Origin of the sequence: Leifsonella bigeumensis (assembly GCF_039537265.1) — a bacterium.
Taxonomy (GTDB): Bacteria; Actinomycetota; Actinomycetes; order Actinomycetales; family Microbacteriaceae; genus Terrimesophilobacter; species Terrimesophilobacter bigeumensis.
Window position 1 is genome coordinate 1 of sequence record NZ_BAABAE010000002.1, and the last position, 57,240, is coordinate 57,240.

Below are 57,240 nucleotides of genomic sequence, written 5' to 3' on the forward strand. Positions count from 1 at the left end.
GACAGACACCATCTCGGCATCGGAGGCAAGACCCCCATCGACCGAATCAACAACGGTCGAGGTCAGTACATCTAGTCCGGCCGGCGACCCTGCCGGTCGACTAGCTCAGCCATCGATCACGATGCTCTTCGATGAAGGCGTCATCGCGTAGCTCCGGATAGGCCGCCCAGATCCGATCGATCTCCTCCAGCTGACCAGGTGAGAGGCGCTCGTGCGCGTCGAGGAACCAGAGCCCTTCGAGCAGTCCCTGGCGACGCAGGACCTCATGGATGCCGGCGATGCAGCCGACGAACCGATTCGCCGCGTCGAAGATCACTCCGTTGGCATCGGTCAGGGCGGGGTTGAGATCGATGAGAGCATCGAGAGCGTCCCGGTCCCCGGACTTCGCTCGACCGACCAGGCGGAGGGTCTCGACCGCCCCCGGTACCCAGACCGCCCATTGCCCGAGAAGCCCGCCCACGACGTCGAGACGGAGGGGGGTGCCGTCCTGGCTTTGGGTGGGGTACGAGGTCAGGAGGTCCATGACGATGTGGTCGTCGTTCCCGGTGTAGAGCGCGAGACTCGATGAGCGACCCGACCGCCCGACACCGTGGATGACGTCGAGCGTCGCGTAGCGATCGAAGGGGGCGATCTTGATCCCGACCACGTTCGGTGTCTCAGCGAGCGCTTGCCAGAACGAGCGCGAAAGGTACCGGCCTCCCACGGCTCTCTGCAGATAGAAGCCGATGACGGGCAGGACTTCACCGACCGCGCGCGCACGGTCGATGAGATCGCGCTCCTCGAGGTCGTTGGTGCCGTAGGGTGCCAGCAGAACGAGATCGTAGCCCAGCGATCTCGCGATCTCCGCCTCGGCGACGGCCTGCTGCGTCGGCCCCGTCACTCCGGCGACGAGGAGTGGCCGCCGATCGGGATACTCGCCCGCCGTCGCGGCTGCGAGCGAGAGCACGGGTTCGAAGAGCTCATGATGCTCGTCGTGAATGGAGAATTGCGTCGTGTGCACGGCCACGGCCAAGCCGAGTGAGCCGGCCTCGATGTAGTAACGACTGAGCGCTCGCTGACGGCGTTCGTCGAGTTTGCGGTCCTCGGTGAGAGCCAGCGGATGGGCGGGAATCACTCCTCCGCGCACGAAGCGGTCGAGCGGCGTCCCCTCCGTCACCGCGACTGCGGTCGATGTCTTCTCGGCGATCGACATCTCAGAACCTTCCATCTCTTTGCTGGAACTTCGTCGGCTTGTCGAGGAGAGGTCCGCCGTCGCCGACCCAGGTCGCGGTGAGCTCGATGAGCTCCTCGATGGTCAGTTCGGGGATCCCGAACAGCTCGTGGCACTTGGCTGCGTTGGAGAGGAGCGCCGTCGAGGCCTCGGTGCCGGTGAACTGAACTGTTCTACCGAGTCGCGCGGCCAGCCGCTCGGCGACGTCACGAATGGAAATCGTCTCCGGACCGGCCAGGTTCAGCACGAAAGGGGGAACGGCGGCGTGCGCGAGAGAGCGCAGGATCACTTCGTTGGCATAGCCCTGCCAGACGACGTTGGCGAATCCGGTGGTCACGTCGATGGGATTCCCCGCGAGGATGTCCCGCGCGAGATCGACGAGAACCCCGTAGCGCATCTCGACCGCATAGTTGAGGCGGATGATCGAGGTCGGCGTTCCGGATGCCGTGGCGAAGTGCGTGAGAACCCGCTCTCGGCCGAGGCAGGACATCGCATACTCGCCGACCGGACCGAGCTCGTCCTCCTCGGTCGCTCCTCCTCCGTCCACGGGTACGAGCGGATACACGTTGCCGGTCGAGAGCGCGGCGATGCGCGATCCGGCGTAACGCTCGGCGATGCGACCGGGCAGGTAGGCGTTGGTCGCCCATGTCCTCGCCTCCTGGCCGTAGCTTCCGAACTTGGCGCCCACCAGATACACGACGTTGGCAGCGTCGGGCAGGGAGCTCAGGGAGAGCTCGTCCGAGACATCTCCGACGACCACGCGCGCACCTGTCGTCTCCATGGCGCGACGCGCATCCGGTTCGGCAAAGCGCGAGACCGCGATGACTTCGGCACCGGTACCCGCCTCATCGATGGCGCGTACGGCGAGACGAACCAGGCTCGGGCCGAGCTTTCCGCCAGCACCGAGAACGATGATGTCGCCGGACAGCCCGCGTAGATCTGTGACGAGCTGGGGCCTCGGGCGGGAGAGTCGATCCTCGAGTTCGTCCACTGTGCGCACTCGTACTCCTTTTAATGGTTGCAACCTCTGATAGCTCGAACCTGCACCTTTACGGTCTAGGCCTTAATTGGAATCCTAGCGGCTGATCTCGCCCATCGCCAGTCATGTTCCGGCTCGCCGCCGATGCCCGCCTCGATCGGTGAGACGCGCCGCCGCTGACATCGTAAACGGGCTGCCTTCAAGGGCGTGGTCGTCGGTCACGTCGATGAGCATGTCTGGGGCTTCCGCCGCACCGATGGTCACGACGTCTCGGATGATCCTGATCGTGAGAGGATCCTCCGCGCGGTGACGGCGTCCTCTGCGAACGAGGACAGATCGGCAACGGGGACGCCCGTCGTGGTGACCGAGTGGAGGCGCCGCCAAGCGGAACGGTGAGCGGATTCGAATGGGGTCGGATGAACGGCCTGTTCCTCGGTGTTCGCTGAGACGGCGAGTGCCGACGTTGCGGTGGACGGCGCGGGAACGCTCAGCTCAGCCAGTTCGTCCCGACCGACGACACGCAATCGTGCCGACGGAGGGTATGCGTTCGTCCTGATGGCCGAGACGGCGATGTCGGTTGCCGATTCGAGGTGTCCGAAGGCGCGGTAACCGTGCTCGTCCGACTCCCAGAAGTCGACCCGGCGGACGGCGCCCACGGTTGCCCGAATAAGCACCAGCTGCGCGAGTATCGCCGTCTCGTCGGTCATTTCGGCGTCGAGCGTCACCGTCGACTCGACCAGCGCTCCGGTGTTCGCAATCCGCCGCAGTTGCTCCGACACAGCCGCTACCGCCGGATTATGCACCCACGAGGTGTCGAGGACAACCGGCACGGAGGCGGCGTTGGCTTCCGTCCTCAGTTCGCGAACCTCCTCGATGCACGGGTTCACGACCATCACGCCGCGAGCCCCCGATCGGATGCCCGAGAGTGCGCGGTGAGACCAGCCGGCATCACCGAGGACCGCGATGATATCCGCATGGTCATCGGTGAGCCGTAGCGACTCCGGCAGCGTGGCGAGCGTCTCGGGGATTCGACCCGGGGATATCGACCCCGGCTCCGCGCGCACTGTCAGCGCGCTCATCCGAGCGCCCCGGCGGACTGCCGAACGCACGTCGCCGCCTGATTCGCGATCGACAGGGCGAACTCCAGGTCGTCGACGAGGGAATCGATCGGTTGACGGGGTGAGGAACCGCGCACCACCTCGGCGAGGTGCCGCCACTCTCCCTCGTAACCATTGTGGGAGAACGGCCCGAGCACGACGGTCCGCTGGGAGGACCTCAGTTCGACCCGCGCCGAGCCGGCGTGGACGTAGGACGGTGTGAATTCGATGTGCAGGGCTTGATCGTCCGCGATCGCCTCGAGCACCCACGACGGCTGCCAATTCGCTGACATCATCGCATGGAGTTCGATGGTCCTTCCGGATGCGTCCATGACAACCTGATAGCCGGATGGGGCAACCGACTTCGCGAAGTGGACGTCGACATCGCGGTGGGTCGGGAGGAACCGCCGCACGAGGGGCAGGTCGTGGATGGCGAGTCCCATGATTCCGTCGGCGATTCGATCCGCGTCGTTTCCGGGGCCGGGGCGGTTAAGCGCCGGTCGGCCGACGACTTCGGTCGAAACATCTTCGAACGTCGAATTGGGCGGCAGAAGAATGGAGGAACGGACTGTGTGCACGCGTGCAGGGAAGTCTGCCCATGAGTCTTGAATCGCCAGCCAGGCCGGGTCGAAGGTGTGCATCGCCCCGACGATGATGGGGGTGCCCATCTCGGCGGCGATGTTGGCGATCTGTTGCGCCTCCTCTGCGCTCGTGGCGAATGGTTTCTCGCAGAGGACCGCGCGTTTCCCCGCCTGACACGCCGCGATGACCTGCTCGGCGTGAAACTGTTGAGGGCTGCAGACGGCGACGACGTCGACGGCGGGGTCGAGCAGGAGATCGTGGGCAGTTGTCGACCACGATGCTCCCGCTCGTCCCGCCACCGACTTCGCCACGCCGGGATCGGTGTCCATGATGTGTCGGACCCGGAAGGTATCCCCGAGCCGGCTGAGTGTCGGCAGGTGAATCGCCTGTGTCACTGGGCCTGCACCGATGATTCCCACGCCGATCGGCTCGGCCTCCGTTGACTCATCCATGTTCACTCGGTCCCGTCGACTGCGCGATGCTCACTGTCCAGCGGCGACTCAACGCGAGCCCTCCGCGTCCGGTCAGAACCATAGCGGGGGCAGCGCCTCCGGCTCGCCTCGGTTCCCTTCCATGTTGATGACGTACTTGACGGTCTCCGTGGTGGATGCCGTGAAGTCGAGCGCCTCAGTCGGGGTGAACACGGCGGATAGCGAGTGCCTGCCCATCATCAGCGCGTCGGTGGTCAGGACGAAGGTTCCATCCGAGACCGTGCCATGGCCGAGCGATGTCGTACCGTCGAAGATCTCGAACGACCCGACGGCCGTGGCCGGCGTCACGGTCGCCGTGATGGTGACGTCCGTGCCGAAGCGCGCCGCCCCCGAGGGGGACAGCTCGATGGCGGAGGACGTGGGGACCACTGCCTTCGTCACGGTGAACTCGAGCGTGTTGGTCCGGACCGTCGTACCGCCGAGGCTGACGTCGGCATATACCTGCGCAGTCCCTCTCGCGAGGGCATGCACCACACCGCCATCGTCGACGGTGAGCACCGCCGGGTCGCTGCTCGTGTACGAGAACGTGGCCCCCGCCATGATGGCGGGCAGGCCGTTCGCCAGCACCCCGGAGCTCGTGATCGATGCCGTGTCGCCGGCCTCGACCGACGTGTCGCTCATCGAGATGGTTGCCTCGGTGATCGGCACGGGAAGCTTCATCAGATGCGATCCGCTGCCGTAGTAGATGCTTCCGTCCTTACCGAGCGCCATGGGGTGGGTCGTCGTGTCGGCGAGCTTGCGGTGGGCCAGGGTGTCCGGGTCGACCACGGTGATGTATCGCGCAATGCTGGTGTACAGCATCCCGTCTGCGCCCCAGATGAGGTAGAACTCCCGCCACTGGTTGCCTCGCGCCGAACCGTAGTACATCAGTTGGCTCTTCACGATCTCGTGAGTGTCGGCATCCATCGCGTAGATTGCGAAGCCGGTACCGCCTTCGGCCAGCTGCCCGTAGGCCGCCCCCCACAGCAGCCCATCGGGGCCGAAGGAGAGGCCACCGAGCAGTTCCGGAGACGACATCCCCGGAATGGCAGGGATGAACTCGTCGGTCTTGGTGCCACTGGCCACGTCCCACTCGAACAGATGGGCCGTCGTCGTCGAGTCGTCGACGCCCAGACCACCGGTGATCGAGGTTCCGCCGAAGAGGGTGCCGTTCTTGTAGGCCAGCGAAACGACGCTCTGGTTCTGCACGACGTTTCGAGTCGACGTCCAGGTTTTCGCCACGTCGTCATAGATAGTCAGACTTCCGCCCTCATAGGAGTAGGCAGGCACGGTTCCGATGAACAGCTTGTTGTCGCCGGAGGCGAAGGCGAAAGGCCTGTCTTGCAGAGAGGGGACCGTATACACCAACCCGGGGTTACCCGTCGGCGTCTCGCTGTAGTTATACGGCTCCGTCGCGTCATAACGGTAGATCCGGGCTTCGGGATAAGTTCCGAAATACGTCTTGCCGTTGAGGAATCCGGTATTTTCAACCTGGCCGGGCGAGGTCGGCGAGGAGACCCGGGTCTCGTAGCTCTGGGTTTCCTCATCGAAGACGCTCATGCCGTCGATGTAACCGCCCAGATACAGCTTGCCGTCGGGGCCTTCGGCGATGCTGTTGAGCGTGACGCCCGACCGGGCCAAGGCCACAGAGTGGTCATCCGCCGTTCCAGTTTGCGGGTCATAGCTCAGGTACTTGCCGTTCTCGAAGAGCATTCCCAGTACCTGGTGCCCGTCCACGTCCACCCAGTTCATAGCCTTGGCCGAGATCGCCGGGAGCTTGACCTCCGGGGTCACCGCCTGCAGGGAATTGCTGTCGACGTTGTACGTCCACAGGGTGCTCGTGTTCTTGTTGCGGAAGTAGAGAATGTTCGAATTCTGCGGTGACGGCGGTGAGATGATGCCGTCGAAGGTGTTGGTGTCGGTGAACCGTGTATGCAGCTTCACCGCGAAGGTCGCCTCGTCCATGACGATGAGCCCCGTCCCGTCTCGCACATAGAGCAGGTCGTCGTAGACCCAGATGTTGTGGATGAAGCCTGCTTCGCCGGTGACGGGAAGTGGCACCTCGATCTTGTCGCCGGTCTCCCGGTCGATGCGGACCAGATGCTTGAAGGCGCCGATTCCCGCATAGAGGTACTGGTCAGTGACCGCAACGCCGTGGACGTAGTTTTCGCCGGCGAAGATCGAGCCGAGGTTGCAGAACTGACCAACGGCGGTGCCGAGTTCGCAGGGTTGACCGGCAACGGTGTTGTAGCTGAACATCTTGCCATCATCGGAGAACGAGGAGGTGCCCCCGTAGATCAGCCCGTTCGAGCTGGCGTCCAGGTCCCAGACGAAGTGATCGGCCGGGTTGTTCCCTACCATGGTCAACTTCTTCTGGCTGGGGTCGTATTGCCAGAGATTGCCGCTATTCGTGCTGGAGAAATAGGCATTTCCGTCCGAGCTGACCGTGACTGCCCAGGTCTCGGTGATTCCCGGGACCTTCTCCTGGAAGTTGATCGCACCGGTCGCTGCATCCAGTGCATAAAACGTTCCGGGGGACCCATTTGTCGCGAAGTACACCTCACCGTTGCCGATCGCCCCGCCGAGGGTCTTCGTCGAGAGCGCCGCCTCTCCCAGGTCCACCGGTGCTCCGAAGTTATACGGCAGTTCGAGAAGACCGGCATCCACGAGGGAGATGTCGTCCACATAGGCCGAGCCGATGTTCACGGTCGATGAGTAGAGCAGGATCCGAACATAACTGGCGGTGGCGGGTGCCGTGCCCTCCACTTTCATGTTCACCCATTCGTCTGCCGGCCCGCTCACGGTCTGAGCAGCCTGGCCGACCTCAACGTTGGCCGCGTTGTAGAACTTCTGGTAAACGGCGAGGCTTCCGTTGTGAGCCGGGGTTCCGGTGCTTGCCAGATACACGCTGGCACCGGCCAGGTAGCTGCGATTCGGCTCGACGAGCACGGCGCCGCTGAGCAGGCCGACGACGAGGTTCGGGTCGTTGTCGGTGATCAGCACGCTGTTTGTTCCGGTGTGCTGCTGGTCCTTGCTCACCGTCACCGAGGTGGTCGCAGGAAGCGACTCCGACGGGTACCTCCTCCAGGAGAGGATCGTGGATGTGCCGTTGGTCTGCTCGAAGCTGGTGTTGCCGGGAAGCAGGTTGACGTCGGTGACCTGAGTGAAGCGGACGTCGTCGACGTAGGCGGTCATCGTCGTGACCGAGTTGGCATAGATGAAGATCGTCGCCTGGGTCGCTCCCTCGGGTGCGACGCCCGAAGCCCGGATGTCCAGCCACCTGTTCAGCGGGGAAGAGGTCACGGAGTAGGTCGCCTGCTTATTGAGCGGGGCGCCGTTGGCGCCGTACCAGCGAATCCAGAGGGCCGGGGTTCCCGTGACGGCTTCCAGGTTCAGTCGCACTCCCGCTTCGTAGGTCTGCCCCGCGGTCACCGGCAGCAGGGCGCTTTCGGCGCCGAGGTTTCCCGTCGCCACGATCTTCAGGCTGTTATCGCCCGCGAAGACGGTCGTCCCGGAGAGTGAGAGTCCGGTCTGCACCCCGCTGGACCAGTACCTCCATCCGGGGATCTTCCCCCCGACCAGTGCTTCCTCGAACCCGGGATTCTGGACCGATGGTGCTGAGACCGTGGCCTCGGAGACCGCCATGGGCGTCAGGCTCGAGGCGGCTGTGCCTGCCATTGCGGGGGCGGCCTGCATGATGGTCACGCCGAGGAGGAGGGCCATCGTGGCCGCCGCCCCTCTGCTGAATGTGTTCCGTCGGCCAGCTGATGGTGCCATGATCGGGATCCTTTCGTGCTTCTCACGAGGTTGCTGAACTCACCGCTGGCCGTCCGAATGCTTCAGTGCAACGAATTTCGGCCTAGACCGTAGTATTCCGGTTAGAGTACGATCAGCAAGCGGATGCTGTCAATAGCACGGTCCCCTTGACGGCCGAACGAACCCGGGGAACGCCTCGGAAATCGCCTGCGGAAGCCGGTGGCACACCAGCCGCCGACCGATATCGGTCGTGTGCATCAACTGAAAGGATTGGGGATTAGCCGTGAGATTTTCCAGCCGTCGCATTCTGGTGACGGGAGCCGGGTCGGGCATCGGCAAGGAACTGGCGAGCATGTTCCTGGCCGAAGGCGGACGTGTCGTCGCCGTCGACCTCGATACGGGGGGAATCCCGTCAGGGGCTGTCGCGGTGAAGGCCGACATCAGCAACGAGAACGATGTTCGCGCGGTGTTCGCCGTCGCGGAGGAGGAACTCGGCGGCATCGACATCCTGTGCAACAACGCCGGCATCGGCTCGACGACGAGTGTTCTCGACTCCTCCGTCGAGGAGTGGGATCGGGTGTTCGCCGTCAATGTGCGCGGCACCTTCCTCTGCACGAAGTATGCGCTCCCGGGAATGCTCGAACGCAGGTCTGGCGTGATCGTCAACACCGCATCCGTCGCCGGAATGATCGGGCTGCCCGACCGGGCCGCCTACTGCGCGAGCAAGGCCGCCGTCATCGCCCTCACCAAACAGGTCGCCGTACAGTGGGCGGGAGCCGGCATCCGTTGCAATTGCGTGTGCCCGGGCACCGTCGACTCGCCCTGGGTGGGTCGCCTGCTCGATGGTGCAGACGACCCCGCCGCCATGCGGTCGCAACTGGTGGCCCGCCAGCCCATGGGACGTCTCGCCGAGCCCTGGGAAGTGGCCAAAGCGGCGCTCTACCTGGCCAGCGACGATGCCGCCTTCATGACCGGCGCCGAACTCGTCATCGACGGCGGCATCCTCGCCGGCTGACCACCGCCCACCCACGACCGGAGACAAGATTGAGAATCGGATTCATCGACGACAGGCCGCAGCTCGTGCGGAACGGACTCGCGATCGACATCGCGGAGGCGTCTGGCGGCAGGTTCACTGACGCGGATGAACTCTACGAGAACTGGGACGCGTTCACCGAGTGGGCCGGACGTTCCGTCGATGTCCCTGGCCGCGCATTCTCGATAGCCGAGCTTCAGGCTCCATCGCCGCGTCCGCGGCAGGTGTTCGGGATCGGGTTGAACTACCAGGCGCACCAGATCGAGTCAGGGCTCCCCCGCCCGGACGTGCCGCTCGTGTTCACGAAGTTCCCCAGTTCGCTCACCGGCCCGCGCGGCGAGCTCGCGCTGCCGACGGACCAGGTCGACTGGGAGGTCGAACTCGCCGTCGTCATCGGCCGCCGCGCCCATCGGGTTGCGCGCGATGATGCCTGGAGCCATGTCGCCGGGATCACGGCGGCTCAGGATGTCTCGGCGCGCGACGTGCAGATGCGCCCGGCAGGCACCCCGCAGTTCAGCCTGGGCAAGTCGTTCCCCGGTTTCACCCCGATGGGGCCACTGCTGATCACACCGGACGAGCTGTCCGACCCGGACGACATCAGCGTCTCGTGTTCCGTGAACGGGGTCGAGAGGCAGTCGAGCAGCACCGCCGATCTCATCTTCGACGTGCCGGAGCTCATCGTCTACCTCTCCGGAGTGCTCCCCCTGCTCCCGGGGGACGTCATCCTGACCGGAACGCCGTCTGGGGTGGGGATGGGGCAACGCCCACCCGCATTCCTGAAGCCGGGAGACACGGTCGTCACCCGAGTCGCCGATCTGACCATGGAGCATCGCTGTGTCGCGTCCGTCGCGTGAGATCGTGCTCGACCCTGACAACGTGCTGGGTTACCTGCGCGAACGCGGAGTTCTTCGTGCCGACGAACCCGCTCGAGCGGAGCGAATGTCCGGGGGGGTCTCGAACGAGGTCCTCACGGTCAGCGGCGAGAGTGTCGATGTCGTCGTGAAGCAGGCGCTGGAGCGCCTTCGGGTGCAGGAGGAGTGGCTCGCCGACCCGTCGCGGATTCTCGCGGAGGCGGATGCCCTGGTCCTGGTGGGCGAACTCACCCCGGATGATATTCCCCCCGTCATCGACGTCGATCGGGAGAATCTGATCCTGACGATTGCCCGTGCCCCTCGGGACTGGAAGAACTGGAAGACGGAGCTTCTCGCGGGGAGGGCCAGTGAGGCCGTCGCCGTCCGCCTGGGTGAGGCGCTGGCCCGCTGGCACTCCGCGACCGCGGGACGACCGGAATTGTCGAGTCGATTCGACCAGGATCATTTCCGCGAGCTGCGAATCTCTCCGTATTACCTCTGGAGCGCTGGTTGCAACCCTGAGGTGAGCGCCGCGATCGGCGAGCTCGCCGATTCGCTGCTCGCTCCGGGGCGCTGCCTCGTCCACGGAGACTTTTCGCCGAAGAACGTGCTGACCGACGGGGATGCCGCCTGGGTGCTGGATTGGGAGGTCGCGCACTACGGGCATCCGGTCTTCGATGTGGCATTCCTCAGTTCGCATCTCCTGCTCAAGTCGATCCATCGCCCGGAGCGCGCGACGGCATACCATCGGTGCGCCGAGGCCTTCCTCGGCAGCTACCGGCACGCACTCTCGCCGACGCTGCATCTCGACGACAGGGAGCTCGCGCTGCATACGGCGTGTCTCCTGCTCGCCAGGGTCGACGGCAAATCGCCGGTGGAATACCTCGGGCCCGAAGGGCAGGATCGTGTCCGTTCACTCGCGATCGACACCTTGACTCGTTCGGATTCCGCCATCGAGACCTTGTGGGAGAACAGTGCGCAACAGTACGGCTATTGACCGGATCATCGCCTGGGAGGCACTGGACTCGCGGGGTACTCCCACCGTTGCCTGCGAGGTGGTGCTCGCCGATGGCCACCGTGGCCAGGCGGTGGTGCCTTCCGGAGCATCCACCGGGGCGCACGAGGCGGTCGAGTTGCGCGACGGTGGCCGACGGTACGGCGGGCGGGGTGTTCGCAACGCCGTGAACAACGTCGTGACCGTCCTGGCCGAGGCGGTCCAGGGGACCGATGCGGCCGATCAGGCGGAGGTCGACCGACTCCTGCGGGAAACGGACGGGAGTGCCGACCTGGCTCGCGTCGGGGCGAATGCCGTGCTCTCGGTCTCGATCGCCGCAGCCATCGCTTCGGCGCAGGCACAGGGCCTCCCGCTCTACCGCGCGGTCGCCGGTGCCGGTGCCGGCGAGGATGTCCTCCTGCCCATGCCCATGATCAACGTCATCTCAGGCGGTGCCCACGCCGGGCGGGCGATCGATATCCAGGATGTCCTCGTCGTCCCGATCGGGGCGACCTCCTTCGCCGAGGCGCTGGAGCTCTGTTGGCGGGTGCGGGCCGGGACCGCCGAGGTCGCCGGTGAACGTGGGCTCATGTCGGCCCTGGTCGCCGACGAAGGAGGTCTCGGCCCCGCCCTCACCAGTAATCGGGCTGCACTCTCCCTGCTCGTCGACGGGATGCTGCGAGCGGGAGTCGAGCCGGGCGTCGACGCATCCATCGCCATCGATGTCGCCGCCAGCCAGTTCTTCGATGGGGTCCACTACCACCTGGCAGCAGATGAGAGGACGCTCACCGCCGATGAGCTCGTGGACGAACTCGCGGGGTGGTCCCGGGACTTCCCCATCGTGTCGCTCGAAGACGTGCTGAGCGAAGACGATTGGTCGGGCTGGGCGCGGGCGACCGGGGTCCTCGGCCATGTGCAGCTGCTCGGTGACGATCTGTTCACGACCAATCCCGCTCGGTTGCAGCGGGGCGTCGATTCCGGAACCGCGAACGCCGTGCTGGTGAAGCCCAACCAGATCGGCACGCTCACCGAGGCTCGTGAGGTGGTACGGATCGCCGCAGCGGCGCGATACGCGACCGTGCTCTCCGCCCGGTCGGGGGAGACGGAGGACAGCTGGCTGGCCGACCTGGCCGTGGGCTGGCGCACCGGCCAGATCAAGGTGGGCTCGACGATGCGTTCCGAGCGCACGGCAAAATGGAATCGGCTCCTCCGCATCGAACAGGAGCTGGGCGGGCGTGCCCGGTTTGCGACCGGGGAGTTCGGCTGAGCGATGGACGTCTCGAAGAGGACTGGTGCCACTATGGCGAAACGGGATTGGCTCGTCGAGCAGGCGGAGTATCTGCTTTCCGGGGTCGACAAGGGCCTGCCGGCGCGAGCAGCCGGGTTGACGGTGCGCGAATTCCTGGCATCCGGCCCCCGGCTTGCGGAGTTCTGGACACCGGTCATCGCGCTCGAGGACAGCGCTGTGAGACATAACATCTCCGTCATGGCCGACTGGTGCAGCGCGAAGGGGTTCTCGCTGGCGCCCCATGGCAAGACGACGATGGCTCCCGCCCTCTGGCAGAGGCAACTGGATGCCGGCGCCTGGGGCATCACCCTGGCCACCGTCGGTCAGATCCGGACCGCACGCGACTTCGGGTTCGAGTCGTTGCTGCTCGCGAATTCGGCGACCGACCCTCGTGGCCTGCGTTATCTTGCCGAGCAACTCCACGACCCGGGGTTTCGATTCAGCTGCTGGGCGGACTCGATCGCGACCATCGAAGCGATGGAGCAGGCACTGGCGGGCGCGACGTTGGCACGACCGATCGACATCTGCGTGGAGCTCGGTGCGCCCGGGGGGCGATCCGGTGCTCGCAGTATCGGGGAGGCCCGAGCCGTCGCCGAAAGACTTCACGGGTCGTCGGTGCTCAGGCTCGCCGGCGTCTCCGGGTACGAGGGGGCACTGGCCCACGACCGTTCGGAGGCGTCGCTGCGCGCGGTCCGCGACTACCTCTCCTCGATGCTCGAACTCCACGTGTCTCTGCAGGACCTCTATGACGACGGAGAGGTGATACTGACCGCAGGGGGCAGCGCGTTCTTCGACCTCGTCGCCGAGGTGTTCGACCCGGTTCGGCAGGCAGTGCCCCGCACCAGATATGTGCTTCGTGCCGGTGCCTATGTGACTCACGATGACGGCTTCTATCGCGGGATCTCACCACTCGACAGGTCACGGGATGCCGCCCTGGCCGCGGAGAACAGCCTTCGCCCGGCGATGCGCGCATACTCGCGGATCGTCTCTCATCCGGAACCCTCCCTGGCCCTTCTCGACGCAGGCAAGCGCGACCTGCCCTACGACGAAGGCCTGCCGGAGCCGCTCTCGATCGCGAGGGATCTCGGAGCAGAGCCCACCCCGCTGAACGGCTCGTCGATCAGCGCGATGAACGACCAGCACGGCTTCCTGCGGACGCCCGGGGGCGTACCACTGGACCCAGGATCGGTCGTGACACTCGGGATATCGCACCCGTGCACGACGTTCGACAAATGGCGTCTCATCCCGATGATCGCGAGCGATGCCGACGACCTGGTGGTCGATCTCGTCCGGACCTACTTCTAGACCGATGGAACCACGTCAGGTACTGAGGAACGCGACGATCGTCGATGGGGGCGGTCGTGCTCCCTTCCGTGCGGATCTCTCCATCGTCGGAGGACGGATCGACGTCGTGGGCGCCGTCCAGCCGGAGTCCGGGGACGTCGAAGTCGAGTGCACCGGCCGCTTCATCCTGCCGGGCTTCATCGACACGCACTCGCATGCGGATGGGCAGTTGTTCCGCAGCGATGTCCAGCTGGCCCTGTTGCGGCAAGGCGTGACCACGGTCATCGGCGGACAGGACGGAGTCTCCTACGCCCCGGGCGACGGACGGTTCGCTTCCGAGTATTTCGCCGCGATCAACGGAGCGCACCCGAGCTATCGGGGGTCGTCCGTCGCCGAGCTGCTGGCCACTTACGACGACAGAACGGCGCTCAACTTCGCCTACCTCGTACCGGCCGGAACCGTGCGTCACGAGGTGATGGGACGCAGCCCCGCTCCAGCCGACCTCGAGCAGCTGGGCCGGATGACACGCCTCGTCGAGGAGGGCATCCGCGACGGAGCGATCGGGCTCTCGACCGGGCTCGACTATGTGCCGGGGATCTACGCAGACAGCGACGAACTGGCCGCGCTGTGTCGTCCCGTCGCGCGAGCCGGCGCGATCTACGTGAGTCATATGCGCGGGGGGTACGAGACCAATTCGGCAGCAGGACTCGAGGAGGTCGTCGAGATCTGCCTGGCCTCGGGGGTGCGCGCTCACGTCTCCCACTTCCACGCGCCGGCCGACATTCTCGTGGCACTGATGTCCTCACTCGCCGGGCGGGGCATGGAGATCACCTTCGACGCGTATCCGTATACGCGAGGCTGCACCCTGCTCGGAATGCCGCTGCTGCCTCCGGAACTCGCGATAAGGCCCGTCGAGGAGATCGTTGCCGAGTTGGCCCGGCCCGAGGTGCGAGACCGGCTGCGGAGGGACTGGTTCCCGCGGGTCGCGAGGCAGCCCAGCCTCGGTCCGGATTGGCCGGCGATGATCACCCTGGGGCACATCGCGGCGGCGGCGGAGTACGACTGGGCACACGGCCTGACCCTCGCCGAGGCGAGCGAACGGGTGGGACAGGATCCGGTGACGTTCTCACTGGACCTTCTCGTCGCCTCGCGCCTGGAGGTGAACGCCGTCATGGCCGTTCGGCATCCGCGCCCGGTCGAGGAGCTCGGCCGAATCCTGTCGCATCCACGCCATGTCGGTGGCTCGGACGGGATCTTCGTCGGTGCCCACCCGCATCCGCGCGGCTATGGAACGTTCGCACGCTTCCTGCGCCGGTACACCCGCGAAGAAGGGTTCTACGACTGGCCGACCGCTGCAGTCCATCTTGCCGCGGGGCCTGCGGAGCTTTTCGGATTCGCGGATCGTGGGCGGCTCGTCCCGGGAGCGGTGGCCGACATCGTCGTTCTGGATCCGGACCGTGTCGCGGACCATGCGACCTACGATGAGCCCCGCGCCCTGGCGACGGGGATCGATGACGTCTTCGTCCGCGGGGTAAGAGTACTCGACGGGGGGGCACTGACCGGCGCACATCCCGGCCGGGGGCTCCGACGGAGAGAAAGAGCACCACATCAGCGAAATGCTCACGAGTAAAGGATGGAACACATGACCAAGACCGCGATCACGACACCGAACGCACCCGTGCCCGCCGGACCATACAGTCAAGGAGTCGTTGCCAACGGCTTCCTGTTCACCGCCGGCTTCGGTCCGGTCGATCCTGCCACCGGCAAGATCCCGGCGACGGTCGGAGAGCAGACGCGGCAGGTGCTGCGCAACATCGCCGCAGTCCTCGCCGAGCATGGCGCGACTCTCGATGACGCCGTCAAGGTGACGGCTCACCTGCAGAATCTCAAACAGGACTTCGCCGAGTACAACGATGCCTACCTGGAGTTCTTCACGGCGCCGTTCCCGGTCCGTACGACAGTCGGTTCGGACCTGTTCGACATCCTCGTCGAGATCGATGTGGTCGTCGCTCTGTCGGAGTAGCTCTTGACAGTATCCGTTTTCTGCCCCTAACCTACGGGAAGCACTACGGTCTGGACCGTAATTCGAGCCTCGCGTGGGACTCGATGACGGAACGAGCGGCGGCACTGTGGCCGTCGCTCGAGAGACGAGGGGGCCTCGATTGTGACAACGACAAGAAACCGGCACCGAGGATTCGGCATCGGGGCGGTGGTGACGGCCGCTGTCCTTCTCGGCCTGGGCCTCGTGCCGCCGGCGCCGACAGCACCGGCGACGGCGGACTCCGTCAACCTTTTGAGCAACCCCGGGTTCGAGGAGTCTGCCACGGCCATCTCGCACTGGACGAGATTTCCTTCGGATCCATTGCCGCCGGATTCGAACACATCCGTCTCGGTGAGCACCGCGCACGTGCACAGCGCCCAGAACAGCGTGTTTATCGTCGACGGTAACGGTAGCGCCGCCGTCGGCCTGTTCAGCGACTTCGTGAACGTGACCGCAGATGTGAACTACACCGTCGGCGCCAGCATCAGGGTGGTCACCGGAAGCACCATTGTCTATCTGAAGTTCTATAGCTCGTTGGGCGTGGAGCTCGGCCAGGTCGCCAAGACGGTGACCGGGCCGGCCAATCTGTGGACGCAGGTCCGGCTGGACGGAACGCCGCCGTCGAATGCGACCAAGGCACGTGTCCTGCTCTATTCGTCATCGGCGAATCTGGGCACCGCGTATGCGGACGATGTCACGCTGACCGCGCACCCCAATCAGCTCAAGGAGAAAAACCCCGGCTTCGAGATGCTGAACTCGGACGGGGTCATCCTGAACTGGCTGAAGTACCCGACGGCCACGACGGTCGGCATCACCTCGACCACGGCGCAGCACCACACCGGCAGCAAGAGTGTGAAGTTCACCGACAGCGACGACAGCGCTCAAGTCGGCCTGTACACCGCGGCGTTGATGCTCCCCGCGAATTCCGTGGGGACGAGTTACAGCGCCAGTGCCTATGTGATGAGAGGCACGGACAAGCCTGTTCTCGCTCTGAAGTTCTACAACAGTGGCGATGCCCAGGTCGGCAACTCGATGCAAGCCGCGGTAGGCGATCCCGGCCAATGGGAGCAGCTCAGGGTGGAGAGCGTGGTTCCGGCGACCGCGACCTACGCACGTGTCCTGATCACGTCCGGTACGGACTCGACCGGCGGTACGGAATCGTATATCGATGACGTCACCTTTGCCGACGCGGACCCCGTCGTCTCGGCCTACGGCGGAGGGGTCGATCTCGGGGAGGCGGTGAAGATCAGAAAGACCCTCGGCGGGGCGTTCGGCAACGGACAGGTGTACTTCGCCCTCGACGGAGCGATCGGAGAGTTCTATGCGCTCGACGCGGCGACCGGGGCGGTCGACTTCCAGCAGGCGGTCCCGGGGCTCACCGAGACGCACGCGGTCACGGTGGGGTCGGACGGGAACGCCTACTTCGGCAACACGTCGTCGGGCAGCCTCTGGAAATACGATCCGGCCGCCAAGAAGGTGACGGCCTTGGGCGAAGTGACCTCCGATGACTTCATCTGGGACCTCGACGCAAGCTCGGACGGAATGCTCTACGGGGGCACCTCCTCGACCGAGAATGGCAAGCTCTTCAGCTACAACACCGCTGGCGGCGCCGTCGCCGACTTCGGTACGGTCTTCGCCGGCGAGCACTACGTTCGTGGCGTGGGCGTCGACGATGACTACGTCTATGCGGGGACCGGGGGGAACCGGCACCTGATCCGCTATCTTCGGAGCGATCCGACACAATATACCGAGATCCCGCTTCCCGGGGATGGTACCGGACACTTCATCCACAACATTTGGTCGTACGACAACATGTTGTACGTCCGGGATGCGACGAAGCTCATCGTCCTGGACGCGACGACATTCCAGGTGAAGCTGGAGACGCAGGTCACCAGTCCGGACTCCTTCGACGGCATGATCTCGCCTCCCTCGCCGGCCAATGCGAACCTGCTCTATTTCCGGAATCCGAGCAGCAATAGCCTGTGGACCTACAACGTCAGCGGTCACTCGATCCAGGAGGTCTTGCCGAAGGTGACCCTGACCTCGAGCACGACTGTTGCCATGGGCTGGGTGACGGCGGGCGGGCACCAGGTGCTGGGGATTCTCTCCGAGGACGCCAGCTACAGGACCTATGATCCTCAGTCCGGGCAACTGACCCCGCCGCTCACCGTTCCCGCCCTGGACACGGTGGCGGTGAATCTGAACAGCATGGCCGCTTCCCCCGGCTGCGACACCACCGCATCCCAGCCGACGTGCGAACTCTACCTGGGCGGCTACATCAGCGGCATGAGCATCTTCGACGAAGGGGCCGGGCAGTATGCGGTGCAGGAGGGCTCTCCGGGTCAGATCGTGCAGACAGGCTTCCTGAAGGACAGGGCATACATCGGGACCTACCCCGACGCCAGGATCTATAGTTACGATCCGAGCCAGGGCTATTCCATCACCAACCCCTCGCTCTCCCTCACGAGCCCCCCGGGAAACGAGGACAGGCCCATCGCCTTCGCCACCGGTACCGACAAGATCTTCGTCGGATCGGTGCCGGACTACAACACGGTGGGTGGGAGCCTTCTGACCTATACGGAAGGGTCCGGATGGGCGGCGGAGCCCGATTTCGTGCCGGATCAGACCATCGTCTCCCTGGCCAACCGGGGCGACACGCTCTTCGGTGGGACATCGATCTACGGTGGTCTGGGCAAAGACCCCACGACCACCACCGCCCAGCTGTTCGAGTTGAACACGGCGACCGGCAACAGGGTCGTCCCCGATTGGGTCCCCGAGATCCCCGGCATGGCGACCCCGGAACTGCTCGGCGGTCTCTCCTTCGGCCCCGACGGACGGCTTTGGGGCGCAGCATATGGCCAGTTGACGGAGGGTGGAACCGGTTTCGCGATCTATGCCATGAACCCCGACACCACGGCGAAGGAGATCGTCAAGAGCACGCTGATCTACTACGGCTCGGCACGAGGCAATACGTGGCGCGAGTTCTACCTCGACTGGGGGCCCGACGGGATGCTCTACACCAACATCGCACGCTACGTCACCGTGATCGATCCTGCCACCCTGGGGTATCGCAAGCTCTCGACCGGGACCACCCACGTACTGGCGCTCGGGAAGACCGGAACCATCTACTACGGAACCACCGGGACCTACGGAGCCCACCTCTTCAAGTTCCCCCGCCTGGGTGACTAGGGTCCCCGGCGAGGTCGTCAGAGAGGATACCGCAAGCTCGTCGACGGCACCGCACAAATCCCTGTCATGGCCTTGGGCGATGACGGGAGCATCTACTACGGCAGCGGATCGCATCTGATCAACCTCCCCCGTGTCGGTAGCTAGGGTCTTCCGGGATGTCAGGCTAACGACGGGTGGCAGGCGCTATCGACACCATGGTTCGTGATCTCCATGTCGTAGTGTCGTGATCCATGAGCAGTATTGCCCCTCTGCGCCACCGCATCGTCGCACCCCGCAGCCTCCCGGTCCCGTCATCGATCGACGACCTCACCTGGCGACCGGCGACCGCGAGCGACGTTGACATCATCCTCGATTGCGCTCGAGCCATCGACGCCGTCGATCATCCGCACTTCGTGACGACGCGGGAGGAGATCGAGGAGGACCTCGGCCACTCCTACGTGTCCCTGGAGCGCGACTCGCTTCTTGCGGTGCACGGCGACGGTCAGGTTGTCGCCTACGGGATGGTCGTGCTCGGCCCCGGTCAGGAGACGCTGGTCCGCTCGATCTTCTTGGGCGGCGTCCGGCCCTCGGAGCGAGACAAGGGCATCGGACGGCAGCTTCTGGCCTGGCAGGAGGCCCGCGCGCTGCAGCAGTTCGCCGAATCGGACAAGGCGTTGCCGGGGTGGATGATCGTGTGGACCGACGAAAGGGCGACCGCCACCGTGCGTCTCGCCGAGCGCTCGGGATTCCAGATCGCTCGCTACTTCCTCGAACTGCGCCGGGACCTTTCCGAGCCGATCTCTCCGCGGCCGCTCGAGGGGTATCGGATCGTGCCGTTCGACGCGGCGAGATCCGAGGCAGCTCGGCTGGCGCGCAATGACGCATTCCGGGACCATTGGGGCAGCCAGCCGACGACGGAGGAGAACTGGAACGAGATGGTGGGTCGTTCGGTGTTCCGTTCCGACCTCTCTTTCCTCGCGATCGCCCCCGATGGCGACGTCGCCGGGTTCGTGCTCAGCGAGGTCAACGAGGAGGACTTCGTACCGCAGGGTTTCAGTTCCGCCTATATCGATCTCGTGGGAGTGCGACGCGCCCACCGCCGAGGGGGGATTGCACCGGCCCTGCTCACCCGCACGCTCGAAGCGATCGCCGCCGCCGATCTTGAGAAGGCCGTGCTCGATGTCGATGCCGAGAATCCGACCGGTGCGCTCGACCTCTACACCGGGGTGGGTTTCGTCGAGGCGAACCGCAGTCTCCAGCTCAACAAGGTGTTCTAGCCCGGTCGTCAGAGCGGATGCGGCGCGAGCCCGTACTCGTTGGCCGAGAGCACGGGAGGCAGCTCGGCAAGCCGCTGCAGCGCATCGCGCACGGTTCCCGCGTAGATCTTGCCTCCGGCGTCCCCCGGGTGGATGCGGTCCCGCGCGAGGAGCCTCAGGTTGCCGGCGATCGCATCCCGCCAGTTCGCGAGCTCGACGTTGCGGTATTGCTGGGCGAAGACGGCGAGCGTCGCGTTGACGCCCGGGGTCCAGCCGCGCGGCGCCTGCACGCTCACCAGGATGAGCTGGTGCCGCGGACCGATGATGTCGCGAACCTGTTCGAGCGCCGCGGCGTCGATCGGGCCGTTGGTGCCGAGCCCGAGGAGGAGTGTCGGCCGAAGGGCTCCGCTGTCCTTGAGCGCCTGCACGATGTGGGGCGCCGCCGAGAGTTGGCGCGAGACGGTGGCGTCGATCGCGATACCGGGGAAGGCGAGCTGGAGCTGGGGTGCCGAGGCGAGCATGACGGAGTCGCCGATGGCATAGATCTGGTCGCCGCCAGGCAAATCGGTCGGCGCCGGTGCGCTCGGCGCGTTGCCGCTGGTCGTCGTCGGTGCCGGTGGCGGCGCGATCGCGGCGGCGCCGGCCTCGATGATCGCCTGGGCATCCGTCTCCCCGGGGTCGGAGACGATCGCCGACACGGATGCCGTGCCCGCGACGGCGACGAGGCACACCGCGACGAGACCGGCCGCCAGCCGCGGGAACGACTCCCACCATCCGCCGAACCAGGACCGGAATGTCGCCCGGAATCCGCTCCTCCTGATCGGCTGCTCCACGAACCGGTAGGAGAGCGCAGCGGCGACGACAGTGATGGCGAAGGCGATGCCGCCGATCGCCCAGGCGCCGGGGTCCCAGACGCCGGTGCCTTCCGGGGCGAGGTTCGGCAGTGACGCCGCGACGATCACGAAGACCGGCCAGTGCCAGAGGTAGAGGCCGTACGAGCGCTCGCCGATCCAGCGCAGCGGCTGCGCATCGAGACCACGGCCGAGGAGTGAACCAGGCAAGACGGCCCCTGCGATCGCGATGGCGGTGAGCAGGGAGACGAGGGCCAGACCGCCGCGGTAGGCGAAAGGCTCGTCGGCGGGCATGATCACGGTCAGCACGAGCAGTGCGCCGATCGCGGCGAGGCCGACGGCCGGGATCGCGGCGCGGAGCCATCGCGACCAGCCCAGTGGTGTGGACAATGGCCCCGTCGACCATCGTTGGCTCGCGAGAGCGAGCACTGCACCGATCGCGAGGCCGAAACTGTGGGTGTCCGTCCCGTAGTAGACGCGCGTCGCATCGCCGCCCGGCAGATGAAGGAGTGCCATGGCGACCGCGGAGCCGATCGCGACCACAGCCACGATCCCGACCCGGATGCTGCGCTTCGGCACGAAGAGGAGGGCCAGGAGCGCGAGCGGCCAGATCAGATAGAACTGCTCCTCGACCGCGAGAGACCAGAGGTTGCGGAACAGTTCGGGGTTGGACTCGGTGAAGTAGCTGTGCTCGCCGGCGATCGACAGCCAGTTGCTGCTGAAGGTCGCAGCGCCGAGCACCTGGCGGCCGAGGCCGACGAGTACGTTGCCGCCGACGAGGAGCGCGGCCGAGCAGCAGGCGAGCAGCAGAATCCCGAGCGCGGGCAGGAGCCGCCGTGCCCTGCGCCGCCAGAAATCGAAGAGGCGGATCCGTCCGGTCTTCTCGCGTTCGCGCAGCAGGAGCGCCGTGATGAGGAAGCCGCTGATGACGAAGAACAGGTCGACCCCGAGGTAGCCGCCCGCCAGGGCGCCCGGCGTGAGGTGGAAGGCGACGACCGTGAGCACCGCGATCGCGCGCAGGCCGTCGAGGCCGGCGAACCTGGCGGGCCCAGCGAGCCCGGAAGACCCAGGGCGTGCGGAAGACTCAGGGCGCGCGGCCGACGCGCTCTTCCCGCTCGTCGACTTCCTGGGTTGCGAGGCCTTGGGCGGGTTGGGCGGGGGCAACCTCTTCGGCGGGGTCGGGGGCGTTGACTTCCTGGACATCCCGACAAGCGTCCCCCCAACCGATCGCTCCGGTCAACTCGCCGCCCCCATCTCTCGGAACCCTTGCGGAATAGACTCGGCCTGTGGCAGCGCCAGAAGACGAAAGGGTGGACGAGGTGGTGGACGGCACTGCGTCGATCGTGCCGGAGGCCACGCGCATCCGGCTCGACATCGCCTACGACGGCACCGATTTCCGCGGCTGGACACGGCAGCCGGGCCTGCGCACGGTGCAGGGCGAGCTCGAGACCGCGCTCGCGACCGTGTTCTCGAGGGACGGTGCGGCACCGGCCCTCACCGTCGCCGGTCGAACGGATGCCGGTGTGCACGCCCTCGGACAGGTGGCCCACCTCGACCTCACACCCGCCCAGTTCTCCGGCTTCTCCCGTGCCCGCAACGGCGGGTCCGTCGCGAGGCTCGCGCACAGACTCAACGGCATCGCCGGCCTCGACACGGATGTCGTGGTGACGTCATCCAGCCTCGCCCCAACCGGATTCGACGCTCGGTTCTCCGCAGTGTGGCGCCGGTACGAGTACCGGGTGGCGGATGCGCGCGCCCCGCGAAACCCGCTCGTCCGGCGCGGCACCCTGTGGTACCCCCGCGCGCTCGACGCGTCGCTCATGGAAGACGCCGCGGCCTCTCTGCTCGGGCTCCACGACTGGACCTCGTTCTGCAAGGCGAGGGACGGCTCGACGAGCATCCGCACGCTCCAGGAGTTCGGCTGGTCCCGGCAGGACGACGGCATCCTCGTCGCGCGCGTCAGGGCGGATGCCTTCTGCCACAGCATGGTGCGCGCCCTCGTCGGCGCGACGATCGCCGTCGGGGAGGGGAGGCTCACCCTGGAGCGGCTCGTCGGCATCCGGGACGCGCTGGAGCGCACGAGCGAGTTCAAGGTCGTGCCCTCGAAGGGGTTGACCCTTCTCGAGGTCGGGTATCCGGACGATGGGGAGCTCGCGGCGCGGGCCGAGCAGACCCGCGCGAGGCGGGGGCCCCTTGAGGCGGCGGACCGACCGCGACCCTTCGAGCGTGCACATCCAAACCAACAAAACTACGATGAGTAATAAACTGGGGCCTCCACGTTCAACTGTCGGATAGGCCAACCCTCCACGGCTGGCAACCCACGTTTACTTGAACCGAGGCCCCAGCCTCAAGAGCTGCTACTCATATCGTCTAGCGCTGAACAGTCGACGCACGACCTGTCCGCTGTGCAAGGCATCGAGGCTCTCGTTGAGGTCATCGAGGGGGCGGGTGTCGGTGTGCAGCAGCTCGATGGGCAGGCGGCCTGCACGCCAGTCCTCCAGGAATCGGGGAATATCCCGAGCCGGCACGGCATCGCCCATGTAGGAGCCCAGTAGGCGTTTGCCTTCCCCCGCGAACTGCAGCGCCCGCACGGTAAGGGTCTGCTCCGGATGCGGAAGCCCCACTGTGACGACGGCACCACCACGGTCGATCACGGCCAGTGCCGCCTCGATCACCCGCGCCGAGCCCACAGCCTCCACGGCGATATCCACACCGGTGAGTTTGAGTTCGCGCAGCAGCGCGTCAAGGCCATCGGGCGCGATGACGTGGGTTGCGCCCGCTTTCAGAGCCAACTCGCGCTTGGCCTCTATCGGGTCGATCGCGAAAATCGGTCCGGCTCCCACCAGGGCGGCGCCCATCACCGCTGCCAGGCCGACGGCACCCAGCCCGAACACCGCGACGGATTGTCCTGCCGTCACCTGGGCGGTGTTGGTGATGGCACCGACCCCGGTCAACACAGCGCAGCCGAACATCGCGGCGACCTCATCCGGGATGTCCGAGGAAATTGGCACGACTGACTCACGTGCAACCACGGCACGGTCCGCGAACGCGGACACGCCGAGGTGGTGGTTGATCCGCTCGCCATCAGAGCCGCGCAGCAGTGCCTCACCGTGCAGCAAGTCTCCAGTGCCATTCGCGGCCGCAGCCTGCGGGCAGAGTGCCGGCCGGCCGGAGAGGCAGGTGGCACAGCGGCCGCAGCTGGGCACATACACGAGCACCACGTGGTCGCCGATCACCAGGTCGTCCACGCCGTCGCCCACCTCGGTCACCCAGCCGACCGCCTCGTGGCCCAGGGCCATCGGCAGCGGTCGGATGCGCGATCCGTTGACTACCGAGAGATCTGAGTGACACAGGCTCGAGTAGGCGATGCGCACGGCGATCTCACCCCGGCGCGGCATGACATCCGCCACCTCTTCGAGCTGCAGCGGGCGGCTCTCGGCATACGGCTGCGGCAGGTTCGCTTCACGGAGTACGGAGATTTTCATGGCTGTCCTCGGTTCGAATCGATGATGATCAGGCCAACGGGCCGCCGGCGACGTAGAGCACCTGGCCGGAGACGAAGCCGGCGGCATCCGAGCAGAAGAATGCGGCAGTCTCCGCGACGTCCTGCGGTTGGCCTACGCGCCGCACCGGAATCTGCTCGGCACTCTGCGAGATGAACTGCTCGAAGGAGATGCCGAGGCGCTCAGCAGTTGCCGCCGTCATGTCGGTCTGGATGAAGCCGGGGGCGATCGCATTGGCGGTGATCCCGAATCGGCCCAGTTCGAGGGCGAGGGTCTTGGTGAAGCCCTGGATGCCGGCCTTCGCGGCAGAATAGTTGGCCTGACCCCGGTTGCCCAGCGCAGAACTGCTGGAGAGGTTCACGATGCGTCCCCACCCGGCCGCGACCATGTGCGACTGAATGGCGCGACTCATGAGGAAGGCTCCCTTGAGGTGCACGTTCATCACCACATCCCAGTCGTCGTCGCTCATCTTGAAGAGCGAGTTATCCCGGATCACCCCGGCATTGTTGACCAGGATGGTGGGCGCCCCGAGGGTCGCCGCGACGTCGTCGACCAGTTCGGCGACTCCTGCCGAATCCGTGACGTCCAATGTGAAGGCGCGGGCTTCACCGCCCGCGGAGACGAGCAGTTCGCTGGTCGTTGCCGCTCCGGCGCCATCCCGGTCGACGACGGCGATGGCAACCCCGTCGTCGCTGAGCCGGCGGGCGATGGCGGCGCCAATGCCCCTGGCGGCGCCGGTCACAATTGCTACGCGTTTGTGAGTGTTCATATTGCTCTCCTTGCTTGGTGGGTGTGCGACCGGATCAGGCGGTCAGGTAGCGCACGAGGAAGCGTGCGGCCATGCACGGCCGGTCATCACCCTCGACGGTCAGGGTGATGTCGAAGGCGGCCTGCACTCCTCCGGCGACCTCCGCAACGCTGTCAAGGTGGACGGTGCCGGCTGCCGGAGCTCCGACCGGGAGGGCACGCGGAAAGCGCACCCGATCGAGCCCGTAGTTGATGGCTTGCGCATATCCGGTGATCTCGACTGACTCGTCCAGAATGCGAGTGCACATGGCCAGGGCGAAGAATCCATGGACGATGGTGGCGCCGAACGGCCCGGACGCTGAACGCTCCGGATCCACATGGATCCACTGCTGGTCATGCACCAACCGCGCGAACTGGTCGACCTCATCCTGGTCGATGCGGAATACCTCGGTGGGGCCCCACTCCGTTCCGAGGTGGTCGGCCAACTCGTTCACGCTGACTTGTGGAATGGTCACTGGTCTTCCTCCTCCTGTCGGTTACGCAGCAGCACCGCCATGCCCTGCCCGCCGGCGACGCACATCGAGACGATCCCGTAGCGGTCGCCGCCCTGGCTCATCGTGTTGAGCAGGCTGGTGACCATGCGGGCGCCGGTCATGCCGAACGGGTGGCCCATCGCGAGCGAGCCGCCTCGGGAGTTCACCCGATCCGGGTCGACACCGAGCTCGCGGATGCAGGCGATCACCTGGGCGGCGAACGCCTCATTGATGTCGATGCGGTCGATGTCGTCGAGGCTCAGCCCGGCGCGCCCCACGACGCTGCGGATCGCGTCCACCGGGCCCATTCCCATGATTTCGGCGCTGAGGGCACTCACCCCAGTCGCCACGACTTCCGCCAGCGGCTGGAGTCCGAGGCTGCGGGCGCGTTCCTCTGACATCACCACCAGCGCGGCAGCGCCATCATTGAGCGGGCAGGCGTTGCCCGCCGTCACCGTGCCGGCAGGGCGGAACACCGGGTCGAGCGCGGCGAGGCCTTCGAGGGTCGTTGTAGGCCGCGGTGAGTCGTCGGCACTGACGAGGGTGCCGTCCGCGAGGCGCACCGGCGTGATCTCGTGGGCGAAGAAACCGGACTCGACGCCTTCCCGCACGAGGGTTTGCGAACGCAGGGCGTAGGCATCCTGGGCGGCGCGATCGATCCCGTACACCTGGGCGACATTCTCGGCCGTCTGTCCCATCGGGATGTAGATGTCGGGAACGTGCCCGCTGTCGCGCGGGTCATCCCAGTCCGGCGCATCAGCACCCGAGCGCTCGACCGTGCGCGCCTGGGCATCCGCGAATAGCGGGTTGCGGGAGTCGGGCATGTCGTCGGGGCTCCCCTGGCGCAGAAACGACAGGGACTCGACGCCGCCGACGAGGAAGACCTCGCCCTCGCCTGACTGGATGGCGTGGTGCGCCATCCGCAGGGCCTGGACGCTCGACGCGCAGTACCGCGTCACGGTGGTGCCCGGCATGTCGTCATGGCCGAGCATGACCGCGGCCACCCTGGCGATGTTGTAGCCCTGGCTTCCGCCAGGCAGCCCGCAGCCGACGATCAGGTCCTCCACCTCGGCCGGGTCCAGCGCCGGAACATCGTCGAGGGCGGCCTGCAACATCTGCACGAGCAGGTCATCGGGTCGCACCTCGCGCAGCGAGCCCTTGTAGGCGCGCCCGATCGGGGATCGGCGAGCGGCGACGATGACGGTAGCGGATGGTGTGCTCATACTGTCTCCTCGGTGGCCCGGGCAGCAACGGTGCTGCGTGAAATAACCATCTCATGCACCTCGTCCGGGCCGTCAAGCAGGCGGGCGCCGCGGGCGAAGCGTGCCATCGCCTCCAGCGGGAAGTCGGCGGAGATGCCGGCGGCACCGTGCACCTGGATGGCGTCGTCGATGGTCTGGCCGAGCACGTTCGCGACGTACACCTTGCACATGGCAATCTCGACGCGAGCGGCCCGCGTGCCCTTCTCGTCGATCAGCCGGGCGGTATCGGTGACCAGGAGGCGGGACAGGTGGATGCCGGTGGCGGCACGGGCGATGTAGTGCTGCACGGTGGCCTTGTCGGCCAGAAGCCCGCCGTGTGCCCGGCGGGTCGCAGCGCGCCGGCTCATCAGCGTGAGCGCCTCCTCGGCGAGGGAGATCCAGCGCATGCAATGCTGCAGGCGCGCCGCCGCGAGCCGGAGCTGCGCCAGTCGGAAGCCGTCACCGGCCTGACCCAGCAGTGCCTCGCCGGGCAGGCGAACGTCGGTGAAGTCGAGCTCACTGTGCAGGTCGACCACCTGATCGCTCCCGTCCGGGTTGCCGATATGCGGGAGGTCCCGCACGACGGTGAACCCCGGCGTGTCCCGCGGCACCAGGAATAGCGACGCCTGCGGCCGTCCCCGTTCATCGGCGCCGGTGACGAACAGGGCCACCACCATGTCCGCACGCGAACCGTTGGTGATCCAGATCTTGCGGCCATTGAGCACCCACTCGCCATCGACGAACTCTGCACGGGAGCCCAGCAGTGAGGGATCCGAGCCCGCATCCGGTTCCGTCATCGCGAACGCTGTGGTGATCTCCCCCTCGATCAGCGGCCGCAACCACCGCTCGCGCTGCGCCTCGGTGACGCATTCGGCCATCATCTGGGCGTTCACGCTGTCTGGCGGCCAGCAACCGAAGGCGAGCGGCGCGAGCGGGCTGGTTCCGAGCACTTCAAAGATTCTGGCAATCTCAGCCCAGCTGAAGCCAGCACCACCATCCTCGACTCTCAGGTGCGGGGCCCACAGGCCGCGCGCGCGAACTTCTGCTCCGAGGTCGTTGACCAACGTGGAGCGCAGTTCTGGGGTGAACGGCAGCGACTCCAGCGGCCGCACACGATCTCTCACGAAGTCTGCCGCCCAGATCAACTCGGCGTCACTGAGTGCTGCGGTCATGACTCTCCTTCGGTTGAGGGGACGGCGTCCGGTCGACGACGAGCAGCGAGTCGACGAGCACCAGGTCGCTGCCCTCCACCACCAGAACCGGATTGAGGTCTGCGTCCGTGACACGGCCCGGAAGCTCGACGAGAGAACCGAGTGCCGTGGCGAGGTCGCCGAACGTTTCTTGCTGGATGTCGACCCCGGCGATCCGCTGGGCGTGCCGGTGAAGGCGGGACACTCGCGCCGCGGTCAGCGGCAAGGGAATCGCATAGCGGTGCAGTTCCGACCGCTCGACATCGGCGCCGCCCGGGCCGGCGACCACGAAGTCGCCATAGTCTTCATCGCGGAGAAGCCCGAGGCTGAAGTCGCCGATCGCGGTGCGCTGGCGTTGCACCAGGATGCGGGCCTCGTCCCTGGGGATGCCAAGTTCGTCGATCCGGCGCACCAGGTCGGCAATCCCCGCCCGGAGTTCGTCACCTGAGCTGACCCCCAGGCGGATGAGCCCCAGCCTAGCTCGGTGGGGTGCCTGCGGGGAGTCTCCCTTGATGACCACCGGGTAGGCGGGCGCCGTGAAGTGCCCGGCCATCGCATCCTCGATCGACAGATCGACCGTTTCCGCGTAAGGAGCCGCGAGACTCTCCAAAATGGGCCTCGCCACGCTCTCGGTCATAACGCTCTGTGTGCTCGCGTCCCACAGGCGCAATGTCTCAGCGGTGATCGCAGATGTGGTCTCCTGAGCCTCCGGTGCGGTCTCCGGAGTGCAGTCGGCTGAGGCGAGAGCCTCCAGACCCTGCCGGAGAGCACCGATCGACGGCAGCACCACGCCTTCCAATCCGCTCTGCTCGAGGTCGCCTTCCCTGGCGCCGGCCCACACGAGCCAGGCGGGCACGGCGAGGGTGCGAAGGCGCTCGCCCAGGGTGCGGTACTCGTCCAGGTTGAGTTGACCGTTGGTGAGGAACAGCACGACGGCGTCCACCTCGCCGCTGCGTGCGATCGTCCCGGTGAGGGTGCCGATCTCCGACAGGTGGCGCAGGAACATCCCGCCGAGATCGACCGGATTCTGGGCGGATGTGACGAAATCGAAGTCGGTGGAGATGGCCTTCACCATACTCTCGGACAATTCGGGGACGGTGATGCCGGCATCCGAGAGCCGGTCGGCGATGATCGCTCCTGCGCCACCCGACATACTTAGCACAGCAACCCGCTCGGGCCGGTGCGAATAGGCCGTGCCTCGCGCGCGCATGGCGAGCGCTGCCGCGAACTGTCCCTCGTCGCCGGTCACGACGATTCCGGCGTCGTCGCACAGGGCGCCCAGAAGGAGACGATCCCCGACCACGGCCGCCGTATGCGACTGCGCTGCCCGCTTTCCCGCGCTTGATGTCCCGGAGGTCAGAAGCGTCACGGTGGCGCCGCGCTCCCTGGCGACGATCCCTAGGCGATGCAGTTCGCGCGGCTCGGTGATGCTCTCCAGGTACAGCCCGAGGGAGGTGATCTCGGGCTCGTCGAGGTGGGCCGCCGCCAACTGCACCGCGCTGATCACCGCTTCGTTTCCGACGCTGGTGTAATAGCGAGGCACGATGCCGTGTCGCTTGAGCTCCTCAGACAGCACGAACCCGACGGCGCCGGACTGGGAGACGACCGCCGTCGGCGAGTTGGACGCCCAGTTGCGGTGCGCGAAGGGCGACGCGGTCGCGACCATCCGCCCGGGCCCGCTCACCATGCCAATCGAGTTCGGACCGATGAGTGGCATGGCGCCCGCAGCCTCGATGAGTTGTCGCTGCAGTTCTGCGCCCTCTGCACCACCCTCGGCGAAGCCCGCAGAGAACACCACGCAACCCGCCACGCCCGCCTGTGCCGCCTCCGCGATCACCTCCGGCACCGCTGCCGCGGGAAGTGCGACAACCAACAGATCGACTGCCTCCCCATCCAGGCCCTGGATGACGGCCATGCCCTCCGGAGTGCTTCTCGGCCGCAGGGCGAGCACGTCCCCGGCGAACTGCCCCGAGCGCAATGCATGGACCAGCAGGTTCGACCAGGCCTCTGGTCGGGGGGAATACCCCGCCACAGCGATGCGCTGAGGCTGGAGCATCCGACGGATGCGAGCCGAATCGAGTCCTAGCTGTGGCATGACCTGTTCTCTCCCTGTGTACCTCATGCGACGCTGACTCCTTCCACGGCCGCCGAACTCGCTCGGTCCGGCACCAACTCCCATGCGTCTGACCGGATGGTGTACCGGCCACCACGGCCGGTGAGCCTCGCCCCGTGCTGCAGCACCAACCGGCTGCGGTCATCGTGCGCCAACAGCGGAATCACCGATCTGGCTGCCAGCCAGTCGATCGCCGACGCCCACTGCGTGTGGTCGGCCAGAAGCCCGGAGGGGTGCGCAATGTCGCCCACGCTCAGGCCCAGGATGTTCTCGTACCGGTGGGCGAGATCTCCCACGCAGGCCACGACACCGTTCTCGGTGTCGACGAGTACGACCTGACTGCCCGGTGTGTGCCCTCCGACCCGAACGCAGCGGAGGCCCTCGGCGACGTCGAGATCCCCATCGATCGACCGGATCCTGGCGTCCGGTCGGAACAGGCCACCCTCCCGGTCGAAGAAGCGGGACTGAGCGCCGTTTTCGTCGACCCCGAACTCGAGATCGGCGAGTTGCACGATGATCTCGGCGCCAGGCAACTCCTCCGCGCCGTAGGAGTGGTCCCAGTGAGCGTGGGTGACGATCACGGTGTCGACCTGGGCAGGATCACAGCCGGCAGCACGCAGGCCTCCTCCCACGCCACGCCACTCGCCGTCGACGACGACGGCGCGGTCACGGCTCCGTGCGACGTCCGGTGAGCTGGGCCCGAGGTCGACGAGGCAGCGACGGTCGGTCTGCGGGTCGTGCAGGAGGTAGCCGAGCGAGACCAACGAGAATGCGGATGCGTCGGGCGGCTTCCACCCGAGCACGGCGCCCGGGATGGGACTCAGCAGCCCGTACCGGATGGGCGTCACTGCCCAGACCATGATCCCTCCCGACTATCGCTGAGAGACCAGCGACGGATTGGTCACCCGGCGACCGCTGGGGTAGTTGCGCAGCCGAGGAACGAAATCTTCGATACTCCGGCTCATCTCCTGGCCCTTGGTGACGACCCGGCGCCTGCGCTTCGCGCCCCGCCGCGCCTCCGCGTTCAGTTCTCGCGTGTACCGAAGAGGCTCGATCTCCAGCGCGTACCGAGGACCGCCCGGGTAGTGATTCTCGTAGTAGGCGTCGGTCGCAGCGACGTCGGCGAGCATCTCCGATCGTGACGGGAGAGCACACTCCCCGGTCTCGACCTTGGCAATCCACCGACTCTGACCTTCGAACATGCGCAGGTTAGAGCTGCCCGCTGTATTGAAGTATCCGACGAAGTACAACCCAGGCCAGCCCGGCGGCACGATGCGTTTGAACAACTCAATGCCTCCGCGCTCGACTTTCGCGATCGCCTCATCGAGGTAGGGGAAGCGGATGTCGTAGCCGGTCGCGCAGATCACCGTGTCGAATTCTTCGCTCGACCCGTCCGCGAAACGGATGGTCGCACCTGAGGCACTCTCCACCCCGGGCTTGGCGAACGCGCGACGGTAGGCGAGCAGGTTGATGAGGGTCGCATGCGAGGTGGGATGCGTGCGGCCTTTCGGCGTGCGCAGCCCGAAGTTCTCCATGGGCCCATGCGACAGGTGGGTGATGACCTTGCGCGCCAGGCGGGGCAAGCCTGACGGCAGCCAGGGCTTCTCGAATTGACCGGTGATCTGCGTGACTGGTCGGCCCATGAAGATTTTCGGCACGATCAGTTCCGGCGACCTAGCTGCCATAACGGTCCGCGAGGCGTAGGCAGAGACGTCGGCCGTGATGTCGCATCCGCTGTTTCCGGAGCCGATGACGAGCACTCGCTTGCCTGCGAACGGGGTCGGGACGCGGTAATAGTGCGAGTGCATGATCTCACCGCGAAAATCGTTGGCGAACGGAGGCATCACATGTTCGGTGAGGTGGCCGGCCGCCACGATCACGGAATCGAACTCGTGCCGCTCCGCACCGTCGTTCACCTCGATGACCCATCGCAACGCGCCGCCTTCGTCTACCGACGGAGTGACCCGCGTCACCTTCGAGTTGAAACGGATCCGTTCGGCCACGCCGAAGTTCCTGGCGTAGGAACCGAGGTAGTCCGCCATGTCTTCATGACTGGGGAACTCCTGAACATCGGCCGCGAACGGGAAGTCGTGGAATTGGGTGTTGCGCTTCTCTGAGTTGATGTGGAGCGATGCGTAGGCACTGCTCCGGTCATTGTCGTTGTCGTAGACCCAGAGACCGCCGATCATCGAGCCGGTCTCGAACAGCGTGACGTCGAGACCGGAGGCGAGAAGATACTTTGCCGAGCAGATACCCGCGGCGCCTGCCCCGATGATCCCGACCTTCCGAGTTTTCACTGCATACCCTTTCCTTAGACCTCGTCGTTGGGGTCGACTACTATTACGAATAGTACTATACAGTATCGTACTATGTGAGACCACTCTTTGTCCCCCACTTCACGAGAACAGGAGCCCGATCATGGATCGCGCCGAGATGACAGCGCTGCAGCCCGAGGATTTCCCTCATCACGCGCCGATGACCTCCCGCTGGACGGACAACGATATGTACGGCCACCTGAACAACTCGGTCTACTTCCAGTACTTCGACTCGGCCATCAACCGCTTCCTCACGACCGAAGCCGGAACCGACCCGATGGGCGGAGAGATTCGGAATGTCGTTGCGGAGTCCGGATGCACGTTCCTGAAGGAGGCGCACTACCCCACCGACTTCATGGTGGGGCTGCGGGTAGAACACGTCGGCCGCACCAGCACGATCTACCGGCTGGCCCTGTTCAGTTCCGGCGCCACACCCACGCTCCACGCCGTCGGCCGGTGGGTGCACGTCTTCATCGACACGACTGACGGGACCCCGACGCCCATTCCGGAAGCGACCCGACGCGCCCTCCTGCGCATCTCGACCGATGAGGCACCGCAGTGAGCGACCCACACGTCCGGGCAGCCGACGTCGATCAGATCGCAGCCAGGCTCGCCGCCCTGGAAGCGGAACGTGCAATCACGCAGTTGATGTACCGCTATAGCCACGCCATCGACGAGAACGATCTCGCCGCCTACATCGACTGTTTCACACCCGACGGCATCTGGACATCCGAGCGTCCCAACGGAATGACGACACGCTTCCAGGGGCCGGCCGAATTCGCGGAGTTCATCCGACGGCACACGGTCACCGACCAGTGGCGTATGAAACACATCACCGTGCACCCGTCCATCACTCTGCTCAGCGACAGCGAAGCCGCGGCCCACAGCTACTTCCTTCGGATCGACACGCGACCCGACGACGGGCCGTCCTACATCTGGGCGATGGGCCACTATCTCGACCGGTGCGTACGAGGAGTCGACGACACCTGGCGCTTCGTCGAGCGCAAGGTTGTCGTCGAAGACCGCTCCAGCACGCCCCAGTGACACGATGGTGGCGAGACCCGACCGGGTCCCGCCACCATGCGTCGCCGGGATCAGTAGCCGATGGCGTACTCCTCGGCGCCTTCCCACATGAAGTCACGGCAGTCATCCGAGACCTCGGTGGTGGCTGTCTCCAGCAGGTCGTTTCGGTTCAAGTAGTCCATGATCGTGCCCAGCGAAGCGCAGTCGAACTCAATGTTGAACACGGGCTGGAAGGTATCGATGACCGACCCGGCCAATTCGCTTTCCAGTCCCGACCACTCCGCGAAGTAGTCGACGACTTCGTCGCGGTTCGCCGTATCCGCCATGAACTCGATGATCTCGGCCTGCGCCTCGTTGTAGGCAGCGAACAAGCCGGGGTTGGCATTGGCATTCGCCGATGTGGCGACGCGCCCGTTACCCGGCAGGTTCTGGAACGGCTCCGGCGTCAGCTCCGGCTTGGTGTTGTCGTACATCAAGCGACCGCCCGCTTGGGTGATCATGGTCGTCATCGGCTCGATGCCGAGAGCGATGTCCACCTGCTTCTGGGCGAACGCGGTGAAGCCCTGCTGACCGAATCCGATCGCGATGAAGGTGACATCATGATCGGGGTCCAGTCCGGCGTCCTGCAGCAGGATCCTGGTCTGGAGCTCCACCTGGCTGCCTGCAGCGGACACTCCGATGCGGGCCCCCTTCCAGTCCTTGATGGGCTCCGGATACGGCTTGTCCGCGTTCGGAGTGGGCCAATCCTCCTGCACCAGCCACGTGGCGAAGTCACGGCTGATGTAGTTGCTCAGGTAGACCAGGTCCTGACCCTGACTCTTCGGGATCAGCATGTTTCCGGGGCTGTTCGACATGATGTCGACCGCGCCGCTCACCACCGCCGCCGTCGCCGCCGGACCGGTTTCCACCGTGACCAACTCAACGTCCAGCTCGTGGTCTGCATAGATTCCGGACTCCACACCGATGAATTCGGCGAGGCTGAGAATGTTCCCCGGGAAGACCTGGATCTTCAGGGAGCCTCCGGTGAATTCACCCTCGCTCTGGCCGGAATTCGGGCTTGCTGTGGAACAGCCCGCCAGCAGAACCGCCGCAGTGGCGACCGCCGCGATGGCTAATTTCTTCCTCATGCTTCATACTCCTTTGTACATAGGGATTGCGGGCTGGTGCCCGTCTCCGACGTCCGCCCGGGTGCACTGAGCGGGCGTCGGAGGTCTGTGTGCGGCTATCGCCACCGCGAAAGGCGGGTCTCGGCGAGCGCCACGAGCCAGTTGAGCGCGAGAGCAATGACGGCGAGGAACAGCACCGTCCCCAAGACGCCGTCAGTGCGGAAGGTGCTGCCGAAGTACTGAATCTGCTGGCCAAGGCCGGCGTTTGCCGCGAGCATCTCGCCGAAGACCACGCCGAGCAGCGAATACACGACCGCGAGGCGGAGACCGGCGAAGATCGACGGCACCGACCCCGGCAACAGCACGCGTCGGAAGATCTGGCCGCGATTGGCGCCCATCGCCCGCATGGCGGTGATGTACTCCTGCTCGATCGACCTGGTGCCGGCTTCTGTCGTGATCATCACGATGAACACCACGAGACTGACGGCGAGGGCAACCTTGGATTCTTCACCGAGTCCGAACCAGATGACGAACATCGGCGCCAGCGCGACGCGCGGCAGAGCGTTCAACACCGTGATGTACGGCCCGGAGACGTCGGAGAAGTAGGGGAAGCTGACCCGAAGCAGGGCGAATGCGATTCCCGCGACCGACCCGATGACGAACGCCAGAGCCATTTCGCGAAGGGTCACAATACCGTTTTCGACAGCACTACCGTCCATGATTGCCTTGCCCATGTAATCGACGATGGCGCTCGGCTGCGAGAAGAATGCGGCGTTAATGGCGCCAGATTCCGACGCCCACTCCCAGGCGATGACGAAGGAGGCCAGGATGGCGAGTCTGGTGAACCACACGCCTGCAGTGCGCCTGCGGGATTTTGCCGCACGGACCGCTTTCTGCTGATGCAGCCGCGCGAGGACCTCGGTGGGCGACAGCCGTGTGGCCGAACCGGTAGTGAGAACGCTCATGATGCCTCTCCCTTCTTCAGTGCTTCATAAACTTGCGAGTTGAGTTCGAGGAAGCGGCTGGAGAACCGCAGTTCCTCCACGTTGCGGGGTCGCTCCAGGTCAATGGCGATATCAGCAACGATGCGACCCGGCCGCGCTGCAAGCACGATGACCCGGTCGGCCATCAGCACGGCCTCGCTGAGGTCGTGCGTCACCAGCACAACGGTCTTGTTCGAGTTCTCCCAGATTCGGGTGAACTCACCCTGGACGCGAATTCTGGTCTGGGCGTCGAGCGCCGCGAACGGCTCATCCATCAGGAGGGTGTCAGGGTCCATGGCCAGGGTGCGGGCGACGGCCACCCGCTGACGCATGCCCTGCGACAGCTGCTTGGGGTAGTGGTGCGCAAACGACCCGAGCCCGACCAGGTCGAGGGCGTTCTGGGCGCGCTCCCGTCTCTCCTTGACCGAAACCCCGCGAATCTCCAGACCGCTCTCGACGTTGGCGATGGCGGTGCGCCACGGAAGCAGCGCATCCCTGGCGAACATGTAGCCGGTGTGCCGGGTCGGGCGCGTGATGACATCGCCATTGATGACGACCTGCCCAGAGAGGGGGGCGATCAGACCCGCCATGAAGTTGAGCACCGTCGTCTTCCCGCACCCGCTGGGGCCGACCAGGGCGACGAACTCGCCCGACGGGATCTCGAACGACACCTGATCGAGAACCAGTTCATCCTCGCCCCCGGCCAGGGCGAAGGCATGCGATACGTGGTCGACCGTGATAGTCGCGCCTGAACGTCCGAGAGTACGGCGTGCGCCAGTGTTCAGTGCCGGTTCAGTGACGGCTTGCTCATCGGTCGGCTGCACAGATTCTGCCTTTCGTACTTCTGTCTTCATCGACATCGTTCTGGTCCTTATATTTTCGTTTCCCGTACGAGGCGGCCCCGTATCGTCAACTAAGGTCGGATCGAGGCAGGTGTACCTCACGATACGAAACTGTATAGTACTATAGCAACAATTGCGCGCATAGGGAAAGTAGAAATCATGGTTTCGGAGACACTACCCAGATCCGGGGGACGTGGGCGCACCAAAGAAGCCCAGGCCGCCCGTGAGGAAGCCATCCTCCAGGCCATCCTCGACCTGCTTTCCGAAGGGGGTTATGGTGCGGTGACGACCGACGCCATCGCCGCCCGCGCAGACGTCAGCAAGGCGACCATCTATCGCAAATGGACCACCAAGTCTGAGCTTCTGATAGCCGCGCTGGGCAAAGTAATCCAACCGATCGTCGTTCCGGATCTCGGTTCCTTCCGCGCGGAAGTCAGCTACTTCCTCGAACGACGGCTCAAACAGTACTCCGAGCCAGGCGTCAACCGCATGTTCGCCGGCATTGTCGGGCAGTCGGTCGAAGACGAGGCCCTTGCCACCACATTCCATTCGTGGGTGACCCGCCAGATGGCGGCGAACGTCCAGATCATCGAACGGGCCAAGGCGCGGGGAGAAGCCGGCGACGAATTCTCCGTCGAGGCACTCGCAACCATGATCGCCGCTCCGCTCGTCTACCGACTGGTGTGGGAACGGCGTGCCCCGGACCGTGAACTCATGGACACGCTGGTGCTCTGCCTCGAACGCGCGATTCACCCGGAGAACCGCACCCCCTGACCTCGTACCGGTGGAGAATGTGCTGTCAGACCGGAATCGCCAACGCGGGGTCGACCACTGCCTCGATACTCAGCCGCTCGAGCGAAGTGAAGCTGATTCGCCATCGGCCATCGGCATCGCGCTGGTAGCGATCCCGATATACGCCTTTTCCGATGGCGCCGCGCTGCCCGGGGACAGCAGAGTCCCGGAAGTCAAAGGTGTCGGGAGCCCAGCTCAGCGTGTCTTGCATCGACCAACGACCGGTCGCGTGGTCGGCATCGAGAAGGTCGATTATCGGCATGAAGGCGACATGGATGGTATGCACATCGGCGAAAGTCGTCCGCACACTTTCCACGAACTGTTGCACACTCTCGGGTTCGGCAGCCGCCCAGAACGGCCCGAACTGGGCATCCGGCAGGAAGACGGCCTCCAGGTCATCCCACCGCTTCTCGTCGATCGCGGCGAAGTATTCGGCCTTTATCCGGCGGATGTCTTCCAGCGCCAGCAGGCGCTCCATGTCATTGATTGCTCTCATTAGTGTGTCCTCTCAGTCAGCAGTGCCGTACTTTCGCCTGGTCGGTAAGCGCGGAAGTACTGCGGCGGGGCGGGCCGTGGAACCCCCAGTTCTGCGGCGGCACGGCCGACCCAGCCGGGGTTACGCAGCAGCTCCCGGCCAAGGAGCACCAGGTCGGCCTTCCCATCGCGGAGGATTTCTTCCGCTTGCGCTGGCTCGGTGATGCCACCGACGACCGCGGTCGTTGCACCAACCCGACGGAGTGCCTCCGAGTATTCGAGCTGGTACGCAGGCGTGTCCCCGAATATCCCGGCGCCCGGCACCAGCCCTCCGGTGCTGCAGTCGATCAGGTCGACGCCCTGATCGATCAGCCACCCTGCTATCCGCTCACTGTCGGCCAGTGTCCAGGAATCAGGCGATTCGAAAGCCTCCACGACGGAGATCCGCACGAAGAGCGGGCGCTCCCCCCACTCCTCGCGCACCCGGGTGATGACTTCGCGGAGAAGCCGCGTGCGCGCCTCATAATCGCCTCCATACTGATCGTCTCGAGTGTTCGACAGGGCTGACATGAATGAGTGCAGAAGGTAGCCATGTGCCGCGTGGATCTCGATCACGTCGAATCCCGCTTCCCGGGCACGGCGGGTAGCCGCGCCGAAGTCATCGACGACGGCGTCGATTTCGGTGAGCGTCATCTCTCTCGGGACCGCGAGGCCGGTCCGGTCATAGGCGAGAGCGCTCGGTCCGAGCGTTTCCCATCCACCGCCCTCCGGTTGAAGAAAGCCTCCGCCTTCCCAGGCGGGAAGTCGGGAGGCCTTTCGCCCAGCATGAGCGAGCTGAACGCCCGAGACCGCGCCATGCTGACGAAGGAAGTCGGTGACCCGTCTCAGGCCGGGCACCTGGTTATCCGACCAGATTCCCAAGTCATGCGGGGAGATCCGACCATCACGCGAGACCGCGGTCGCCTCGGTCATGACCAGGCCGACGCCGGCCACCGCGCGTGACCCGAGGTGCGCCAAGTGCCAATCGGTAGCAGTTCCATCCGCAGGCGACGAATACTGGCACATCGGCGCCATCCCAATACGGTTGCGCACCACCACATCGCGAAAAGCGATCGGGGAAAAGAGTGCCACCGGCAGGGTAGATAGCGTATCGTTCACATGAGTACGGTACTGTACCGTACCATCTCCCGCAACCATCAGGAATGTGATGCTCGAATTCGTGCTAGCCACCATTATCTGTGTTGGCGCGGGCGTCATCACCGGTGCGACCGGGTTCGGATTCGGGTTGGTGGCGGTACCTCTTCTGGGCGTTGTGATCGACCCACGAGCAGCCGTCGTGATCAGCCTCGTCGCCGGCCTTCCGGGCGCGGCATGGGTCATGCTGCGAAGCAAAGCCCCGATAGCCGGCAGGCAGTCTCTTGTGATGGTCATCACCGCGGCGGTCGGCATGCCGGCCGGGCTGTGGGCGGCGTGGCAACTCAGTACTGACGCCCTGTCCGTGACCATCGGCATCCTCGTGATCGTCTCGACCATCGCGGTCGCAATGGGGTTGCGGTTCGCCGCGCGCGATCGCTCCTACGTCACGGCGGGGCTGCTCAGCGGATTTCTCGCGCCTGGCACCGGCATGGGAGGGCCGCCGATTGTGATCGCGATCCAGGGTTCCGGGTTCGGCGCCGCCTCCGCCCGCCGCACTTCCGCGGCGGTGCTGAGCATTCAGTCCGTGCTCGCATTCGCCGTCATCGCTGTGGCTGGCGGAGTGAACCTGCCCGATCTGCTCTTCGCGTCGGGAGCGCTCCCCGCCACCCTCGTCGGGACCCTGATCGGCTCACTCGTGTTCGCGAAGATGTCCGAAGCGCGAGCGCGAGCAGTCGTGCTCGTGGTGCTGCTCGCCAGCGGGCTGGGAGCGATAGCGCACGGGTTCGGGCTGTACGGCTAGCAGCTGATATGTAGTGGTTTTTGTCAAGTGGGCAGGGTGAAGCGGCGTCCGGGGTGATCTGTCCTGGGCGCCGCTTCTGCTGGTGGTCGCCGGCCGTGGGTGTCGAGCGTGTCTTATCGACGCACGGTCAGGCTAATATGCGCGGGTTGGTTACCGCAGGGCGAAGTGTTCGAACTGGAGTGGTTCCGCTGGTCTAGAAATCGAGGGTCACCCTGCCGGTGGCAGTGCTGCTCATAGCTGAAAAGCGGGTCACTCAACGTGTTCGCCGACACCTCGGCCGGGACTACCAGCGGTCTTCGGGTCAGCCGTCGAGAACGTCCAGCGACCAGCACCATCCGGCCAGCTCACGGGCGATCGCGACGTTGGCGACGACAGGTCGTTTCTTCCGGGCGATGAACCGCACCCATTGCCGATGGAGGCGCTCGTTGCCGGCTTGACCGCGCAGCCGAGCTGTCTCGGGTGCTTTCTCCCACCGGGTGAGCAGCACGGACCCGGCGTTCGGTCGGTAATCGCGGCGGTGATTCCAGGCTGCTTCTACCAGGAGTCGGCGGGCATGAGAGTTGCCGGTCTTGGTGATCGATCCCTGCACCCGGGACTGGCCCGAAGAGTGCTCCGACGGCACCAGACCGAGGAAAGCACCGATGGTGTTGCCGGTGAACCGGTGCCAGTCGCTGATCTCCACCGCCAAAGCGAATCCGGTCAACGTCCCGACACCGCGCAGACAACCGAGCCGGTTCACCAGCGGAGTGAAGGGCGAGTCGGCAGCCATCTGCTCGATCGTTCTATCCAGCCGGTCACGTCGGGCAACCGTCTGGATGGCTTCCTCATAGGAGGCATCGAACGCGGTGGTGAACGCCAGATCCCCGTCGCGGTGCTGCCGCAACCAGAGATCATGTTTTCGAATCCACGCTTCCCCGTCCGAATACACGTAATCCATGGCGCAGCATCAGTTTCGATAACCGGTGCCGGGCGGCCATCAGATCCTGCCGGGTGTCCTCCCTGGAGCGAACCAGATCGCGAGCCGTTTCTTCCTCGATCGAGGGGACCCGCACCGCCGTGATCTCATCCAAACGCAGCAGCCTGGCCAGGCCGAACCCCGTCGGCCCAGCCTCATAGACGGTCTTCTGCAGGCCAGGCAACGAGGCCACCCACGCCACGACCTCGGCCAGGTCATAGCCGAACCGGTGGCGCATAACCTCGCCGGTTCGATCATCCAGGGCACACGCGACGATCGTTCGAGCCCTTTTGACCGCGAATGCGGCATCGACTATAGTTGACCCTTGGTGTCCGCCCCTGCGCGGCGCCCGAAGAAGAGCCCTCCACCGGATTTGTTCCCGACGTGTCTGCGTCGGGCAACGTCCACGGAGCGGGATTCACGAACAACTCCCTTCGATCAGAGAGCAGTACAGCTAACTATGCGTACGTACACCCCGAAGCCCGACGCGGTCACCCGCGAGTGGCTCGTCATCGACGCCACGGATGTCGTGCTCGGCCGCCTGGCCAGCCACGTCGCCGTTCTCCTCCGCGGCAAGCACAAGGCGACCTTCGCCCCGCACGTCGACACCGGTGACTTCGTCATCGTCATCAACGCCGACAAGGTCGCCCTGACCGGTGCGAAGCTCGAGCAGAAGAAGGCCTACACCCACTCCGGCTACCCGGGCGGACTGTCCGCGACCTCCTACTCGCAGATGCTCGCAAAGCACCCGACCCGCGCAGTCGAGAAGGCTGTGCGCGGCATGCTCCCGAAGAACTCGATCGGCCGTGCCCAGCTGAGCAAGCTCAAGGTCTACGCCGGTGCCGAGCACCCCCACGCTGCGCAGCAGCCCAAGCCCTACTCCCTGACCCAGGTCGCGCAGTAGCGCCGGCTGACGAACTAAGGACCATTTCCATGGCGAAGATCTCAGACTCCATCGACACCCCTGCTGAAGACACGACCGTCAGCGCGGTCGACAGCAGCGCCGTCGACCCCGCGGCGGAGACACTCGGCGGCAACTACACCACCGAGACCCCGGCCGAGGCCGCCCCCAAGGCTCCCCGTGCCGTGCTCAATGTTCCGGGCGCCGCTGTCGGCCGCCGCAAGCAGGCCATCGCCCGCGTGAGGCTCGTCCCCGGCACCGGGACCATCACGGTCAACGGTCGCGACCTCGCGAACTATTTCCCGAACAAGCTGCACCAGCAGCTCATCAACGATCCGTTCAAGGTGCTCGACCTGCTCGGCAGCTACGACGTCATCGCTCGCATCACCGGTGGCGGCCCCTCCGGCCAGGCCGGGGCCCTGCGCCTCGGGATCGCCCGTGCCCTCAACGAGATCGACCGGGAGAACAACCGCCCGGAGCTCAAGAAGGCCGGCTTCCTCAGCCGCGACGCCCGGGTGATCGAACGCAAGAAGGCGGGACTCAAGAAGGCCCGCAAGGCTCCGCAGTTCTCGAAGCGCTAGTCGTTGCAGGCCTGACGCGGTCATGCCCCGGCTTTTCGGTACTGACGGAGTTCGGGGTCTCGCCAACGAGACCCTCACGGTAGAGCTGTCCCTGCGGCTGGCCCAGGCTGCCGCCGTCGTGCTCGGCAAGGGGCGCTACGCCGACGGTCGTCGCGCTTCCGGGCGCAGGCCCGTCGCGGTGCTCGCGCGCGACCCTCGGATCTCCGGCGAATTCATCGCATCCGCCGTTGCAGCCGGGCTCGCGAGCTCGGGGGTGGACGTGTACGACGCGGGGGTCATCCCGACGCCGGCGCTCGCCTTCCTGGTTGCCGACGTCAACGCCGACTTCGGCGTCATGGTGTCCGCCTCGCACAACCCAGCACCCGACAACGGGATCAAGTTCTTCGCTGCGGGGGGGACCAAGCTTCCCGACGAGGTTGAGGACCGCATCGAGGCTGCCCTCGCCGAGCTGCCGATAGCCCCGACCGGCCCGGAGGTCGGGCGCATCCGCCGGTTCTCGGACGCAGAAGATCGCTACCTTGTCCACCTGCTCGGCACGCTCCCGACGCGGCTCGACGGTCTGCACGTCGTGCTGGACTGTGCGAACGGCGCCGCATCCGGGGTGTCGCCGGATGCCTTCCGCGGCGCCGGCGCGACCCTCACCCTCATTGGGGCCGACCCGGATGGGATCAACATCAACGACGGCGTCGGCTCGACCCACCTCGAGCAGCTCGCGAAGGCGGTCGTCGAGCACGGCGCAGACCTCGGCATCGCCCACGACGGCGACGCCGACCGGTGCCTCGCGGTGGACGCTGCCGGCAACGTCGTCGACGGCGACCAGATCATGGCGATCCTCGCGCTCTCTCTCAAGGAGCGCGGCCTGCTCGCGCAGGACACCCTCGTCGCGACGGTCATGAGCAACCTGGGCCTGCGCCTGGCCATGGCGGAGAACGGTGTCACGATGGTCGAGACGCGTGTCGGCGACCGTTACGTGCTCGAGGCGCTCTCCCGCGACGACCTGAGTCTCGGCGGTGAGCAGTCCGGTCATGTCATCATGACCGCTCATGCCACGACCGGTGACGGCATCCTCACCGGCCTGCATCTCGCGGCCGAGCTCGCGCGCACCGGAAAGACTCTCGCCGAACTCGTCTCGGTCATGACCGTGTACCCGCAGATCATGGTCAACGTGAAGGATGTCGACCACGAGTCGCTCGCGGACGACGACACGATCGCGGCGGCCGTCGTCGTCGCGCAGCAGAAGCTCGGCGATCGCGGACGCGTGCTGCTGCGCCCTTCGGGCACGGAGCCGCTCGTGCGCGTCATGGTGGAGGCATCCGACCAGGCGCTCGCCGATGAGATCGCGCACTCCCTCGCTTCGGTCGTGCGCAAGCGTCTCTCCCGCTGACCTCGCGCTCCAGCGCTCAGATCTTGCGGAGGAGCACGCTGCTCACGGCGTGCTGCGTCTCCTTGCGGAGCACGAGCGTCGCCCTCGATCGCGTCGGCAGGATGTTCTGCACGAGATTCGGCTCGTTGATGCGGCTCCAGATGTCCCTGGCCTTCGCACGCGCCTCCGCCTCACTGAGGCTCGCGTAGCGGTGGAAGAACGACTGCGGGTCGGCGAAGGCGCCGCGCTGCAGTTTGAGGAAGCGCTCCTCGTACCAGCGGGCGATGTCGGCGGTGCGGGCGTCCACGTAGATCGTGAAGTCGAAGAGGTCGCTCACCGCGAGCTTGCGGCCGGGGGCGGGCGGCTGCAGCACGTTGAGGCCCTCGACGATGAGGATGTCGGGGCGGCGCACGACGACCTCGTCGTCCGCCACGATGTCGTAGGTGAGATGGGAGTAAAGGGGAGCGCGCACCTCGTGGGCGCCGCTCTTGACCATGGTGACGAAGCGCAGGAGCGCGCGGCGGTCATAGGACTCCGGGAAGCCCTTGCGCTCCATGAGGCCGCGGCGCTCGAGCTCGGCGTTCGGCCAGAGGAAGCCGTCGGTCGTCACGAGCTCGACGCGCGGGGTGTCCTCCCAGCGGGCGAGCAGCTCGCGCAGCACCCTGGCGATCGTCGACTTGCCGACCGCCACCGAGCCGGCGATGCCGATCACGAACGGCGTGCTCTGGCTGCGCTGGCGCAGGAAGCTGCTCGTTGCAGCATGCAGTCTCTTCGCCCCCACGGCATAGAGGCTCACGAGTTTGCTGAGCGGAAGGTAGACCTCAGCGACCTCGCTGAGGTCCAGTACGTCTCCGAGACCCTGCAGACCGGCCAGCTCATGCGGGGTGAGCGGCTGCTGCGTCGTGGGGGCGAGGTCCGCCCAGGCCGAGCGCTCGATCTCGAGGAACGGAGTCAGGTGGCCGTTGGCAGCGGTGGGCTCAGGCATCCAGAACAGACTACCCGTGGCGGCCGTTCACGGCTCGGTACCCTAAAATTCAGACCATGTGTGGAATCGTGGGCTACGTCGGAGGTAACCGCAGCGTGGAGGTGCTGCTGGGCGGCCTTCGCCGTCTCGAGTATCGCGGATACGATTCCGCCGGTATCGCTGTCATCGGCACCGACGGCGGCCTCGAGGTACGCAAGCACGCGGGCAAGCTGCGGGTGCTCGTCGACGACGTCGAAACGAATCCGGTGCAGGACGGCCCCACCGGGATCGGGCACACCCGCTGGGCGACGCATGGCGGACCCACCGACGCGAACGCGCATCCGCATCTCGGCGACGACGGCAGGCTCGCGCTCATCCACAACGGCATCATCGAGAACTTCGCCGAACTCAAGACAGAGCTGCTCGTCGCGCACCCGGAGACGGTGTTCACGAGCGAGACCGACAGCGAGGTCGCCGCGCACCTCGTCGGCTACGCGTTCCGCGACACGGGGGATGTCACCGAGGCGCTGCGCCGCGTCGTCGCGAAACTGCAGGGGGCTTTCACCCTGCTCGTGCTGCACCGCGACCAGCCCGGCGTCGTCGTCGGGGCGCGCCGCAACTCGCCGCTCGTCATCGGCCTCGGCGAGAACGAGAACTTCCTCGGATCGGATGTCGCGGCCTTCGTCGAGCACACCCGGCGGGCGCTCGCGATCGGCCAGGACCAGATCGTGACGATCACGGCGGACTCGGTGTCGGTGACCGACTTCGATGGCAACCCGGTCGACACTGAGGAGTTCGAGGTCACCTGGGATGCCTCTGCCGCCGAGAAGGGCGGCTGGTCGAGCTTCATGGCCAAGGAGATCAGCGAGCAGCCGGAGGCGGTCGCCAACACGCTCCTCGGACGCTCCGCCGACGGTGCCGTCCACATCCCCGAGCTCGATGGCCTCGACGACACGCTGCGCGGCATCGAGCGCATCGTGATCCTCGGCTGTGGCACCGCGGCCTACGCCGGCATGATCGGCAAGTATGCGATCGAGAAGTGGGCGAGGATCCCGGTCGAGGTCGACCTGTCGCACGAGTTCCGCTACCGGGAGCCGGTCATCGACGAGCGCACGCTCGTCCTCTCGATCAGCCAGTCCGGCGAGACCATGGACACCCTCATGGCCGTCAAGTACGCGATCGAGGCGGGCGCGAAGACGATCTCGATCTGCAACACCCAGGGCGCCACGATCGCCCGGGAGTCGGATGCCGTGATTTACACGCACGCCGGCCCGGAGGTCGCGGTCGCCTCGACCAAGGCGCTCGTCGCCCAGGTCACCGCCGTCTACCTGTTCGGGCTGCACCTGGCTCGCCTGCGGGGCACACTCGGCACGGCGGAGGCATCCGTCCTCCTTGCCGAATTGCAGGCCGTTCCGGCCAAGCTCGCGACTGTGCTCGAGCAGCACGCCGAGATCCGGGAACTGGCACACTGGATGTCGGACACCCGCTCCGTGCTGTTCCTCGGCCGTCACGTCGGCTACCCGGTCGCCCTCGAGGGCGCGCTCAAGCTCAAGGAGCTCGCCTACATCCACGCGGAGGGGTTCGCCGCCGGCGAGCTCAAGCACGGACCGATTGCGCTCATCGAGCCCGGCCAGCCGGTGTTCGTTGTCGTGCCGAGCCCGCGTGGCGCCGACTCGCTGCACCCGAAGGTGGTGTCGAACATCCAGGAGATCCGGGCGCGCGGTGCCCGCGTGCTCGCGATCGCCGAGGCCGGGGATGCTTCAGTGCTGCCCTACGCGGACAAGGTGTTCACGATTCCGCCCGCGTCGGCGTTCTTCGAGCCGCTCCTGGCCTTCGCCCCGCTGCAGATCTTCGCGATGGAGCTTGCGGCGGCGAAGGGCCTCGACGTCGACCAGCCGCGCAACCTTGCGAAGTCCGTGACGGTCGAGTGACGCGGTGATCGGGCGCAGCGCATGATCGTCGGTATCGGCGTCGATGTCGTCGAGCTGGCCCGATTCGAGCGGGCGGCCACGAGAACCCCGGCGCTGCTCACGCGCTTGTTCGCCGAGAGCGAACAGGTGCAGGCCGGGCGACGACTCGCCCTCCACTCCCTTGCCGCCCGCTTCGCCGCGAAGGAGGCGCTCATCAAGGCCCTCGGCGACTCCGAGGGTGTCAGCTGGCACGACATGCCGGTCGTCTCCGACGGTCAGCGCAATCCGTCCTTCGCCCTGCAGGGCGGCGTCGCCGCGATCGCCGAGGCACGGGGCATCACCTCGCTGCACCTGTCGATGAGCCATGACGCCGGCATCGCGATCGCGTATGTCATCGCGGAGGCATCGTGAGCGAACGCGCACTGCGCGAGGCCGTGATCGACCTCGACGCGATCACGCACAACGTCGCGACGATCCGCGCGACGGTCGGGACGCCCCACTTGATGACCGTCGTGAAGGCGGACGGCTACGGGCACGGGGCCGTCCGGGTCGCGCGCGCCGCGCTCGCCGGGGGCGCCGACTGGCTGGGTGTGGTCGATGCGGCCGAGGCTCTTCCGCTGCGCGAGGCGGGGGTGACGGCGCCCATCCTGACCTGGCTGCACGCACCCGAGGAGACGTTCGCCGCACATGCGGCGGCCGATCTCGATGTCGGGGTGAACTCGCGCGACGAGCTCGAGCGTGCGGCGGCAGCAGGAGTGCGCAACGTTCAGGTCAAGGTCGACACCGGGCTCGGTCGCAACGGTGCGGAGGAGTCGACCTGGGGTGCGCTGTTCGAACGCGCCCAGCAGCTCGAGGGGGCAGGGGGGCCGCGCATCCGGGGCCTGTTTAGCCACCTTGCCAATGCCGGGCCAGAGGCGGATGCCGCCCAGCGGGCGGCCTTCGAGCGGGCGCGGGCGGTGGCCGGCTCGTCAGGGATCGACCCGGAGCTCCTGCACCTCGCCGCGACGGAGGGTGCGCTCGGGCGGCCGGAGGCCCGCTACAACCTCGTGCGCGTGGGACTCGGCAGCTACGGGCTCTCGCCCTTCGCCGGTGTCGCGGCCGCCGAGCTCGGCCTCGTGCCCGCTCTCGAACTGAGTGCGGCGATCGTCTCGCTGAAGCGCGTCCCCGCCGGAAGCGGCGTCTCCTACGGCCACCGGTACCACACGGAACGGGAGACGACACTCGCGCTCGTCCCCCTCGGCTACAGCGACGGCATACCGCGGCAGGCCTCCAATCGGGGGCCGGTGCTCATCGGCGGTGAGACGTACCGGGTGTGCGGCACGGTCGCGATGGACCAGTTCGTCGTCGACATCGGCGATGCGGCGGTCTCGGTGGGGGACCGCGCGGTCGTCTTCGGAGACCCGACCGGCGGCGCACCCTCCGCAACGGACTGGGCGGATGCGGCAGGCACGATCAACTACGAGATCGTCGCCCGTCTCGGCCACCGGGTCGCGCGGCGCTACCTCGGCGGCGGGTGATGGAGACTCTGCGGCTCACGGTCGCGACACCGGAGGACATGGAGTCCCTCGGTGCGCGCCTCGCCGGGCGACTGCGCGCCGGCGACCTCGTCGCCCTCAACGGCGAGCTGGGAGCAGGCAAGACGACTCTCACGCGCGGCCTCGGCGCGGCGCTCGGCGTGCGCGGTGCCGTGACGAGCCCGACCTTCGTGCTGGCACGGACGCATCCGCGGGAGGGCGGCGCCCCACTCGTCCACGTCGACGCCTACCGGCTCTCGCACGCGGCGGAACTCGACGATCTCGACATCGACTTCGAGGGCTCGATCGTCGTCGTCGAGTGGGCTGCCGGGATGATCGAGGGGCTCGCCGACTCATGGCTCGAGGTAGCGATCGTGCGACCCGTGGGCGCCGCCCGCATCGGTGCCGGCGCCGGAAGCGATGATCTCCTGGATGGGGTGGAGCCGCGCGAAGTCACGATCAGCGGGCACGGCCCCCGATTCGCGGACTTTAGGCTGTAGACATGCTTCTCGCGATCGACACCTCGGCGGGGACGAGCGTCGCCGTCGTCGACCGCGAGGGCGGCGTCCTCTCCGAGCGTTCTGTCGAAGACACCCGCCGTCACGCCGAGGTCATCGGCACGCTCATCCGCGAGTGCCTCGACGCAGCGGGTATCGCGATCGCGCGCCTCTCCGGTGTCGCGGTCGGCATGGGCCCCGGGCCCTTCACCGGCCTGAGGGTGGGCATCGCAGCGGCCAATGCCTTCGCCTTCGGCGCAGGCAAACCGGTCGTGCGCGTCGTGAGCCACGACGCGGTCGCCTTCGCCCGCTATGCGGCCGGGGAGACCGGCCCGCTCCTCGTGACGACGGATGCGCGCCGTCACGAACGCTACTGGAGCGCCTACAGCGGCGCCGACGAGTTCTCCCTGCCGATCCGGGTCGAGGGGCCGGGGCTCGACCGTCCCGATCACCTGCCTCAGGGGGTGACCGGCCATCCGGGTCACCGGCGGGTGGATGCCGACTGGGTCTCCGCGGCATCCGTCGGCCTGCTCGCTGAGACCCTCTACGCGCACGGTCGCGACTTCGCCGGAGCGGAGCCGCTCTACCTGCGCTCGCCAGACGTCACCCTTTCCGCCGGCCCGAAGCGGGTGACGGCATGACCTGGCAGCTGCGCCGTGCGGAGGCCGGCGACCTCGAGGCGATCATGCGGCTCGAGACCTCGATCTTCGCGAACGATGCCTGGTCGGGCGGGACCATGCGCAACGAGCTCGCGAACGTGAACGCCTGGTACCTCGTCGCGTTCCGCCCGGAGACCCCGGAGAGCATCGAAGCCTACGCGGGGCTGCTCGCACCGCGCGGCGCGAAGGAGGCCGATATCCAGACCATCGCGGTCGCGGAGGGTTCCCGGCGCGGAGGACTCGGTCGCACGCTCATCCTGAGCCTCGTGAACGAGGCTCGCAAACGCGGCGCGGAAGAGGTGTTCCTCGAGGTGCGCGCCGACAATGCGGGAGCGCAGGCGTTGTACCGGTCGCTCGGATTCGAGGATCTCGCTGTGCGGGAGAATTATTACCAGCCGGATGGTGTGGACGCGATCGTCATGCGGCTCGCAGTGCCGCCCCGCCGTTCGACCTTCACCGCGCCAGAGGACGGCGCGTGACAGGCCCCCTTGTACTCGGCATCGAGACGAGCTGCGACGAGACCGGCGTCGGGATCGTGCGCGGCGACGCTCTGCTCGCCAACACGATCGCGTCCTCGATGGAGGAGCACGCCCGATACGGTGGCGTCGTCCCGGAGATCGCCGCTCGCGCCCACCTCGAAGCGATGGGCCCAACGCTCACGGCCGCGCTCGCCGAGGCCGGGGTTGCGCTCGATGACCTCGACGCGATCGCCGTCACGAGCGGCCCGGGCCTCGCCGGCGCCCTCATGGTCGGGGTCGGGGCGGCCAAGGCCCTCGCGGTCGCGCTCGGCAAGCCGCTCTACGCCGTCAATCATCTGGTCGGGCACGTCGGGGCGGACATCCTGACCGGCGACGAGCTGCACTATCCGACCGTCGCCCTGCTCGTCTCCGGCGGGCACACCTCGCTGCTGCTCGTGCGCGACCTGGTCTCGGATGTCGAGCTCCTCGGCGAGACGATCGACGACGCAGCGGGGGAGGCCTTCGACAAGGTCGCCCGCATCCTCGGCCTGCCCTACCCCGGCGGGCCGGAGATCGACCGCGCGGCACTCGGCGGCGATCCGGCCGCGATCCGCTTCCCGCGGGGCCTCAGCCTGCCGAAGGACCTCGAGAAGCACCGCTACGACTTCTCCTTCTCCGGGCTCAAGACGGCGGTCGCCCGCCACGTCGAGAAGCACCGCGATGAGGGCAGCGATGTGCCGGTCGCGGATGTCGCGGCATCGTTCCGCGAGGCCGTCGTCGACGTGCTCGTGACGAAGGCGCTCGCGGCCTGCGCCGACCTCGGAGTGCCGCGGCTCCTGCTCGGCGGTGGGGTCATCGCCAACGCGCGCCTGCGCGAGGTGGCGACGCTGCGCTGCGCAGAGGCCGGAGTGGCACTGCGGATCCCACCACTCTCGTTGTGCACCGACAACGGGGCGATGATCGCGGCGCTCGGTGCGCAGCTCATCATGGCCGGGAGCGCACCGTCCACGCTGGATTTCGGGGCCGACTCCACCCTGCCGGTCACCGACATCCAGGCCGGGGTCGGCTGAACCCGCGCCCTGCACTTTGACAGTCCCTCAACCGGATGCCACGATAGGCGGGTTCGGGTCCGCGTCCGAACCAGGGAGAGACATGACCGATCCAGAAACGCCCGACCAGGGTCCGGTTCCGCCGCCGGTTCCTCCGGTGCAGCCACCGGTGCCGCCGGTGCCTCCGCCCGCGTCGCCGTACCAGGCATCCGTCCCACCTCAGCCTCCGTCGCCGTACTATGCCGCCGGGCCGCAGAAGCCGTCGACCGTGCTGAGCCTGCTGGCGATGATCTTCGGCATCATCGGGGTCCTCCTTTCCTGCTGTTACGGTGCAGGGTTCCTTTTCTCGCTCGCCGGGGTCATTCTCGGCCACCTCGGCCTCAAGCGAGAGCCCGCGCGGGGGATGGCTCTCGCCGGACTCATCACCGGATACGTCGGGCTCGGGATCGCGCTCGTCTGGGTCGTGATCGGCATCGGCTTCGTCGTGTTCGCCGTCAGCACGGGCTACTAGGCGCACCCGCGCGCAGCTCAGACGATGAGATTGCGAAGGACTCCGCTGTAGACGGTGGCGCCGATGGCGATGGCCGCTGCGATCCAGTAGAGGGTAGTGGCCACTCCCGCCTTCCCGCGTCGCCCTGCGACGACCCCCACGAGCGAGACGGCGACGGCCAGGTAGCCGGCCACCACGAGCGGGTTCATGGCGAGCGAGCCCAGGAGGTCGCCGTGCAGCAGGGAGTACAGGGAGCGGGTGCCCCCGCAGCCGGGGCATTGCCATCCGGTGAGGTGCAGGAGGGGGCACGGCGGGAAGATCGTCTCGGCGTAGGGGTTCCGCGCGGAGAAGAATGCGACGGCTCCGGCATGCAGAACGACGGCACCGGCGCCCAGCGAGACGCCCAGCGGATGGCGTCGCACCCGGCCTCCCACGTCTCGAACGCGCATCGCCCCTCCCTCCGGTGTCTCAGACTACGCGCGACGGCCCCGACCGGCATCCCGACCTGCGGCCCGTACCGTTGACAGGGTCCGTCCGCGGTGAGACTATGGCTCCGCCGGACGCACGTCCGCACACAACAACCATGGAGATCACATGACTGACCCCAACGTTCCCGCGACACCGCCGCCCGCACCGGCTCCCGCGAACCCGTACACCGCGGCTGCGCCCGCCGGCAAGCCGACCAACGTTCTCGCGATCATCGCACTCATCGCCGCCTTCGTGATCGCCCCCGCCGGCATCATCTGCGGGCACATCGCTCTCGGCCAGATCAAGAAGTCCGGTGAGGGCGGCCACGGCCTCGCGCTGTGGGGCACGATCCTCGGCTACGTGTTCACCGTGCTGTGGATCCTGATCTTCCTGTTCTCGATCCTCGTGCCGCTGCTCATCCTGGGCACCTACGGCAGTGTCGTGAGCAACGTCCCCGGCTACTGATCTCGTAAGGCGGAGCGGGTCGCGCGCGAGCGCGGCCCGCTTTTCCGTTCCGGGGCTGACGACGTCGTCGCTGCGGGATCAGTCGCGTTCGGCCAGGAGTGCGGTGTGGCGTCCGGCGACGCGGGTGAGGATGAGCGTCGCGGCGGCGTCCCCCTTCGGGGAGAGCTTCTTCCGCAACTCGGCCGGGTCGACATCCACCCCGCGCTTCTTGATCTCGAGGGTTCCGATGCGCCTCGCCGCAACGAGCCTCTTGAGCGCGCGCACGTCGTAGGGGAGCGACTCGAGTACGCGGAATCGCGAGGCGAACGGGGTGTCGACCGCGGCATCCGCGCTGAACCAGGCGATGCCCTCGCTGAGCATCGTCGCCCCGATACTGCGCGCCAGGTCGCCGATGAGGCGGGCACGGATGACCGCGCCATCCGGTTCGTAGACGTACGCGCCCGGCGGGCCCACCTCCACATCGGGGCTGTCCTCCGCGGCGGTGAGCTCCGCGCTGCCGCCGGCGGCGATGACGGTCGCAGCCCTGCGGATGCCGGGCCGGGCGACCGCGCCGAACCAGAGCGCCAGCTCGACGACCTCGCCGCCCACCGAGACCCACTGCGCCTCCGCCTCCTCGGGGATGAGATCGCGGTCGATGCCGGGGCCGAGCTTGATGCCCGTGGGCAGCCGCCGGGCGAGATCGAATGCGAAGTCGAGCGACGGCGACCAGTCGGCGGGGTTCTTCAGCCTCGTGGTCCCATGCCGCCGTGCCGGGTCGAGCCACACGCCGTCGATGCCGTCGAGCGGGTGGTCCTCCACGGAGGCGTTGACGACCTCGGCGTTCGACCACGGCGCGAGATTGTAGGCGGCGATCGCGGCGGTCACCTCATCGCGTTCCACGGCGGTGACCCCGAGGTCGAGGGCGGCCATGGCGAGGGCGTCGCCCCCGATGCCGCAGCCGAGGTCGGCGATCCGGCCGAGCCCCGCGCCGCGGAACCGCTGGGCGTGCAGGGCGGCCACCGGGAGTCTCGTCGCCTGCTCGAGCCCAGCCTCGGTGAAGAGCATCCGGTCGGCGAAGTCGGAGAACTTGTCCCTGGCGCGACGGCGCAGCTTCGACTGGCTGAGCACCGCAGCGACGAGGGTGGGCGGATGACCCGCCGCGCGCAGCGCACCCACCGTGCGCACGACATCCGCCGCCGAGTCGTAGGGCGGTAGCTCATCGAGCAGGCGCAGCCCCTCGGCCGAGAGCAACTCGACGAGCTCGCTCTTCTCCATCGCCCCATTCTTGTCCCAAATGAAGGCACTCGGGGCCGACGAGCACGAGTCCATGGGCAACTTTCGCCCATCCGGTCGGGAATGCCTTCATTTGGGACAGGAGGCAGCTGGATTGGCACTCACGTTGCGAGAGTGCCAACCAGACGAGTACAGTTGATCTGGCACACTCGCAGTGAGAGTGCTAACCCCACGAATTTCGAAGTGTAAGAAAGAAGAGGTCAACCGTGTCGGTGTCCATCAAGCCGCTCGAGGATCGCATTGTCATCAAGCAGGTCGACGCCGAGCAGGTCACTGCGTCCGGCCTCGTCATCCCGGACACCGCGAAGGAGAAGCCCCAGGAGGGCGAAGTCGTCGCAGTCGGTCCAGGTCGCATCGACGACAACGGCAACCGCGTCCCGCTCGACATCGCGGTCGGTGACAAGGTCATCTACTCCAAGTACGGCGGCACAGAGGTCAAGTTCGGCGGAGACGACCTGCTCGTCCTCTCGGCCCGCGACGTGCTCGCGGTCGTCGTTCGCTGACGAACGCCTCACCAACGCTCGAGCCTCAACAGCTCCCAGTCGAAAAGCCCGCCCGGTGTGAACCGGCGGGCTTTTCGCGTTGAACCCTCACATGCGAGATGATCAGCGGATGCAGGTGAACCAGTCCACGAGGGATCCAGCGGGCTCGACGCGTTCCGGTACGCTCTTCGCGTTCGCCGCGTACGGGCTCTGGGGCTTCATGCCCATCTACTTCCTCGTCCTGGCGCCCGCGGGCCCGTTCGAGATCGTCGCGTGGCGAGTGTTGTTCTCCGTCATCTTCTGCGCGCTCATCATCCTGATGCTGCGGCGGTGGGGAACCGTCCGCAGGCTCCTTCGCGACCGCCGGACCATGCTGACCCTCGGCCTGGCCGGTGTGCTCGTCTTCCTCAACTGGCAGGTGTACGTCATCGCTGTCGTGTCCGGGCGCGTGAATGAGGCAGCACTCGGATACTTCATCAACCCGATCGTCACGATCCTCATCGGCGTCATCGTGCTGCGCGAAAAGCTGCGGCCAGTGCAATGGATGGCGGTCGCCGTCAGTGCCATCGCGGTCATCGTGCTCGCCGTCAACTACGGCGCCTTCCCCTGGATCTCGCTCGCGCTGGCCTTCTCCTTCGGTCTGTACGGCCTGGTCAAGAAGCGGGTGGGCCCCCGGGTGGACGCCCTGACCGGCCTCGCCGTCGAAACCGCCTGGCTCACCCCGATCGCCATCGTGCAACTGGTCTTCGTGGGTGCGACGACCGGGGTCGTGTTCGGGACCGCGGGGGTTGCCAACACGGTGCTCCTCGCGGCGGCGGGCATCGTCACCTCCGTCCCGCTGCTGCTCTTCGCGGCCGCTGCTCGCCGGTTGCCGCTCGTCATCATCGGGTTCGTCCAGTACCTCACCCCGGTTCTCCAGTTCCTCATCGGCACGTTCATCATGCACGAGGCGATGCCGCTCGAGCGGTGGATCGGATTCTCGCTCGTGTGGCTCGCCCTCGTCGTCCTCAGCACCGATATGGTGCTTCACGCGAGGTCTGTGCGACGCGCCTCACCGCTGCCGGGCTGAGCCTTAGGTATTCTTCGGGGGTGCCGCACCATCCGAAGAGTCCATCCGTGAGCGCGCGCGCCCTCGCCGCCACCACAGCCGGAGTGCTCTGCCTCGGCCTGGCCGCCTGCACGCCGGAGCCGATGCCGGTGCCGACATCGACGCCCAGCGAGACGGCCGCCCCCCGCGGTGACGGGGTGCTCACGATCGGAACCCTCTTCCCGACCACGGGCGCCACAGCCTTCCTCGCTCGGGCGCAGGATGCCGGGGTCGAGCTCGCCATCCGGGAGATCAACGAGGCGGGTGGGGTCAACGGAGCGAAGGTGGTTGTCTACCACCGCAACTCCGGCGACGCCACGACCGAGAAGGCGGAGGAGTCCCTCGCCGGCCTCGTCGAGAAGAAGGTGGATGTCATCATCGGCCCGTCGTCGTCCGTGCTGGCCGAACGCATCCTGCCGAAGGTGCTCCAGGCCGGCATGACGATGATCTCCCCCTCGGCGACGAGCCCAGTGCTCTCCACCCTCCCCGACGACGGCCGGCTGTTCCGCACCATCCCGTCCTCCTCACTCCAGGGGGTGGCGCTCGCCGAGCTCGCCGGCGACGGCAAGAAGGTCGCACTCCTCTACTACTCGGATGCCGCCGGCCACGACATGCATGACGCCCTCGAATCGGCGCTCGACGACACCGGCGGCGAACTGGTTGTGGACGAGGGTTTCACCGAGACCACGAACTCCGTCGACCGGATGATCACCGCCGTCAAGCGGACAGAGCCGGACATGGTGATCCTCTTCAGCCCGTTCAGCGAGATGAAGAGGAACAAGGAACTGCTCACGAAGCTCGCCGCTGCGAAGCTGGCGGGGTCGCGCCTCTGGCTCACCAGTCAGAACCTCGCCGACTACTCTCAGGCGCTTCCCGCGGGAACGCTCAAGGACGCCAACGGCATCCTCGAGGGGATCGCTCCGGACAAGGCCTTCGAGAAGCGGGTGAAGAGCGCCGACCCGGCGGTGAAAGACTTCCACTACGCGGCCGAAGCCTACGATGCCACGATCCTCGCCGCCCTCGCAGCAATCCTGGCGAAGGACGACAGCGGGGTGTCCGTCGCGGATGCCCTGGCCGATGCGTCCTCCGGCGGGATCAAGTGCACGAGCTTCGGGGAGTGCCTGGACGTCCTCCGTACGATGCCGGACATCGACTACGACGGGGTGAGCGGGCCGCTGGCCTTCGACAAGAACGGTGACCTGCGCTCGGCGGTGTTCGGGTTGTACCGCTACGGCGCCGAGAACAAGTACACCCTCGTGGGGAACACCGCGGCGGGCTGATTTCTTCGGAATCCGTCGAATTTTCGCGATTGCGCCCCCTTTTCGGGGGCAATCAACATCACGAAAGGTAACGATTCCGCCGTGTTACCGGCCTGTGACCCCCCACTGTGGTGCTCCGCCCGGATACTCAATACCCTTACAGCAACGGCAGTGCAATTCTGTCGTGTCAGCACACTCGAAACGCAAGGAGCAACATGAGCGTATTCGCGAAGGCCAAGGCCTCCCGCTCAAAGAACCTCAAGTCGACCCTCACCGGGCTCGCCATCGTCGGAGTGGGAGCGCTGGTCCTCAGCGGCTGCACCCCGACCGACAGCGGGACCCCGGCCGGTCCGCGCGAGGATCTCACACTGAAGATCGGCACCCTGCTTCCGCAGACCGGTGCCCTGGCGTTCCTCGGCCCGCCCGAGGAGGCCGGCGTTGCGCTCGCTGCCCAGGAGATCAACGACGCCGATCTCGGCATCACCGTGGAGGTCACCTACGGCGACTCCGGCGACCCGGACAACAAGGCGTACGCGACCACGGTCCCGAACCTCCTCTCGGAGGGTGTCGACGCTGTTGTCGGCGCCGCCTCGTCGGGTGTGTCCAAGCTGGTGATCGACCAGATCATCGGTGCCGACACTCTGATGTTCTCCCCGGCGAACACCTCGCCGGACTTCACCACCTGGGACGACCACAACCTGTACTGGCGTACCGCGCCCTCCGACCTGCTCCAGGGCGAAGTGCTCGGAAACCTCATCGCGGATGACGGTGCCAGCACGCTCGGCATGATCGTCCTCAACGACGCCTACGGCACGGGCCTCGAGAAGGTCACCAAGTCGACGTTCGAAGACGCGGGCGGCACGGTCGTCGCATCCGAGTTCTTCAACGCCGGTGACACCAACTTCTCGGCGCAGATCTCCGCAGTGCTCGCCCAGAGCCCGGACGCGATCGCCCTGATCACGTTCGACGAGATCTACACCATCCTGCCCGCGCTCAAGGATGCCGGCTTCGACACCTCCAAGGTGTACCTGGTCGACGGCAACCTGAAGCAGTTCGGCAAGGACCTGCCTCCGGCGACTCTGACCGGTGCGAAGGGAACCACCCCGGGCCCGGTGCTCGCGGATGACTTCCAGCAGCGCCTGAACGACATCTACTCGTCGGAGTTCGGTGGCACGCTGGACGACTACAGCTACGCTGCAGAGTCCTAC

General features: G+C 66.5%; 54 protein-coding genes (1 of these 54 only partly in view). 30 read left to right on the top strand and 24 right to left on the bottom strand.

The window, feature by feature from the left end; genetic code table 11:
- Positions 1-100: 100 nt before the first annotated feature.
- The 5 genes from ABD678_RS02975 to ABD678_RS02995 form a co-directional block, all read right to left on the bottom strand.
- On the bottom strand, positions 101-1,192 hold the full coding sequence (locus ABD678_RS02975) for a dihydrodipicolinate synthase family protein (protein WP_344753553.1): 1,092 nt from the start codon (positions 1,190-1,192) through the stop codon (positions 101-103).
- Position 1,193: 1 nt separating this feature from the next.
- Positions 1,194-2,210, bottom strand: a complete 1,017-nt coding sequence (locus tag ABD678_RS02980) for an NAD-dependent epimerase/dehydratase family protein (protein WP_344753555.1) — start codon at positions 2,208-2,210, stop codon at positions 1,194-1,196.
- 239 nt (positions 2,211-2,449) lie between these two features.
- Entirely contained in the window at positions 2,450-3,268 is an 819-nt protein-coding gene (locus ABD678_RS02985; protein WP_344753557.1) for a hypothetical protein, read from the bottom strand.
- Entirely contained in the window at positions 3,265-4,320 is a 1,056-nt protein-coding gene (locus ABD678_RS02990) for a Gfo/Idh/MocA family protein (protein ID WP_344753559.1), read from the bottom strand. The genes ABD678_RS02985 and ABD678_RS02990 overlap by 4 nt, the downstream gene beginning before the upstream one ends.
- 72 nt (positions 4,321-4,392) lie before the next feature.
- Positions 4,393-8,115 carry an Ig-like domain repeat protein gene (locus ABD678_RS02995; RefSeq protein WP_344753561.1) on the bottom strand — a complete coding sequence of 1,241 codons (3,723 nt, stop codon included), beginning with the start codon at positions 8,113-8,115 and terminating at the stop codon, positions 4,393-4,395.
- A gap of 262 nt (positions 8,116-8,377) precedes the next feature.
- On the opposite strand from ABD678_RS02995, the gene ABD678_RS03000 reads away from it, so the two are divergent.
- The 9 genes from ABD678_RS03000 to ABD678_RS03040 all read left to right on the top strand — a co-directional run bounded on the left by ABD678_RS03000 (position 8,378) and on the right by ABD678_RS03040 (position 20,030).
- The gene (locus ABD678_RS03000) at positions 8,378-9,109 is read left to right on the top strand and encodes an SDR family NAD(P)-dependent oxidoreductase (RefSeq protein ID WP_344753563.1); all 732 of its coding nucleotides are present in this window, start codon (positions 8,378-8,380) and stop codon (positions 9,107-9,109) included.
- Between the two features lie 29 nt (positions 9,110-9,138).
- Positions 9,139-9,981, top strand: coding sequence for a fumarylacetoacetate hydrolase family protein (locus ABD678_RS03005; protein ID WP_344753565.1), 843 nt, complete (start codon positions 9,139-9,141; stop codon positions 9,979-9,981).
- Positions 9,962-10,975: a phosphotransferase family protein gene (locus tag ABD678_RS03010; protein ID WP_344753567.1), complete on the top strand. Its 1,014-nt coding sequence runs from the start codon at positions 9,962-9,964 to the stop codon at positions 10,973-10,975. Before ABD678_RS03005 ends, ABD678_RS03010 begins: the two co-directional genes overlap by 20 nt.
- Positions 10,953-12,239, top strand: a complete 1,287-nt coding sequence (gene eno / locus ABD678_RS03015) for a phosphopyruvate hydratase (RefSeq protein ID WP_344753569.1) — start codon at positions 10,953-10,955, stop codon at positions 12,237-12,239. The genes ABD678_RS03010 and eno overlap by 23 nt, the downstream gene beginning before the upstream one ends.
- A 33-nt stretch (positions 12,240-12,272) precedes the next feature.
- A complete protein-coding gene (locus tag ABD678_RS03020; protein WP_344753571.1) occupies positions 12,273-13,565 on the top strand; it encodes an alanine racemase in 1,293 nt (430 codons plus the stop codon).
- A gap of 4 nt (positions 13,566-13,569) precedes the next feature.
- Positions 13,570-15,174: an N-acyl-D-amino-acid deacylase family protein gene (locus ABD678_RS03025; protein ID WP_344753573.1), complete on the top strand. Its 1,605-nt coding sequence runs from the start codon at positions 13,570-13,572 to the stop codon at positions 15,172-15,174.
- 12 nt (positions 15,175-15,186) lie between these two features.
- Entirely contained in the window at positions 15,187-15,567 is a 381-nt protein-coding gene (locus ABD678_RS03030) for a RidA family protein (protein ID WP_344753575.1), read from the top strand.
- A gap of 141 nt (positions 15,568-15,708) precedes the next feature.
- Positions 15,709-18,774, top strand: a complete 3,066-nt coding sequence (locus ABD678_RS03035; protein WP_344753577.1) for a hypothetical protein — start codon at positions 15,709-15,711, stop codon at positions 18,772-18,774.
- Between the two features lie 230 nt (positions 18,775-19,004).
- Positions 19,005-20,030 carry a GNAT family N-acetyltransferase gene (locus ABD678_RS03040; protein ID WP_344753579.1) on the top strand — a complete coding sequence of 342 codons (1,026 nt, stop codon included), beginning with the start codon at positions 19,005-19,007 and terminating at the stop codon, positions 20,028-20,030.
- 8 nt (positions 20,031-20,038) lie between these two features.
- Here the strand turns inward: ABD678_RS03040 and ABD678_RS03045 are convergent, their stop codons facing one another.
- Positions 20,039-22,063 carry an acyltransferase family protein gene (locus ABD678_RS03045; protein ID WP_344753581.1) on the bottom strand — a complete coding sequence of 675 codons (2,025 nt, stop codon included), beginning with the start codon at positions 22,061-22,063 and terminating at the stop codon, positions 20,039-20,041.
- A 137-nt stretch (positions 22,064-22,200) separates the two neighbouring features.
- Here ABD678_RS03045 and truA point away from each other — a divergent pair, with 137 nt between their 5' ends.
- Complete coding sequence (gene truA, locus ABD678_RS03050) at positions 22,201-23,121, top strand: tRNA pseudouridine(38-40) synthase TruA (protein ID WP_344754350.1); 921 nt, start codon at positions 22,201-22,203, stop codon at positions 23,119-23,121.
- Positions 23,122-23,217: 96 nt separating this feature from the next.
- Here the strand turns inward: truA and ABD678_RS03055 are convergent, their stop codons facing one another.
- The 8 genes from ABD678_RS03055 to ABD678_RS03090 are packed head-to-tail and all read right to left on the bottom strand — an operon-like array spanning position 23,218 to position 32,484.
- The gene (locus ABD678_RS03055; RefSeq protein ID WP_344753583.1) at positions 23,218-24,345 is read right to left on the bottom strand and encodes a zinc-binding dehydrogenase; all 1,128 of its coding nucleotides are present in this window, start codon (positions 24,343-24,345) and stop codon (positions 23,218-23,220) included.
- A gap of 28 nt (positions 24,346-24,373) precedes the next feature.
- Positions 24,374-25,132 carry a 3-oxoacyl-ACP reductase FabG gene (gene fabG / locus ABD678_RS03060; protein WP_344753585.1) on the bottom strand — a complete coding sequence of 253 codons (759 nt, stop codon included), beginning with the start codon at positions 25,130-25,132 and terminating at the stop codon, positions 24,374-24,376.
- 34 nt (positions 25,133-25,166) lie between these two features.
- Positions 25,167-25,625: a MaoC family dehydratase gene (locus tag ABD678_RS03065; RefSeq protein WP_344753587.1), complete on the bottom strand. Its 459-nt coding sequence runs from the start codon at positions 25,623-25,625 to the stop codon at positions 25,167-25,169.
- A complete protein-coding gene (locus ABD678_RS03070; RefSeq protein WP_344753589.1) occupies positions 25,622-26,866 on the bottom strand; it encodes an acetyl-CoA C-acetyltransferase in 1,245 nt (414 codons plus the stop codon). The genes ABD678_RS03065 and ABD678_RS03070 overlap by 4 nt, the downstream gene beginning before the upstream one ends.
- A complete protein-coding gene (locus tag ABD678_RS03075; protein ID WP_344753591.1) occupies positions 26,863-28,056 on the bottom strand; it encodes an acyl-CoA dehydrogenase family protein in 1,194 nt (397 codons plus the stop codon). Before ABD678_RS03075 ends, ABD678_RS03070 begins: the two co-directional genes overlap by 4 nt.
- A complete protein-coding gene (locus ABD678_RS03080) occupies positions 28,037-30,169 on the bottom strand; it encodes an acetate--CoA ligase family protein (protein WP_344753593.1) in 2,133 nt (710 codons plus the stop codon). Before ABD678_RS03080 ends, ABD678_RS03075 begins: the two co-directional genes overlap by 20 nt.
- A 23-nt stretch (positions 30,170-30,192) precedes the next feature.
- Positions 30,193-31,047: an MBL fold metallo-hydrolase gene (locus tag ABD678_RS03085; RefSeq protein ID WP_344753595.1), complete on the bottom strand. Its 855-nt coding sequence runs from the start codon at positions 31,045-31,047 to the stop codon at positions 30,193-30,195.
- A gap of 12 nt (positions 31,048-31,059) precedes the next feature.
- Positions 31,060-32,484 carry a flavin-containing monooxygenase gene (locus ABD678_RS03090; protein WP_344753597.1) on the bottom strand — a complete coding sequence of 475 codons (1,425 nt, stop codon included), beginning with the start codon at positions 32,482-32,484 and terminating at the stop codon, positions 31,060-31,062.
- A 121-nt stretch (positions 32,485-32,605) separates the two neighbouring features.
- Between ABD678_RS03090 and ABD678_RS03095 the strand changes: the two genes are divergently transcribed.
- Both ABD678_RS03095 and ABD678_RS03100 read left to right on the top strand, forming a co-directional pair.
- On the top strand, positions 32,606-33,064 hold the full coding sequence (locus tag ABD678_RS03095) for an acyl-CoA thioesterase (protein WP_344753599.1): 459 nt from the start codon (positions 32,606-32,608) through the stop codon (positions 33,062-33,064).
- Positions 33,061-33,546, top strand: a complete 486-nt coding sequence (locus ABD678_RS03100; protein ID WP_344753601.1) for a nuclear transport factor 2 family protein — start codon at positions 33,061-33,063, stop codon at positions 33,544-33,546. Before ABD678_RS03095 ends, ABD678_RS03100 begins: the two co-directional genes overlap by 4 nt.
- Positions 33,547-33,596: 50 nt before the next feature.
- Here the strand turns inward: ABD678_RS03100 and ABD678_RS03105 are convergent, their stop codons facing one another.
- The 3 genes from ABD678_RS03105 to ABD678_RS03115 form a co-directional block, all read right to left on the bottom strand.
- The gene (locus tag ABD678_RS03105) at positions 33,597-34,652 is read right to left on the bottom strand and encodes an ABC transporter substrate-binding protein (protein WP_344753603.1); all 1,056 of its coding nucleotides are present in this window, start codon (positions 34,650-34,652) and stop codon (positions 33,597-33,599) included.
- 95 nt (positions 34,653-34,747) lie between these two features.
- Positions 34,748-35,596 (bottom strand): ABC transporter permease, encoded by an 849-nt coding sequence (locus ABD678_RS03110; protein WP_344753605.1) that lies wholly within the window; start codon positions 35,594-35,596, stop codon positions 34,748-34,750.
- Complete coding sequence (locus ABD678_RS03115) at positions 35,593-36,474, bottom strand: ABC transporter ATP-binding protein (protein WP_344753607.1); 882 nt, start codon at positions 36,472-36,474, stop codon at positions 35,593-35,595. Before ABD678_RS03115 ends, ABD678_RS03110 begins: the two co-directional genes overlap by 4 nt.
- Before the next feature lie 141 nt (positions 36,475-36,615).
- Here ABD678_RS03115 and ABD678_RS03120 point away from each other — a divergent pair, with 141 nt between their 5' ends.
- Positions 36,616-37,230 (top strand): TetR/AcrR family transcriptional regulator, encoded by a 615-nt coding sequence (locus ABD678_RS03120; RefSeq protein WP_344753609.1) that lies wholly within the window; start codon positions 36,616-36,618, stop codon positions 37,228-37,230.
- Between the two features lie 25 nt (positions 37,231-37,255).
- On the opposite strand, the gene ABD678_RS03125 is transcribed toward ABD678_RS03120, so the two are convergent.
- Both ABD678_RS03125 and ABD678_RS03130 read right to left on the bottom strand, forming a co-directional pair.
- On the bottom strand, positions 37,256-37,726 hold the full coding sequence (locus ABD678_RS03125; RefSeq protein ID WP_344753611.1) for a nuclear transport factor 2 family protein: 471 nt from the start codon (positions 37,724-37,726) through the stop codon (positions 37,256-37,258).
- Between the two features lie 17 nt (positions 37,727-37,743).
- Positions 37,744-38,880, bottom strand: coding sequence for an NADH:flavin oxidoreductase/NADH oxidase (locus ABD678_RS03130; RefSeq protein ID WP_344753613.1), 1,137 nt, complete (start codon positions 38,878-38,880; stop codon positions 37,744-37,746).
- A 61-nt stretch (positions 38,881-38,941) separates the two neighbouring features.
- On the opposite strand from ABD678_RS03130, the gene ABD678_RS03135 reads away from it, so the two are divergent.
- Complete coding sequence (locus tag ABD678_RS03135) at positions 38,942-39,658, top strand: sulfite exporter TauE/SafE family protein (RefSeq protein ID WP_344753615.1); 717 nt, start codon at positions 38,942-38,944, stop codon at positions 39,656-39,658.
- Positions 39,659-39,959: 301 nt separating this feature from the next.
- Here the strand turns inward: ABD678_RS03135 and ABD678_RS03140 are convergent, their stop codons facing one another.
- A complete protein-coding gene (locus ABD678_RS03140) occupies positions 39,960-40,595 on the bottom strand; it encodes a transposase (RefSeq protein WP_344753617.1) in 636 nt (211 codons plus the stop codon).
- Entirely contained in the window at positions 40,549-40,851 is a 303-nt protein-coding gene (locus ABD678_RS03145) for a hypothetical protein (protein ID WP_344753619.1), read from the bottom strand. Before ABD678_RS03145 ends, ABD678_RS03140 begins: the two co-directional genes overlap by 47 nt.
- Positions 40,852-41,073: 222 nt before the next feature.
- Here ABD678_RS03145 and rplM point away from each other — a divergent pair, with 222 nt between their 5' ends.
- Genes rplM through glmM form a run of 3 tightly spaced genes read left to right on the top strand, consistent with a single transcriptional unit; the run spans position 41,074 to position 43,479 of the window.
- Entirely contained in the window at positions 41,074-41,517 is a 444-nt protein-coding gene (gene rplM / locus ABD678_RS03150) for a 50S ribosomal protein L13 (protein ID WP_344753621.1), read from the top strand.
- A 29-nt stretch (positions 41,518-41,546) separates the two neighbouring features.
- The gene (gene rpsI / locus ABD678_RS03155) at positions 41,547-42,095 is read left to right on the top strand and encodes a 30S ribosomal protein S9 (protein WP_344753623.1); all 549 of its coding nucleotides are present in this window, start codon (positions 41,547-41,549) and stop codon (positions 42,093-42,095) included.
- A 22-nt stretch (positions 42,096-42,117) separates the two neighbouring features.
- The gene (gene glmM, locus ABD678_RS03160) at positions 42,118-43,479 is read left to right on the top strand and encodes a phosphoglucosamine mutase (RefSeq protein WP_344753625.1); all 1,362 of its coding nucleotides are present in this window, start codon (positions 42,118-42,120) and stop codon (positions 43,477-43,479) included.
- Between the two features lie 16 nt (positions 43,480-43,495).
- Here the strand turns inward: glmM and coaA are convergent, their stop codons facing one another.
- On the bottom strand, positions 43,496-44,443 hold the full coding sequence (gene coaA, locus ABD678_RS03165; protein WP_344753627.1) for a type I pantothenate kinase: 948 nt from the start codon (positions 44,441-44,443) through the stop codon (positions 43,496-43,498).
- Between the two features lie 56 nt (positions 44,444-44,499).
- Here coaA and glmS point away from each other — a divergent pair, with 56 nt between their 5' ends.
- From glmS to ABD678_RS03205, 8 genes are all read left to right on the top strand, one after another.
- Entirely contained in the window at positions 44,500-46,353 is a 1,854-nt protein-coding gene (gene glmS, locus ABD678_RS03170; RefSeq protein WP_344753629.1) for a glutamine--fructose-6-phosphate transaminase (isomerizing), read from the top strand.
- A 21-nt stretch (positions 46,354-46,374) separates the two neighbouring features.
- Positions 46,375-46,743 carry a holo-ACP synthase gene (locus ABD678_RS03175; RefSeq protein WP_344753631.1) on the top strand — a complete coding sequence of 123 codons (369 nt, stop codon included), beginning with the start codon at positions 46,375-46,377 and terminating at the stop codon, positions 46,741-46,743.
- The gene (alr, locus tag ABD678_RS03180) at positions 46,740-47,849 is read left to right on the top strand and encodes an alanine racemase (protein ID WP_344753633.1); all 1,110 of its coding nucleotides are present in this window, start codon (positions 46,740-46,742) and stop codon (positions 47,847-47,849) included. The genes ABD678_RS03175 and alr overlap by 4 nt, the downstream gene beginning before the upstream one ends.
- Positions 47,849-48,346, top strand: coding sequence for a tRNA (adenosine(37)-N6)-threonylcarbamoyltransferase complex ATPase subunit type 1 TsaE (gene tsaE, locus ABD678_RS03185; protein WP_344753635.1), 498 nt, complete (start codon positions 47,849-47,851; stop codon positions 48,344-48,346). Before alr ends, tsaE begins: the two co-directional genes overlap by 1 nt.
- A 2-nt stretch (positions 48,347-48,348) precedes the next feature.
- Complete coding sequence (gene tsaB / locus ABD678_RS03190) at positions 48,349-48,984, top strand: tRNA (adenosine(37)-N6)-threonylcarbamoyltransferase complex dimerization subunit type 1 TsaB (RefSeq protein ID WP_344753637.1); 636 nt, start codon at positions 48,349-48,351, stop codon at positions 48,982-48,984.
- Entirely contained in the window at positions 48,981-49,481 is a 501-nt protein-coding gene (rimI, locus tag ABD678_RS03195; protein ID WP_344753639.1) for a ribosomal protein S18-alanine N-acetyltransferase, read from the top strand. The genes tsaB and rimI overlap by 4 nt, the downstream gene beginning before the upstream one ends.
- Complete coding sequence (gene tsaD / locus ABD678_RS03200) at positions 49,478-50,530, top strand: tRNA (adenosine(37)-N6)-threonylcarbamoyltransferase complex transferase subunit TsaD (RefSeq protein ID WP_344753641.1); 1,053 nt, start codon at positions 49,478-49,480, stop codon at positions 50,528-50,530. The genes rimI and tsaD overlap by 4 nt, the downstream gene beginning before the upstream one ends.
- A gap of 82 nt (positions 50,531-50,612) precedes the next feature.
- Positions 50,613-51,020, top strand: a complete 408-nt coding sequence (locus ABD678_RS03205; protein WP_344753643.1) for a DUF4190 domain-containing protein — start codon at positions 50,613-50,615, stop codon at positions 51,018-51,020.
- Between the two features lie 17 nt (positions 51,021-51,037).
- Here ABD678_RS03205 and ABD678_RS03210 read toward each other — a convergent pair whose 3' ends face one another.
- A complete protein-coding gene (locus ABD678_RS03210; RefSeq protein WP_344753645.1) occupies positions 51,038-51,448 on the bottom strand; it encodes a DUF2752 domain-containing protein in 411 nt (136 codons plus the stop codon).
- A 145-nt stretch (positions 51,449-51,593) separates the two neighbouring features.
- Here ABD678_RS03210 and ABD678_RS03215 point away from each other — a divergent pair, with 145 nt between their 5' ends.
- On the top strand, positions 51,594-51,932 hold the full coding sequence (locus ABD678_RS03215; RefSeq protein ID WP_344753647.1) for a DUF4190 domain-containing protein: 339 nt from the start codon (positions 51,594-51,596) through the stop codon (positions 51,930-51,932).
- 78 nt (positions 51,933-52,010) lie between these two features.
- Here ABD678_RS03215 and ABD678_RS03220 read toward each other — a convergent pair whose 3' ends face one another.
- Positions 52,011-53,186: a class I SAM-dependent methyltransferase gene (locus ABD678_RS03220; protein ID WP_344753649.1), complete on the bottom strand. Its 1,176-nt coding sequence runs from the start codon at positions 53,184-53,186 to the stop codon at positions 52,011-52,013.
- Between the two features lie 224 nt (positions 53,187-53,410).
- Between ABD678_RS03220 and groES the strand changes: the two genes are divergently transcribed.
- From groES to ABD678_RS03240, 4 genes are all read left to right on the top strand, one after another.
- Positions 53,411-53,707: a co-chaperone GroES gene (gene groES / locus ABD678_RS03225; RefSeq protein WP_344753651.1), complete on the top strand. Its 297-nt coding sequence runs from the start codon at positions 53,411-53,413 to the stop codon at positions 53,705-53,707.
- Between the two features lie 109 nt (positions 53,708-53,816).
- Positions 53,817-54,755, top strand: coding sequence for an EamA family transporter RarD (rarD, locus tag ABD678_RS03230; RefSeq protein ID WP_344753653.1), 939 nt, complete (start codon positions 53,817-53,819; stop codon positions 54,753-54,755).
- A 47-nt stretch (positions 54,756-54,802) separates the two neighbouring features.
- The gene (locus tag ABD678_RS03235; protein WP_344753655.1) at positions 54,803-56,053 is read left to right on the top strand and encodes an ABC transporter substrate-binding protein; all 1,251 of its coding nucleotides are present in this window, start codon (positions 54,803-54,805) and stop codon (positions 56,051-56,053) included.
- Positions 56,054-56,247: 194 nt separating this feature from the next.
- Positions 56,248-57,240, top strand: the 5' portion of a protein-coding gene (locus tag ABD678_RS03240; protein ID WP_344753657.1) for an ABC transporter substrate-binding protein. It continues 276 nt past the right edge of the window; 993 of the gene's 1,269 nt are visible here — the first part of the coding sequence; its start codon is at positions 56,248-56,250; its stop codon lies beyond the right edge, outside the window.

Coding starts and splice junctions, on each gene's coding strand:
- ABD678_RS02975 (WP_344753553.1), bottom strand. CDS start 1,192: ATGTCGATCGCCGAGAAGACATCGACCGCAGTCGCGGTGACGGAGGGG.
- ABD678_RS02985 (WP_344753557.1), bottom strand. CDS start 3,268: ATGAGCGCGCTGACAGTGCGCGCGGAGCCGGGGTCGATATCCCCGGGT.
- ABD678_RS02990 (WP_344753559.1), bottom strand. CDS start 4,320: ATGGATGAGTCAACGGAGGCCGAGCCGATCGGCGTGGGAATCATCGGT.
- ABD678_RS02995 (WP_344753561.1), bottom strand. CDS start 8,115: ATGGCACCATCAGCTGGCCGACGGAACACATTCAGCAGAGGGGCGGCG.
- ABD678_RS03020 (WP_344753571.1), top strand. CDS start 12,273: ATGGCGAAACGGGATTGGCTCGTCGAGCAGGCGGAGTATCTGCTTTCC.
- ABD678_RS03025 (WP_344753573.1), top strand. CDS start 13,570: ATGGAACCACGTCAGGTACTGAGGAACGCGACGATCGTCGATGGGGGC.
- ABD678_RS03030 (WP_344753575.1), top strand. CDS start 15,187: ATGACCAAGACCGCGATCACGACACCGAACGCACCCGTGCCCGCCGGA.
- ABD678_RS03040 (WP_344753579.1), top strand. CDS start 19,005: ATGAGCAGTATTGCCCCTCTGCGCCACCGCATCGTCGCACCCCGCAGC.
- ABD678_RS03045 (WP_344753581.1), bottom strand. CDS start 22,063: ATGTCCAGGAAGTCAACGCCCCCGACCCCGCCGAAGAGGTTGCCCCCG.
- ABD678_RS03055 (WP_344753583.1), bottom strand. CDS start 24,345: ATGAAAATCTCCGTACTCCGTGAAGCGAACCTGCCGCAGCCGTATGCC.
- fabG (WP_344753585.1), bottom strand. CDS start 25,132: ATGAACACTCACAAACGCGTAGCAATTGTGACCGGCGCCGCCAGGGGC.
- ABD678_RS03070 (WP_344753589.1), bottom strand. CDS start 26,866: ATGAGCACACCATCCGCTACCGTCATCGTCGCCGCTCGCCGATCCCCG.
- ABD678_RS03075 (WP_344753591.1), bottom strand. CDS start 28,056: ATGACCGCAGCACTCAGTGACGCCGAGTTGATCTGGGCGGCAGACTTC.
- ABD678_RS03080 (WP_344753593.1), bottom strand. CDS start 30,169: ATGCCACAGCTAGGACTCGATTCGGCTCGCATCCGTCGGATGCTCCAG.
- ABD678_RS03085 (WP_344753595.1), bottom strand. CDS start 31,047: ATGGTCTGGGCAGTGACGCCCATCCGGTACGGGCTGCTGAGTCCCATC.
- ABD678_RS03095 (WP_344753599.1), top strand. CDS start 32,606: ATGGATCGCGCCGAGATGACAGCGCTGCAGCCCGAGGATTTCCCTCAT.
- ABD678_RS03105 (WP_344753603.1), bottom strand. CDS start 34,652: ATGAGGAAGAAATTAGCCATCGCGGCGGTCGCCACTGCGGCGGTTCTG.
- ABD678_RS03110 (WP_344753605.1), bottom strand. CDS start 35,596: ATGAGCGTTCTCACTACCGGTTCGGCCACACGGCTGTCGCCCACCGAG.
- ABD678_RS03115 (WP_344753607.1), bottom strand. CDS start 36,474: ATGTCGATGAAGACAGAAGTACGAAAGGCAGAATCTGTGCAGCCGACC.
- ABD678_RS03120 (WP_344753609.1), top strand. CDS start 36,616: ATGGTTTCGGAGACACTACCCAGATCCGGGGGACGTGGGCGCACCAAA.
- ABD678_RS03125 (WP_344753611.1), bottom strand. CDS start 37,726: ATGGAGCGCCTGCTGGCGCTGGAAGACATCCGCCGGATAAAGGCCGAA.
- ABD678_RS03140 (WP_344753617.1), bottom strand. CDS start 40,595: ATGGATTACGTGTATTCGGACGGGGAAGCGTGGATTCGAAAACATGAT.
- ABD678_RS03145 (WP_344753619.1), bottom strand. CDS start 40,851: ATGCGCCACCGGTTCGGCTATGACCTGGCCGAGGTCGTGGCGTGGGTG.
- rplM (WP_344753621.1), top strand. CDS start 41,074: ATGCGTACGTACACCCCGAAGCCCGACGCGGTCACCCGCGAGTGGCTC.
- rpsI (WP_344753623.1), top strand. CDS start 41,547: ATGGCGAAGATCTCAGACTCCATCGACACCCCTGCTGAAGACACGACC.
- glmM (WP_344753625.1), top strand. CDS start 42,118: ATGCCCCGGCTTTTCGGTACTGACGGAGTTCGGGGTCTCGCCAACGAG.
- coaA (WP_344753627.1), bottom strand. CDS start 44,443: ATGCCTGAGCCCACCGCTGCCAACGGCCACCTGACTCCGTTCCTCGAG.
- glmS (WP_344753629.1), top strand. CDS start 44,500: ATGTGTGGAATCGTGGGCTACGTCGGAGGTAACCGCAGCGTGGAGGTG.
- ABD678_RS03175 (WP_344753631.1), top strand. CDS start 46,375: ATGATCGTCGGTATCGGCGTCGATGTCGTCGAGCTGGCCCGATTCGAG.
- tsaE (WP_344753635.1), top strand. CDS start 47,849: ATGGAGACTCTGCGGCTCACGGTCGCGACACCGGAGGACATGGAGTCC.
- tsaB (WP_344753637.1), top strand. CDS start 48,349: ATGCTTCTCGCGATCGACACCTCGGCGGGGACGAGCGTCGCCGTCGTC.
- rimI (WP_344753639.1), top strand. CDS start 48,981: ATGACCTGGCAGCTGCGCCGTGCGGAGGCCGGCGACCTCGAGGCGATC.
- ABD678_RS03205 (WP_344753643.1), top strand. CDS start 50,613: ATGACCGATCCAGAAACGCCCGACCAGGGTCCGGTTCCGCCGCCGGTT.
- ABD678_RS03210 (WP_344753645.1), bottom strand. CDS start 51,448: ATGCGCGTTCGAGACGTGGGAGGCCGGGTGCGACGCCATCCGCTGGGC.
- ABD678_RS03215 (WP_344753647.1), top strand. CDS start 51,594: ATGACTGACCCCAACGTTCCCGCGACACCGCCGCCCGCACCGGCTCCC.
- ABD678_RS03220 (WP_344753649.1), bottom strand. CDS start 53,186: ATGGAGAAGAGCGAGCTCGTCGAGTTGCTCTCGGCCGAGGGGCTGCGC.
- rarD (WP_344753653.1), top strand. CDS start 53,817: ATGCAGGTGAACCAGTCCACGAGGGATCCAGCGGGCTCGACGCGTTCC.